The sequence below is a fragment of the Cryobacterium serini genome, assembly GCF_004404025.1.
GTDB lineage: Bacteria > Actinomycetota > Actinomycetes > Actinomycetales > Microbacteriaceae > Cryobacterium > Cryobacterium serini.
The window spans coordinates 113,632-170,716 of record NZ_SOHN01000010.1 but is presented as its reverse complement, the minus strand read 5'-3'; the positions used below and the strand labels follow the sequence as shown (position 1 = coordinate 170,716).

Annotated in this window: 55 protein-coding genes and 1 pseudogene (2 of these 56 running past the window's edge); 34 read left to right on the top strand and 22 right to left on the bottom strand. The window is 64.9% G+C overall.

Features of this window, described 5'->3' with window-relative positions; genetic code table 11:
• On the bottom strand, nt 1-530 hold the 5' portion of the coding sequence (gene gabT / locus E3T51_RS08990; protein WP_104192251.1) for a 4-aminobutyrate--2-oxoglutarate transaminase. It extends 871 nt beyond the left edge of the window; the window shows 530 of its 1,401 coding nt (coding positions 1-530); it begins with the start codon at nt 528-530; its stop codon lies beyond the left edge, outside the window.
• 77 nt (nt 531-607) lie between these two features.
• Here gabT and E3T51_RS08985 point away from each other — a divergent pair, with 77 nt between their 5' ends.
• The 3 genes from E3T51_RS08985 (at nt 608) to E3T51_RS08975 (ending at nt 2,698) form a co-directional block, all read left to right on the top strand.
• Nucleotides 608-1,090: an OsmC family protein gene (locus E3T51_RS08985; protein WP_104192252.1), complete on the top strand. Its 483-nt coding sequence runs from the start codon at nt 608-610 to the stop codon at nt 1,088-1,090.
• Nucleotides 1,091-1,223: 133 nt separating this feature from the next.
• A complete protein-coding gene (locus E3T51_RS08980) occupies nt 1,224-1,583 on the top strand; it encodes a PadR family transcriptional regulator (RefSeq protein WP_104192253.1) in 360 nt (119 codons plus the stop codon).
• The gene (locus E3T51_RS08975; protein ID WP_104192254.1) at nt 1,580-2,698 is read left to right on the top strand and encodes a hypothetical protein; all 1,119 of its coding nucleotides are present in this window, start codon (nt 1,580-1,582) and stop codon (nt 2,696-2,698) included. Before E3T51_RS08980 ends, E3T51_RS08975 begins: the two co-directional genes overlap by 4 nt.
• Nucleotides 2,699-2,821: 123 nt before the next feature.
• Here the strand turns inward: E3T51_RS08975 and E3T51_RS08970 are convergent, their stop codons facing one another.
• Nucleotides 2,822-4,168 carry an aminotransferase class III-fold pyridoxal phosphate-dependent enzyme gene (locus E3T51_RS08970; protein WP_134529547.1) on the bottom strand — a complete coding sequence of 449 codons (1,347 nt, stop codon included), beginning with the start codon at nt 4,166-4,168 and terminating at the stop codon, nt 2,822-2,824.
• 52 nt (nt 4,169-4,220) lie between these two features.
• Nucleotides 4,221-5,060, bottom strand: a complete 840-nt coding sequence (locus tag E3T51_RS08965; protein WP_420898422.1) for a lysophospholipid acyltransferase family protein — start codon at nt 5,058-5,060, stop codon at nt 4,221-4,223.
• Nucleotides 5,061-5,104: 44 nt separating this feature from the next.
• On the opposite strand from E3T51_RS08965, the gene dxr reads away from it, so the two are divergent.
• Complete coding sequence (gene dxr, locus E3T51_RS08960; RefSeq protein WP_134529546.1) at nt 5,105-6,187, top strand: 1-deoxy-D-xylulose-5-phosphate reductoisomerase; 1,083 nt, start codon at nt 5,105-5,107, stop codon at nt 6,185-6,187.
• Between the two features lie 8 nt (nt 6,188-6,195).
• Here the strand turns inward: dxr and E3T51_RS08955 are convergent, their stop codons facing one another.
• Entirely contained in the window at nt 6,196-6,672 is a 477-nt protein-coding gene (locus E3T51_RS08955; RefSeq protein ID WP_134529545.1) for a mucin-associated surface protein, read from the bottom strand.
• Nucleotides 6,669-7,952 carry a serine/threonine-protein kinase gene (locus E3T51_RS08950; RefSeq protein ID WP_241989240.1) on the bottom strand — a complete coding sequence of 428 codons (1,284 nt, stop codon included), beginning with the start codon at nt 7,950-7,952 and terminating at the stop codon, nt 6,669-6,671. Before E3T51_RS08950 ends, E3T51_RS08955 begins: the two co-directional genes overlap by 4 nt.
• A 109-nt stretch (nt 7,953-8,061) precedes the next feature.
• Between E3T51_RS08950 and E3T51_RS08945 the strand changes: the two genes are divergently transcribed.
• The gene (locus tag E3T51_RS08945) at nt 8,062-9,441 is read left to right on the top strand and encodes a M50 family metallopeptidase (RefSeq protein WP_134529544.1); all 1,380 of its coding nucleotides are present in this window, start codon (nt 8,062-8,064) and stop codon (nt 9,439-9,441) included.
• A gap of 7 nt (nt 9,442-9,448) precedes the next feature.
• On the opposite strand, the gene E3T51_RS08940 is transcribed toward E3T51_RS08945, so the two are convergent.
• On the bottom strand, nt 9,449-10,633 hold the full coding sequence (locus tag E3T51_RS08940) for an acetyl-CoA C-acetyltransferase (protein ID WP_134529543.1): 1,185 nt from the start codon (nt 10,631-10,633) through the stop codon (nt 9,449-9,451).
• 163 nt (nt 10,634-10,796) lie between these two features.
• Here E3T51_RS08940 and ispG point away from each other — a divergent pair, with 163 nt between their 5' ends.
• Entirely contained in the window at nt 10,797-11,951 is a 1,155-nt protein-coding gene (gene ispG / locus E3T51_RS08935; RefSeq protein ID WP_174844578.1) for a flavodoxin-dependent (E)-4-hydroxy-3-methylbut-2-enyl-diphosphate synthase, read from the top strand.
• A gap of 35 nt (nt 11,952-11,986) precedes the next feature.
• Here the strand turns inward: ispG and E3T51_RS08930 are convergent, their stop codons facing one another.
• Together E3T51_RS08930 and E3T51_RS08925 are read right to left on the bottom strand one after the other, a co-directional pair.
• Complete coding sequence (locus E3T51_RS08930; RefSeq protein ID WP_134529542.1) at nt 11,987-12,214, bottom strand: hypothetical protein; 228 nt, start codon at nt 12,212-12,214, stop codon at nt 11,987-11,989.
• A gap of 177 nt (nt 12,215-12,391) precedes the next feature.
• Nucleotides 12,392-12,601, bottom strand: a complete 210-nt coding sequence (locus E3T51_RS08925; protein ID WP_134529541.1) for a hypothetical protein — start codon at nt 12,599-12,601, stop codon at nt 12,392-12,394.
• 427 nt (nt 12,602-13,028) lie between these two features.
• On the opposite strand from E3T51_RS08925, the gene E3T51_RS08920 reads away from it, so the two are divergent.
• From E3T51_RS08920 to rbfA, 5 genes are all read left to right on the top strand, one after another.
• The gene (locus E3T51_RS08920; RefSeq protein WP_104192263.1) at nt 13,029-14,792 is read left to right on the top strand and encodes a proline--tRNA ligase; all 1,764 of its coding nucleotides are present in this window, start codon (nt 13,029-13,031) and stop codon (nt 14,790-14,792) included.
• Nucleotides 14,793-14,989: 197 nt separating this feature from the next.
• Nucleotides 14,990-16,027, top strand: coding sequence for a transcription termination factor NusA (gene nusA, locus E3T51_RS08915; RefSeq protein WP_134529540.1), 1,038 nt, complete (start codon nt 14,990-14,992; stop codon nt 16,025-16,027).
• 8 nt (nt 16,028-16,035) lie between these two features.
• Complete coding sequence (locus E3T51_RS08910; RefSeq protein WP_134529539.1) at nt 16,036-16,293, top strand: YlxR family protein; 258 nt, start codon at nt 16,036-16,038, stop codon at nt 16,291-16,293.
• Nucleotides 16,294-16,369: 76 nt separating this feature from the next.
• Nucleotides 16,370-19,228 (top strand): translation initiation factor IF-2, encoded by a 2,859-nt coding sequence (infB, locus tag E3T51_RS08905; protein ID WP_134529538.1) that lies wholly within the window; start codon nt 16,370-16,372, stop codon nt 19,226-19,228.
• Between the two features lie 233 nt (nt 19,229-19,461).
• Nucleotides 19,462-19,941: a 30S ribosome-binding factor RbfA gene (gene rbfA, locus E3T51_RS08900; protein WP_134529537.1), complete on the top strand. Its 480-nt coding sequence runs from the start codon at nt 19,462-19,464 to the stop codon at nt 19,939-19,941.
• A gap of 95 nt (nt 19,942-20,036) precedes the next feature.
• Here rbfA and E3T51_RS08895 read toward each other — a convergent pair whose 3' ends face one another.
• The 3 genes from E3T51_RS08895 to E3T51_RS08885 are packed head-to-tail and all read right to left on the bottom strand — an operon-like array spanning nt 20,037 to nt 22,292.
• Nucleotides 20,037-20,543 carry a dihydrofolate reductase gene (locus tag E3T51_RS08895; protein WP_134529536.1) on the bottom strand — a complete coding sequence of 169 codons (507 nt, stop codon included), beginning with the start codon at nt 20,541-20,543 and terminating at the stop codon, nt 20,037-20,039.
• Nucleotides 20,540-21,361, bottom strand: coding sequence for a thymidylate synthase (locus E3T51_RS08890; protein WP_134529535.1), 822 nt, complete (start codon nt 21,359-21,361; stop codon nt 20,540-20,542). The genes E3T51_RS08895 and E3T51_RS08890 overlap by 4 nt, the downstream gene beginning before the upstream one ends.
• 31 nt (nt 21,362-21,392) lie before the next feature.
• Complete coding sequence (locus E3T51_RS08885; protein WP_134529534.1) at nt 21,393-22,292, bottom strand: HhH-GPD family protein; 900 nt, start codon at nt 22,290-22,292, stop codon at nt 21,393-21,395.
• Between the two features lie 23 nt (nt 22,293-22,315).
• Here E3T51_RS08885 and E3T51_RS08880 point away from each other — a divergent pair, with 23 nt between their 5' ends.
• Entirely contained in the window at nt 22,316-22,918 is a 603-nt protein-coding gene (locus tag E3T51_RS08880; RefSeq protein WP_134529533.1) for a nucleoside/nucleotide kinase family protein, read from the top strand.
• A 15-nt stretch (nt 22,919-22,933) separates the two neighbouring features.
• On the opposite strand, the gene E3T51_RS08875 is transcribed toward E3T51_RS08880, so the two are convergent.
• Nucleotides 22,934-23,926 (bottom strand): ketopantoate reductase family protein, encoded by a 993-nt coding sequence (locus E3T51_RS08875; protein WP_134529532.1) that lies wholly within the window; start codon nt 23,924-23,926, stop codon nt 22,934-22,936.
• A 76-nt stretch (nt 23,927-24,002) separates the two neighbouring features.
• Here E3T51_RS08875 and truB point away from each other — a divergent pair, with 76 nt between their 5' ends.
• The 6 genes from truB (at nt 24,003) to E3T51_RS08845 (ending at nt 28,753) form a co-directional block, all read left to right on the top strand.
• Complete coding sequence (gene truB / locus E3T51_RS08870; RefSeq protein WP_134529531.1) at nt 24,003-24,950, top strand: tRNA pseudouridine(55) synthase TruB; 948 nt, start codon at nt 24,003-24,005, stop codon at nt 24,948-24,950.
• A complete protein-coding gene (locus tag E3T51_RS08865; protein WP_134529530.1) occupies nt 24,947-25,315 on the top strand; it encodes a hypothetical protein in 369 nt (122 codons plus the stop codon). Before truB ends, E3T51_RS08865 begins: the two co-directional genes overlap by 4 nt.
• A gap of 60 nt (nt 25,316-25,375) precedes the next feature.
• Entirely contained in the window at nt 25,376-25,831 is a 456-nt protein-coding gene (locus tag E3T51_RS08860) for a hypothetical protein (RefSeq protein WP_104192275.1), read from the top strand.
• A complete protein-coding gene (locus E3T51_RS08855) occupies nt 25,828-26,775 on the top strand; it encodes a bifunctional riboflavin kinase/FAD synthetase (protein ID WP_134529529.1) in 948 nt (315 codons plus the stop codon). Before E3T51_RS08860 ends, E3T51_RS08855 begins: the two co-directional genes overlap by 4 nt.
• Before the next feature lie 91 nt (nt 26,776-26,866).
• A complete protein-coding gene (locus tag E3T51_RS08850) occupies nt 26,867-27,520 on the top strand; it encodes a ScbR family autoregulator-binding transcription factor (RefSeq protein WP_104192277.1) in 654 nt (217 codons plus the stop codon).
• Nucleotides 27,521-27,529: 9 nt separating this feature from the next.
• Nucleotides 27,530-28,753, top strand: coding sequence for an MFS transporter (locus E3T51_RS08845; RefSeq protein WP_241989239.1), 1,224 nt, complete (start codon nt 27,530-27,532; stop codon nt 28,751-28,753).
• A 2-nt stretch (nt 28,754-28,755) separates the two neighbouring features.
• Here E3T51_RS08845 and E3T51_RS08840 read toward each other — a convergent pair whose 3' ends face one another.
• A complete protein-coding gene (locus tag E3T51_RS08840) occupies nt 28,756-29,700 on the bottom strand; it encodes an ROK family protein (protein ID WP_134529528.1) in 945 nt (314 codons plus the stop codon).
• 137 nt (nt 29,701-29,837) lie between these two features.
• On the opposite strand from E3T51_RS08840, the gene E3T51_RS08835 reads away from it, so the two are divergent.
• From E3T51_RS08835 to E3T51_RS08795, 9 genes are all read left to right on the top strand, one after another.
• Nucleotides 29,838-30,794 carry a sugar-binding transcriptional regulator gene (locus E3T51_RS08835; protein ID WP_134529527.1) on the top strand — a complete coding sequence of 319 codons (957 nt, stop codon included), beginning with the start codon at nt 29,838-29,840 and terminating at the stop codon, nt 30,792-30,794.
• Nucleotides 30,791-31,822, top strand: coding sequence for a deoxyribose-phosphate aldolase (gene deoC / locus E3T51_RS08830; protein WP_134529526.1), 1,032 nt, complete (start codon nt 30,791-30,793; stop codon nt 31,820-31,822). Before E3T51_RS08835 ends, deoC begins: the two co-directional genes overlap by 4 nt.
• A gap of 9 nt (nt 31,823-31,831) precedes the next feature.
• The gene (locus E3T51_RS08825; RefSeq protein ID WP_134529525.1) at nt 31,832-33,379 is read left to right on the top strand and encodes an aldehyde dehydrogenase family protein; all 1,548 of its coding nucleotides are present in this window, start codon (nt 31,832-31,834) and stop codon (nt 33,377-33,379) included.
• The gene (locus tag E3T51_RS08820) at nt 33,376-34,239 is read left to right on the top strand and encodes an aldehyde dehydrogenase family protein (protein ID WP_134529524.1); all 864 of its coding nucleotides are present in this window, start codon (nt 33,376-33,378) and stop codon (nt 34,237-34,239) included. Before E3T51_RS08825 ends, E3T51_RS08820 begins: the two co-directional genes overlap by 4 nt.
• A gap of 72 nt (nt 34,240-34,311) precedes the next feature.
• On the top strand, nt 34,312-35,832 hold the full coding sequence (locus E3T51_RS08815) for an SDR family oxidoreductase (RefSeq protein ID WP_134529523.1): 1,521 nt from the start codon (nt 34,312-34,314) through the stop codon (nt 35,830-35,832).
• Between the two features lie 86 nt (nt 35,833-35,918).
• Nucleotides 35,919-36,479, top strand: coding sequence for a GDSL-type esterase/lipase family protein (locus E3T51_RS08810; protein ID WP_134529522.1), 561 nt, complete (start codon nt 35,919-35,921; stop codon nt 36,477-36,479).
• Between the two features lie 216 nt (nt 36,480-36,695).
• Nucleotides 36,696-37,031 (top strand): DUF6804 family protein, encoded by a 336-nt coding sequence (locus E3T51_RS08805; RefSeq protein WP_241989238.1) that lies wholly within the window; start codon nt 36,696-36,698, stop codon nt 37,029-37,031.
• A 320-nt stretch (nt 37,032-37,351) separates the two neighbouring features.
• Complete coding sequence (locus E3T51_RS08800) at nt 37,352-39,538, top strand: DEAD/DEAH box helicase (protein ID WP_134529520.1); 2,187 nt, start codon at nt 37,352-37,354, stop codon at nt 39,536-39,538.
• Between the two features lie 5 nt (nt 39,539-39,543).
• Nucleotides 39,544-40,572, top strand: a complete 1,029-nt coding sequence (locus E3T51_RS08795) for a 6-phosphofructokinase (protein ID WP_134529519.1) — start codon at nt 39,544-39,546, stop codon at nt 40,570-40,572.
• A gap of 24 nt (nt 40,573-40,596) precedes the next feature.
• Here the strand turns inward: E3T51_RS08795 and E3T51_RS08790 are convergent, their stop codons facing one another.
• The gene (locus tag E3T51_RS08790; protein WP_104192288.1) at nt 40,597-40,851 is read right to left on the bottom strand and encodes a mycoredoxin; all 255 of its coding nucleotides are present in this window, start codon (nt 40,849-40,851) and stop codon (nt 40,597-40,599) included.
• 73 nt (nt 40,852-40,924) lie between these two features.
• Between E3T51_RS08790 and E3T51_RS08785 the strand changes: the two genes are divergently transcribed.
• The 3 genes from E3T51_RS08785 to E3T51_RS08775 are packed head-to-tail and all read left to right on the top strand — an operon-like array spanning nt 40,925 to nt 42,925.
• Nucleotides 40,925-41,398, top strand: a complete 474-nt coding sequence (locus tag E3T51_RS08785) for an 8-oxo-dGTP diphosphatase (protein ID WP_134529518.1) — start codon at nt 40,925-40,927, stop codon at nt 41,396-41,398.
• Entirely contained in the window at nt 41,391-42,596 is a 1,206-nt protein-coding gene (locus E3T51_RS08780) for an inorganic phosphate transporter (RefSeq protein ID WP_241989237.1), read from the top strand. Before E3T51_RS08785 ends, E3T51_RS08780 begins: the two co-directional genes overlap by 8 nt.
• Nucleotides 42,593-42,925: a peptidase gene (locus E3T51_RS08775; RefSeq protein ID WP_134529516.1), complete on the top strand. Its 333-nt coding sequence runs from the start codon at nt 42,593-42,595 to the stop codon at nt 42,923-42,925. Before E3T51_RS08780 ends, E3T51_RS08775 begins: the two co-directional genes overlap by 4 nt.
• Before the next feature lie 38 nt (nt 42,926-42,963).
• Here E3T51_RS08775 and E3T51_RS08770 read toward each other — a convergent pair whose 3' ends face one another.
• Nucleotides 42,964-44,241, bottom strand: coding sequence for a uracil-xanthine permease family protein (locus tag E3T51_RS08770; protein ID WP_134529515.1), 1,278 nt, complete (start codon nt 44,239-44,241; stop codon nt 42,964-42,966).
• Between the two features lie 81 nt (nt 44,242-44,322).
• Here E3T51_RS08770 and E3T51_RS08765 point away from each other — a divergent pair, with 81 nt between their 5' ends.
• Both E3T51_RS08765 and E3T51_RS08760 read left to right on the top strand, forming a co-directional pair.
• Complete coding sequence (locus E3T51_RS08765) at nt 44,323-45,873, top strand: carboxylesterase/lipase family protein (RefSeq protein ID WP_134529514.1); 1,551 nt, start codon at nt 44,323-44,325, stop codon at nt 45,871-45,873.
• A gap of 66 nt (nt 45,874-45,939) precedes the next feature.
• Nucleotides 45,940-47,424 (top strand): NCS2 family permease, encoded by a 1,485-nt coding sequence (locus tag E3T51_RS08760; RefSeq protein WP_104192294.1) that lies wholly within the window; start codon nt 45,940-45,942, stop codon nt 47,422-47,424.
• A 60-nt stretch (nt 47,425-47,484) separates the two neighbouring features.
• Here E3T51_RS08760 and E3T51_RS08755 read toward each other — a convergent pair whose 3' ends face one another.
• Genes E3T51_RS08755 through E3T51_RS08735 form a run of 5 tightly spaced genes read right to left on the bottom strand, consistent with a single transcriptional unit; the run spans nt 47,485 to nt 52,564 of the window.
• The gene (locus E3T51_RS08755; protein ID WP_134529513.1) at nt 47,485-48,249 is read right to left on the bottom strand and encodes a FadR/GntR family transcriptional regulator; all 765 of its coding nucleotides are present in this window, start codon (nt 48,247-48,249) and stop codon (nt 47,485-47,487) included.
• Nucleotides 48,233-49,021 (bottom strand): 3-oxoacyl-ACP reductase, encoded by a 789-nt coding sequence (locus E3T51_RS08750; RefSeq protein WP_233205882.1) that lies wholly within the window; start codon nt 49,019-49,021, stop codon nt 48,233-48,235. Before E3T51_RS08750 ends, E3T51_RS08755 begins: the two co-directional genes overlap by 17 nt.
• Nucleotides 49,022-49,042: 21 nt before the next feature.
• Nucleotides 49,043-50,404, bottom strand: coding sequence for an aldehyde dehydrogenase family protein (locus E3T51_RS08745; RefSeq protein ID WP_134529512.1), 1,362 nt, complete (start codon nt 50,402-50,404; stop codon nt 49,043-49,045).
• Entirely contained in the window at nt 50,401-51,210 is an 810-nt protein-coding gene (locus tag E3T51_RS08740; protein WP_134529511.1) for a gamma-glutamyl-gamma-aminobutyrate hydrolase family protein, read from the bottom strand. Before E3T51_RS08740 ends, E3T51_RS08745 begins: the two co-directional genes overlap by 4 nt.
• Nucleotides 51,197-52,564 (bottom strand): glutamine synthetase family protein, encoded by a 1,368-nt coding sequence (locus E3T51_RS08735; protein ID WP_104192298.1) that lies wholly within the window; start codon nt 52,562-52,564, stop codon nt 51,197-51,199. Before E3T51_RS08735 ends, E3T51_RS08740 begins: the two co-directional genes overlap by 14 nt.
• Nucleotides 52,565-52,837: 273 nt before the next feature.
• On the opposite strand from E3T51_RS08735, the gene E3T51_RS08730 reads away from it, so the two are divergent.
• Nucleotides 52,838-54,382 (top strand): amino acid permease, encoded by a 1,545-nt coding sequence (locus tag E3T51_RS08730; protein ID WP_134529510.1) that lies wholly within the window; start codon nt 52,838-52,840, stop codon nt 54,380-54,382.
• An 8-nt stretch (nt 54,383-54,390) separates the two neighbouring features.
• On the opposite strand, the gene E3T51_RS08725 is transcribed toward E3T51_RS08730, so the two are convergent.
• Together E3T51_RS08725 and E3T51_RS08720 are read right to left on the bottom strand one after the other, a co-directional pair.
• Complete coding sequence (locus tag E3T51_RS08725) at nt 54,391-55,266, bottom strand: fumarylacetoacetate hydrolase family protein (RefSeq protein ID WP_166806422.1); 876 nt, start codon at nt 55,264-55,266, stop codon at nt 54,391-54,393.
• Nucleotides 55,267-55,319: 53 nt separating this feature from the next.
• Nucleotides 55,320-56,845, bottom strand: a pseudogene (locus E3T51_RS08720) (AlkA N-terminal domain-containing protein).
• A 75-nt stretch (nt 56,846-56,920) separates the two neighbouring features.
• Here E3T51_RS08720 and E3T51_RS08715 point away from each other — a divergent pair.
• On the top strand, nt 56,921-57,085 hold the start of the coding sequence (locus tag E3T51_RS08715; RefSeq protein WP_134529509.1) for an FAD-binding oxidoreductase. Its footprint extends 1,227 nt past the window's final position; only the first 165 of its 1,392 coding nucleotides appear in the window; the start codon lies at nt 56,921-56,923; its stop codon lies off the right edge, out of view.

Below are 57,085 nucleotides of genomic sequence, written 5' to 3'. Positions count from 1 at the left end.
ATGGCCATGGTCAGCACGGTGCGACCGTGGTAGGCGTGGTCGAGCACGGCGACGGCGCGACGGCCGGTGTACTTGCGGGCGATCTTTACGCCGTTCTCAACGGCTTCGGCGCCGGAGTTGATGAGCACACTCTTCTTCGGGAAACTGCCCGGAGTGTGCTCGGCCAGCAGCTCGGCGACGCGCACGTACTCTTCGTAGGGCGTGATGGTGAAGAGTGTGTGAATGAAATCCTGCGTCTGTTCGACGGCCGCCGCGACAACGCTGGCTTCGGTGTGGCCGATCGTGGTCACGCCGATTCCGGCACCGAGGTCGATGAATTGGTTGCCGTCAACGTCGACGACGATTGCCCCGTTGGCCTTCTTGATGTAGACGGGGAGCATGGAACTGACGCCATCGGAGACGACCGCTCGGCGCCGCTCATGCAATGCCGCCGAGATCGGACCGGGAATGGCGGTCACGATCTTTCGTTCTTGCGTAACCGAGTACGTCGGTACGGAAGTGGTGGCAGAGTCAATAAGGGTGTCAGTCATGATGACTCCACTTTACCGACCGTGAGCGCGGTGAACCTGAACCGGCTGCAAGAATCTTGTAGAGCCAAGGGAGAAGCATGAACGGAGTGCACGAATATGCGGTGCGGGTCGAATGGACCGGCAATCGCGGAACCGGAACGAGTCATTACAAGGCATACGGGCGCGACCATCTGATCTTGCCGGCCGGTCGGGCATCCACTGATAAGGCCATGATCAGCGGTTCGTCCGATCCGACCTTTCACGGCGACAATGATCGCTGGAACCCCGAGGAGCTTCTGCTCGCGGCGCTCAGCCAGTGCCATCTGCTCTCGTATTTGCACGTGGCCGCCCGGAACGGGGTGACCGTGACGGCATATACGGATGCCCCGGTCGGCACCATGGAACAGCTTTACGGCGGTGGTGGCCACTTCACGACGGTCACGCTACGGCCACGGGTGACGATCACCGACCCCGAGCAGGTCGAGTTCGCGCAGTCGTTGCACGCCGAGGCTGCCCGTGAATGCTTCATCGCGGCCTCGGTGAACTTTCCGGTCGATCACGAGCCGGTAACCACCGCGTAAGGGCCCTCGGCGCTCGAAACTCACGGCTCGGCGAGGTTGGCCGGGGTTGGCCTGGAGTGCGTTTGGCGCAGTAGTACGGTTTGCGTAGTAGTGTGGGATGCGTTGAAGATGCGTACTGATCGAAGGGATACCGATGGATACCACCCAGTTACTCAAGGGGGTGCTCGATATGGCCGTTTTGGCCGTGATCGTCGACGACGACGGCTACGGCTATGACATCGTGCGCCGGTTGCGTGCCGCCGGGCTCGACGAGGTCGGCGACGCGTCGGTCTACGGCACCCTCCGTCGGCTGTACAGCGCGGGGGCGCTATCCAGCTATGTCGTGCCCTCTGACGGCGGACCGCACCGAAAGTACTACGGAATGAACGCGAACGGCCGGGTCATGCTCGCCGAACAACGTGCGAACTGGTCTCACTTCGCCGATACCCTCACCCGGCTGCTCGAACAGCCGCAACCCACAGTTCCCCTACTCACGATCGGCGACAACTCATGAGCGACACCGCCACCACTACCCAGCCCATTCGGGACTTCGCCCTGGCCGTGCGGGCCGCCCTGAGCGATCTGCCGGCCGATGACGTCGACGACCTCACCGACGGCCTCGAGGCCGACCTGACGGAGCAGGCTGCTGACTTCGACGATGCCGATGCTGATGCCCCTGCGCCAGGCTTCGAGCTCGGCGATCCGGTCGCCTACGCCGACGAGTTGCGCGGCGCGGCCGGGCTTCCCGTGCGGGGAGATATGCCGACGGTTCGGGTGTCGACGCTGCGTCGGCTGCGCGCCCGGGCCGGGGGCCTTCAAGCAAACGCGACTCGGCGCGTCCGCTCGAGTGCAGCCGGTGCAGCGGTACTCGACTTTCTGCTCGTGCTCCGCCCACTGTGGTGGGTGCTGCGCGGCTGGATCGTTTATGCGGTCGCGTCGGTCTTTGCGGGTGGCGCCATCAGCACGGTGCCGTCCGACCCCGTGCGTTGGCTCGTGCTCTCCGCCTTCGTGATTTTGAGTGTGCAGTGGGGACGCGGGCACTGGCTACCCTGGCGCTGGCTTCCCGGCTTTCGTTTCGTTGTCAGCGTCTGCGCGATTCTGGTAATGCCTGTGTTGCTTAATTACACGGCCCATCAGGCCAATGTGCAGAACACTGCGTACGTGGAGTACACCCCGTCCCCGACGCCGGGGCTCATGCAGAGCGGCGTGCAGGTAACCAACGTATTCGCCTACGACGCCGATGGCCAGCCGCTCACCGACGTGCAGCTATTCGACCAGAGTGGCCGCGCACTCAACGTGGTCAACGACCCGGTCAATACGAACTACCTGCCGCAGCTTGATGCGGCCGGTGAGCAGGACATGGTCGTGCCGAGCATATTGGTACCGGGCGGCGGCTGGAACGTGTTTCCACTCCGACTGGTGATGTCTGGCGATATCGATTACACCTACGACTCCCTCGGCCAGGCATACCAAGCGGATGCTGCACCCTCGCTGTTCCCGTTCGCCCAGGTACGGCCGCTCGTGCCGGTGTCCGAAACGGGGGAGCCGGCACCAGCGCCATCGCCGACGCCATCGCCGACTCTGGTGCCGGAGCCGACAGCATCCGCTTCGCTGACGGCCGGACCGTGATGCGGCCGGCCACCGATCTGGTGGCGGCCATCAGCCCGTCGGCCATCGACCTGCCGCCCACCCAATCCGTTGACATCACGGACTGGGTTGCCGTACGCGAATACGCGGGGTCGGCGCGAGCGCCTAGGCAGGGTAGGCGGCCACCAGAGCGGTAAGTGCTTCTTCGAGCACGGTCGCAGCGTCGTCGATCAGCTCGTCGGAGATCACGACACTGGGCATGATGCGCAGCACGGAATCCCAGCTACCGGCATCGAGCGCGATGACCCCGTTCGTGGTTGCATGCTTGATTACGGCGGTCAACGCCTCTGGGTAGGGCTTCTTGGTGCCGGGATGCACCAGCTCCACGCCGAACATAGCGCCCTTGCCGCGTACCTCGCCGACGATGGAGAACTTCTCGGCCCAGTCGCCGATGCGCGCCCAGAGTGCGGCTTCGACCCGTTGAGCCTCGCCGAGCAGGTTGTCCCGCTCGATCAGGTTGAACACGGCGAGGGCAGCTGCGGTCGAGACCGGGTTGCCACCGAAGGTGCCGCCGATACCGCCGGGCTGCACGGAGTCCATGATGTCGGCGCGGCCGGTGACGGCGGCGAGCGGAAAGCCGCCGGCGATTCCCTTGGCCGTGGTGACCAGGTCGGGCACGACGTCGTGGTGCTCGATCGAGTACCAGACGCCGGTCCGGGCGATGCCAGCCTGAATCTCATCGGCGACGAATACTATGCCGTTCTCGGTGCAGAATTCGCGAATGCGCTTGAAATAGCCGGGCGCTGGAATGACGATGCCGCCGTCGCCCTGGATCGGCTCGACGAAGAACGCTGCGATCTCGGTCGCTCCGATGTGGGTCGTGATGTAGTCGATGGTCTTCTCGGCCGCTTCGAGCCCGCTGAGCCCGTCTCGGAACGGGTAGCTGGTGGGCACGCTGTAGATCTCACCGGGGAACGGCCCCATGCCGGCGCGCTCCGGCCAGGGGCGGTAGGTCATTGTCATGGTCAGGTTGGTGCGGCCGTGGAAGGCGTGGTCGAGGGCCACGATCGCGCGGCGCCCGGTGAATTTGCGGGCGATCTTCACCGCGTTCTCCACGGCCTCAGCGCCGGTGTTGACCAGAATCGAGTGTTTCTCAAAGTCACCGGGGGTGATCTGGCTAAGCTTCTCGGCCACCGCCACATAGTTCTCGTAGGGCGTTACCGTGAACAGGGTGTGGGTCAGCTTCGCTGCCTGGGCGGATGCTGCCGCCGCGACGTCCGGATGCGCATGACCGATCGTGGTCACCCCAATACCACTGCCGAGGTCGATGATCTGGTTGCCGTCGACGTCGACCAGAATCGCTCCCGCGCCGTGGTCCATGTAGATGTTGGCGAGGGTCCCGGCGCCGCGGGCGACCGATTGCTCTCGCCTGGCCTGAAGTTCAACCGACTTGGGGCCGGGAAGAGCCGTGACGAGTTTGCGTTGCTGGGGCACCGAATACGTTGCAGTCATTACTCCAGCCTATGACTGTCGTCGCTCGCAACCGAATGCCGAAGGTCTACGGCTACAGGCGTTCGCGCGGAAACACCCGGCGGGCGAGACGATTCAGCGTACCGACCGGCGGCGATTCGTTGTAGGCATGAGCCAATTCCTGGCCGGACAGGTCGTGAATGGCCGTCATGATCTCATCCGTCGCCTGGCGTCGGGCCTTGCCCGAGGTCGCCTGGCCGTGATGACTGAGGTCGAGCGGCTTGCCGAAAGCGACCGTGACCTTGCGGATGCGGGGCAGGGTGGTTCCCACCGGCTGAATCTCCTGCGTGCCGATCAATCCGACCGGAACCACAACAGCGCCAGTGGTCAGGGCCAGCCAGGCGACACCGGTACGACCCTTGTAGAGGCGGCCGTCGAGTGAGCGAGTGCCCTCCGGATAGATCGCGAACGCACCCTCGGCGTCGAGCACCGCTCGACCCTCATCGAGGGCGGCCTGGGCGGCCTGCCCGGCGCCGCGTTCCACGCCGATAGCGCCGATCGCTGTGAAGAACGTGCGGGAGACCCAGCCCTTGAAGCCGGTTCCGGTGAAGTAGGTCGACTTGGCGAGGAATTGCACCCGCCGGGTAGCGACGAGCGGAATGACGATGCTGTCGATGAAGGAAAGGTGGTTGCTCGCCAGGATGACGCGGCCGCTGGCCGGAATGTTCTCCCGGCCCAAAATGCGCGGGCGAAACACGACGCGGGCGACGGGCGCCATGATGCCGTAGCCGAGAAAGTAGACGAATCCCGGACGTTTCACGCGTTCGGGTTCGCCCGGCAGGTCCGCAGAAACATCGTGAGGGACGGCTGTGGATTCGCTGTCGCTGGTGTCGGTCGCGTCGTCGTCTTTGGGTTCTGCTCTGGCACCGGTCACCCGTTGACACTACGCCACGGACGGCGTGCACCTAGCATGGAGGGGTGCAGCGAGTAATTATCCTCGGGTCTACGGGCTCGATCGGAACCCAGGCCCTCGACGTTATCCGCGCCAACCCTGAACGATTCGAGGTGGTTGGACTCGCGGCCGGCAGTAACCGCGACCTGCTCGCGCTGCAAGCCCTCGATTTTCAGGTCGAGCACACGGCCCTGGGAGCGGATGCTGCCGAGCAGCTGGTGCGGGACGTCGACGCCGACGTCGTGCTGAACGGCATCACCGGTTCGGTCGGGCTCGGACCGACGCTCGCCGCGTTGAGGGCTGGTCGCACTCTGGCCCTGGCCAATAAGGAGTCGCTCATCGTCGGCGGTGACCTCGTGAAATCGCTCGCGGCGCCCGGGCAGATTGTGCCCGTTGATTCCGAACACTCCGCCATTGCGCAGGCCTTGCTCGCCGGAACCCCGCAGGAGGTGCGTCGACTCGTGCTGACGGCATCCGGCGGGCCGTTTCGTGGTTTCACCCGGGAGCAGCTTTCCCGGGTAACCCCTGCGCAGGCCCTCGCGCACCCGACCTGGAACATGGGGCTCGTGGTGACTACCAACTCGGCCACCCTCGTGAATAAGGGCCTGGAGATCATCGAGGCGCACCTATTGTTCGACGTGGAGTACGACCGCATTGACGCCGTCGTTCACCCGCAATCCGTGGTGCACTCGATGGTCGAATTCGTCGATGGGTCGACGATCGCGCAGGCAAGCCCCCCGGACATGCGGCTGCCGATCTCGCTTGGACTGGACTGGCCGAACCGGGTCGCCGCGGTTGGCGCTCCGATCGACTGGACCGTGCCGCACAGCTGGACCTTTGAACCGCTCGACAACGCGGCTTTTCCGGCCGTCGAACTAGCCAAGAAGGTCGGCCGCAAGGGCGGCACCTATCCCGCGGTGTTCAACGCGGCCAACGAGCAGGCCGTTGCTGCTTTTCACGCCGGACGCATCGGCTTTCTGGACATCGTCGACACGGTGCTGCGCGTGGTCGAATCCCACGAACAGGGCCCGGAACTTACCCGGGAGTCGCTCGCCGAGGCCGAACGCTGGGCGCGCGCCGCCGCTGACCAGCTCATCGCGGCCCACTAACGCACCGCTCAGTCGTCGCGGTCTTCGCGGTTTTCCTTGGCGTTTTCAGCGTCCTTCCTAGCGTTTTCCGCATCGTCCTTGGCCTGTTCGGCGCGGTCCTTGGCGTCCTCGTCGTTCTGCTCCGCGGCCGCGGCTGCTGCCTTCGCCGCTGCCTCCGCTGCGGCCTCCGCGGCCACGGCGGCGGCATCGATCTCAACGGTCAAGTCGTCCCGCACCAGATTGATCGCGGACTGTATCGACGCCGATCGTTCGGCGCTCACCTGGCCGGAAGCGGCCGCCGTGCGCAGGTTCGCTTGCATGGCGGTGAGCAACGACTGGGCGTTGGCGAAGTCTCCGGCGGCGGACGCTTCACTGATCGCCAGAATCTCACTTTGTAGCTGCTCGGCCGTGGTAGGTGGCAGGTCGACGGCGGTGGCCGTGCAGCCGGTCAGTGGCAGGAGGAACAGTGTAGCGGCGGCCAGGGTCAGCCGATGGCGTCGATTCACGGGTTCACGCTTTCCTGTAGCTCTTGAAGGTGGGTGCCGAGCGTGCCGTCCACGGCCGGATAGCTCGGTGGCACCGCTGTTGGCGCTTCGGCCGGGTTGAGCAGGAGCAGGGCGGCGACGGCTACGGCGATCAGGGTGAGCCCGCTCGCGACCATGAGGAGCACCCGGCGGCGTACGGGGCGGCTCGGATTGGCGGGGCGGCTCGGCTTGCGGGGGCTGATGGAGGCGCGGATGCTGGCGGCGGGGGTGCTGGCGGGAGCATCCGTTTTCAGAAGCTCGGTCGGAGCGTCAGCGCCAGCGGCGGCTGGAAGCAACAGCGTGGGGTCGGGCGCGGCGGCCGGCAACAACACGGTGGCAGTTGGCGCCTCTGCGGGCAGCAGCATGGTGGGTGCATCGAGGTTGCTGCTGCCGGTGGCCAGCGCTCGCAGCAACCCGGCGGCGTCGGCGGCGGTGGGCCGGTCGGCGAAATCGCGGGCGGTCATGGCCCGGAGAACGGTGGTCCAGTCGCGGCCGAGTTTGCTGGGAATTTCGGGCTGACGCTGCAGCCGCGCCATCGCCGATTCCACGGCGGTTCCGGGGTAGGCGCGCACTCCGGTGAGGCACTCGAGCAGCACCAGGCCGAGGGAATAAACGTCCGTCGGCGCGCCGATAACTCCACCGAGGGCCTGCTCAGGACTGAGATAGCTCGCGGTGCCGAGCAGTGACCCGGTCGCGGTGAGCCGGGTTTCGTCGAGGAGTCGGGCAATGCCGAAATCGGCGAGCTTGGCGTGCATGTTGCGGCCGGGAAAGCCGGAGGGCGCCAGCAAAACATTCGCCGGCTTGACATCCCGGTGAATGATGCCCTGCTCGTGCACGTAGTGCAGCGCTTCGGCGAGGTCTGCGCCCATCACGGCCACGTCGAGGCTCGGCAGCGGGCCGCCCTCGATGCGGGTGCGCAGGTCGGGGCCATCGACGAGTTCCATCACGATGAAGGTGCGCGGCACGCCGTCGACGAGTGCGGTGCCGGCGTCGAACAGGGTGACCAGCGCGAAGTGGTTCAAGCTCGCGAGCAGGGCGATCTCGCCGCTCTGCCGCTCGGGCTCGGACGCGGATCCGTCGGCGCGAAACAGCTTGACGGCCACGGTGCGGCCCAGAGCGGTATCCAGCGCTCGATAGACGGATGCCATCCCACCGGTGCCGATGAGGCTCTCGATCAAAAATCGGTTGGCTAACCGGCTGCCGACCGGGCCGAGTGTGGCCGGAACGGGCAGCTTCTGCGTGGGAACAGGTTCGTAAGACACGGGACCTCCTGGTACGTCCACCCTCTAGCAAAGCACATGCACCCCCGTATTGGGTGGTTCGACGTTCACCGCCAGCCGCTTTGCAGCTTGATGCGGTTACTCTACGACAGTGGAAAACGTACTTCTGTTCATACTTGGCGTCGCGATCGTCGTCGTCGGGCTCGCTGTGTCCATCGGCCTGCACGAAATCGGCCACCTCGTGCCCGCGAAGCTGTTCGGCGTCAAGGTTACCCAGTACATGATCGGCTTCGGGCCCACGCTCTGGTCGCGTACCAAGGGTGAGACGGAATACGGCGTCAAAGCGCTGCCGCTCGGTGGCTATATCGCCATGATCGGTATGTTCCCGCCCTCCAAGAAGGGCGGAGCCCCCCGCAGTACCACCACCGGCTTCTTCGACCAGATGGTGCAGGAGGGTGCACCGGAGAAGAAAACCAGCGCCCTGTCTACCCTGGTTGACGACGCTCGTCAGGCCAGCGCGGAGACCATCGGTGAGGGCGAAGACCACCGCGCGTTCTATCAGCTCCCGGTCTACAAACGCGTGATCATCATGCTGGGCGGGCCGACCATGAACCTGCTCATCGCGATTGTGATGTTTGCAATTTTGCTCATGGGATTCGGAAGCGCGCAGATCAGCACCACCATCGGCAGCTTGAGCGAGTGTGTGCTGCCCGCATCGAGCGACCGACAGACCTGCGCGGCCACCGATGAAGCGTCGCCCGGTGCCGCTTCCGGTCTGCTGCCCGGCGACCGATTGGTCAGTATCGGCGGCACCGCCATCGCGAGCTGGGAGCAGTCAACCGAGATCATCCGCTCGGCACCCGGTCGCACCCTCGCCGTCGTCGTCGAACGAGACGGTGCCGACGTCGATCTCGCGCTCACCCCCAAACTCACCGAACGCTACGTCTACACGGCTGATAACGAAATTAAAACGGATGCTTCCGGCGCCGCGATCACCGAGAAGGTCGGCTTCGTCGGAATCGGAGCCGCGAGCGAACTGGTACCCCAGCCCGCGACGGCCGTGCTGCCCATGGTCGGCGACAACATTGCCGGAGTCGCGCACGTGATCCTCAACCTGCCCGACCGGCTCGTGGCCGTGGCCAATGCTGCCTTCGGCCCGGGGGAGCGCGAGGTGAACGGACCGATCAGCGTGGTCGGTGTCGGCCGGGTGGCCGGCGAACTGGCGAGCATGGACACCGTTCCGGTGGCGACCAAGGTCGCGAGCATGCTCGGCCTGCTCGGATCGCTCAATATCGCCCTGTTCGTCTTCAACCTGGTGCCCCTGCTGCCGCTCGACGGCGGCCATGTCGCCGGGGCGCTCTGGGAAGGCATCCGTCGATTCTTCGCGAAGCTGTTCAAGCGGCCCGACCCGGGGCCGGTGGACATGGCCAAGCTCATGCCGCTCACCCTGGCCGTGGTGATTCTGCTCGGCGGGATGAGCCTGTTGCTCATCTACGCCGACATTGTCAAGCCAATCAACTTCTTCGGGTAGCCAAGCGCTACCGCGACAGCAGCAGCGCTTCGCCCTGGCCGCCGCCGCCGCACAGGGCCACGGCGGCCTTGCCGGTGCCGCGACGCGCCAGTTCGAGCGCGGCATGCAGGGCGATGCGCCCGCCGCTCGATCCGATGGGGTGACCGATCGCGATGCCACCGCCGTGAATGTTCACCTCGTCGGCGCTCACCCCGAGCACCTTCGACGACTGCGCCACGACCGAGGCGAAGGCCTCGTTGATCTCGATCACGTCGAGGTCTGCCACGGTCCAACCCTGGCGGGAGAGTGCGTGCGCGATCGCATTGGCCGGCTGGGAGTGCAGGGAGTTGTCGGGGCCGGCAACCTGGCCGCTGGCCTCAATCACGGCCAACCAGGGCAGGCCGTGCTTCTCGGCCCAGGCGCGGCTGGTCACGACGACCGCGCTCGCGCCGTCGCTCAGTGGCGCCGCGTTGCCGGCGGTGATGCTTCCCGCCGGGTCGAAGGCGGGGCGCAACCGGCCGAGCGTCTCGGTCGTGCTCTCCGCACGTACACCCTCGTCGGTGCTGATGACGAGCGGCTCGCCCTTACGCTGCGGAACGCTGATGGGCGTGATCTCGTCGTGAAAGACGTCATGTGCGGCGGCAGCTGCGGCGCGCTGGTGTGATGCGGCAGCGATTTCATCCTGCTCGATCCGGGTCTGACCGAGTTCAACATTGGCGCGCTCGGTTGAGAGTCCCATCGAGAGACCGTCGAACGCGTCGGTGAGGCCGTCGTAGGCGGCGTGGTCGAGAGCTGACACCGTTCCGTAGGCCCAGCCCTGGCGTGCCCCCGGCAGCAGGTGGGGAGCGCGCGACATGGACTCCTGGCCACCGGCCACGACGACATCCGCTTCACCGAGCCGTACCAGACGGGCGGCATCGATCACAGCGGCCAGGCCCGAAAGGCACACCTTGTTGAGCGTCATCGCCGGCACGTTCCAGGGGATGCCTGCAGCCACGCTGGACTGCCGAGCCGGGTTTTGCCCGCAGCCGGCCTGCAGCACCTGCCCCATGAGCACGAAATCGACCTGCGCCGGAGCCACTCCAGCGCGGGCGAGGGCGCCGACGATGGCGGCGGCGCCGAGATCAACGGCAGTGAGCGACGAGAGCTGCCCGTTCACGCGCCCCTGCGGGGTGCGGGATCCGGCTAGGATTACGACGTCTGTTTCGTTCATCGGGACTCCTTTGTCAATGAAATGCTACGTACCACCTCCCAGCATATTGGGGCGCTGCGGATATATTCGCCCGCATCGCCACAGCGACGCCGCTCGCGCAGCTGCCGCGCTGATCCGGGGCGACATTCAGCTTTGTACAAGCGACGACAACTAAGCTAGGCAAGTGGCTGCAATCAACTTGGGGATGCCCAAAGTACCTGAGGTACTCGCTCCCAGACGTAAATCCCGTCAGATCAAGGTCGGAAAGGTCCTGGTCGGTGGCAATGCTCAAGTGAGCGTGCAATCGATGACGACGACTCCGACGACGAACATCAACGCGACGCTCCAACAGATCGCCGAGCTCACGGCGACCGGATGCGACATCGTGCGCGTCGCGGTACCCACGCGCGATGACGCCGAAGCCCTGCCGATCATCGCAAAGAAGAGTCAGATCCCCGTCATCGCGGACATTCACTTTCAGCCGAACTATGTCTTCGCTGCGATCGACGCGGGCTGCGCCGCCGTGCGAGTGAACCCCGGCAACATCCGCAAGTTCGACGACCAGGTCGGCAAGATTGCCGCTGCAGCGAAGGCCGCTGGCGTGAGCCTGCGCATCGGCGTCAACGCCGGCTCGCTCGAGCCGAGCCTCATGCAGAAATACGGCAAGGCCACCCCTGAGGCGCTGGTGGAGAGCGCCGTTTGGGAGGCGAGCCTGTTCGAGGAACACGACTTTCACGACTTCAAGATCTCGGTCAAGCACAACGACCCGGTAATCATGGTCAAGGCATACCGACTGCTCGCCGAACGCGGCGACTGGCCGTTGCACCTCGGGGTCACCGAGGCGGGCCCAAGCTTTCAAGGCACGATCAAGAGCGCAACAGCCTTCGGTCTTCTGCTCGGCGAGGGGATTGGCGACACCATCCGTGTGTCGTTGAGCGCCCCGCCGGTCGAGGAGATCAAGGTGGGCCTGCAGATTCTGCAGTCGCTCAACCTGCGCGAACGCAAACTTGAGATCGTTTCCTGCCCGAGCTGCGGCCGGGCCCAAGTAGACGTCTACAAGCTCGCCAACGATGTCACCGACGGACTCGAGGGCATGACCGTGCCGCTGCGTGTCGCCGTCATGGGTTGCGTCGTCAACGGACCCGGCGAGGCTCGCGAGGCTGACCTTGGCGTCGCGAGTGGCAACGGCAAGGGCCAGATCTTCGTGCGCGGCGAGGTCATCAAGACCGTGCCCGAGTCCGAGATCGTAGCGACACTCATTGAAGAGGCCAACCGTCTCGCCGCCGAGATGCCCGCCGCAGAGCTCGGCAGCCCGACGGTGTCCGTCGGCGCGAAGTAGCAGATAGCAACTTTTCACAATCCGGCACACTCCGGCTAGGTGCGCCAGAATGGATCAGTGCTGGGGGTGTTGGCGCGGGTCGCGGTGGCGACGAGGGCACGTTCCACGTGGTCGAGGTCGTCCTGCAAGGCTTTCCCGTGCAGCGCGGTGAGGGTGGCCGCGATGATCTCCGCCGACTCCATGCCGAGGTCGCCGCTCTCCAGTCCGTCGGCAATAACCGGGTAGCGGGCCGGCACCGGCAGACCGAGCGGGGTGCGTTCCACCGTCGTAGCATTCGGTGGTCTCGCCGAGCTTCAGCCGGCGCTTGGCTTCGCGGGCGGAGATGCCGGCGAGTTGGGTGATGAAATCGACCCGGTTGCGGCATCCGTTCTTGTAGGCGAGCGAGCCGGTGCCGAGGTCGGTTTCGGCACGGACCCGATGTCGGTGGTGGCTCGTACGCTTTACATTCGTACAGAGGCACCATCAACCTTGCGACCCAGCGTTTCCAAGGCGGCCAGCACCGCGACGGCTTCGGTGTCGTCAAGCTGACCAAACCGCACCCCGTCCACAGCCGCAGCCAGAATCGCACCGGCCGGGGCAATCGCCGCCACCCGGAAATTGTCGGGTTCCGGCAGAGAGTCGGATGCGGCGGGCGGGGCGGTGAGGGTCATGGCTGCGGTGCCTCCTTCACCCGCCCCAATTATACTGCGACTTGGTCTCTAAGACGAGAGAATCTCAGCATTATGCTGACGGAATTGCAGAAGTTTCTGCGATCCGGAAGAGCTCGGGATCGGTTTGCTTGCGCACGCCCGAAGCCACCATGTGCGGAGGGAACCGCGCTCAAGCACGTCGCTTGGGCCCCATTTTCACTCAGCGTCACCATCGACACCATCGCCGAAGCCGTGGCAAGTGCTGCGGTAACAGACGACTAAGGAATCTCCATGCGAGTAACCAAGTCAATGCCGCTCTGCTCGAAAAAATCACTGCAATGGATACGCGTCTGGCCGCAATCGAGCGCACCCTGAGCGAGGTCGGCTGACCTCGAAGGCTGTACGGTACGTGGGGGAGCGCATCGCGGCGCCCGCGTAAGGTAGACGGGTGCCTACACGTCTCTCCAACTACTTTCTCCGTACTCTCCGCGAAGACCCCTCCGACGCTGAGGTGACCAGTCACCGCCTGCTCGTGCGGGCCGGCTACATTCGTCGCCAGGCCCCGGGTATTTTCGCCTGGCTGCCGCTCGGCCTGCGGGTGAAAGCCAAAGTGGAGCGCATCATCCGTGAAGAGATGACCGCCGCTGGCGCGCACGAGGTTCACTTTCCGGCCCTGCTGCCGCGCGAACCCTATGAAGTGACCGGCCGCTGGGACGAATACGGCGAAGGGCTTTTTCGCCTGAAAGACCGCAAGGGTTCCGACATGCTGCTCGCGCCGACCCACGAAGAGGTCTTCGCGCTGCTGGTGAAAGACCTGTACAGCAGCTACAAAGACCTGCCGCTGTCGATCTATCAGATCCAGGACAAATACCGCGATGAGGCCCGCTCGCGGGGCGGACTGCTGCGCGGCCGCGAGTTCACGATGAAAGATGCCTACTCCTTCGACCACACCGACGCCGGCCTCGACGTCAGCTACCAGCTGCAGCGCGACGCCTACGAACGCATCTTCACCCGATTCGGCCTCGACTACGAGATCGTGCAAGCGGATGCCGGCGCGATGGGTGGGTCCAAGAGCGAAGAGTTTCTGCACCCCACCCCCGTCGGCGAGGACACCTTCGTGCGGAGCGCCGGCGGTTACGCGGCCAACATCGAGGCGTTTCGCACGCTCGTTCCGGCCGACAGAGATTTCAGCGCACTGCCAGCCGCGCAGGTCTTCGACACCCCGAACACCCCGACCATCCAGACGCTGGTCGACAAGGCCAACTCCGAACACCCCCGCCCCGACGGCCGGGTGTGGACAGCAGCGGACACGCTCAAGAACGTCGTGCTCGCGCTCACCAGCCTCGACGGCACGCGTGAACTGATTGCGATCGGCGTTCCCGGCGACCGCGACGTCGACCTCAAGCGTGTCGAGGTGGCCTTCGCGCCCGCCGAGGTTGAGGCCGCCAACGAGGGCGATTTCGCCAAGAACCCCGGGCTGGTCAAGGGCTACATCGGCCCGTGGAGCGTTGGCGGCGCCGTGCTCGGCACGAAATCGACCACCGGCATCCGTTTTCTGGTCGACCCTCGCGTCGTTGCCGGCACCGAGTGGATCACCGGCGCCAACGAAGACAATCGCCACGTGTTCGGCCTCGTCGCCGGCCGTGACTTCGCGATCGACGATGTGGTCGAGTCCTCCGACGTGCGCGCCGGCGACCCGGCCCCCGATGGCTCCGGCCCGGTCGAACTTATTCGCGGCATGGAAATTGGGCACGTGTTTCAGCTCGGCCGCAAGTACGCCGAGGTTCTCGGACTCAAGGTTCTCGACGAGAACGGCAAGCTGGTCACGGTCACGATGGGCTCATACGGCATCGGCGTCACCCGCATCCTCGCGGTCATCGCCGAACTCAACAACGACGCAAAGGGCCTGATCTGGCCCGAAGCGGTAACCCCCTTCGACGTGCACGTGATCGCCACCGGCCGGGACGAGATCGTCTTCGACACCTCTGAGGCGGTCGTCGCCGCGATCGAAGCCACGGGTCGCGAGGTGCTTTACGACGACCGCCGCAAGGTCTCGCCCGGCGTCAAGTTCGGTGACGCCGAGCTCATCGGCGTTCCGTGGATCGTCATCGTCGGCCGGGGAGCCGCCGACGGTATCGTCGAACTGTGGAACCGCCGTACCGGCGATCGCGAGCAGGTCGACGTCGCCGACGTCGCCAAGCACTTCGCCTAAGCGATCTCATCGAGAGCGGATGCTGCCGGCTGGCTGAGCCGGCAGCATCCGCTCTGCAGCGAACCCGCCAAGACGGGCCGAGCCCGCGGGAGTGGGTGACGGGCCGCCGCAGATTCGGGTACCGTAGTATTCAGCCCGCTGCGCGGTTTCGCGGCGGCAAGATCATGCGACTAGATCGTACGTAGAGGAGGCCGGCCATGGACATCGACCTCAGTGTTTTGCGGCTACTGGAGCGCGAAAAAGAGATTCCCTTTGAGGAACTCGTACAAATCATTGAACAGGCGATTCTGACCGCCTATGTCAAGCACATCCAGCAGGATGTGACCAAGCTTGAAGCTTCGAAGATTGCCGACGCCAATCACCCCGGTCAGGAAGTGCCCGACGCGCGCGTCGTTCTCGACCGCAAGACCGGGCACGTCGACATCTACATCCCCGAGCACGATGATGAGGGCAACGTCATCGGCGAAGCCATCGACAACCCGACCGACTTTGGTCGTATCGCAGCCTTCGCCGCCAAGCAGGTCATCAACCAGCGTCTGCGCGACCTGGCCGACGACGCTGTGCTTGGCGAATTCAAGGGCCGCGAGGGTGACATCGTTGCCGGAATCATCCAGCAGGGCCCGAACCCGCGCATGATCCACGTCGACCTCGGTACGATCGAAGCGATCATGCCCCCCGAGGAGCAGGTTCCCACCGAGAGCTACGTGCACGGCGCGCGCATTCGCGTGTTCGTCACGGCCGTCGGTCGCGGACTCAAAGGCCCGCAGATCACCGTGTCGCGTACGCACCCGTCGCTCGTGCGTAAGTTGTTCGCACTCGAGGTGCCCGAGATCGCCAGTGGAGTCGTCGAGATCGTCTCGCTCGCCCGCGAAGCTGGCCACCGCACCAAGATCGCCGTGCGCGCCACGGAGCCCGGCGTCAACGCGAAGGGTGCTTGTATCGGAGAGCTCGGCCAGCGCGTACGCGCCGTGACCGTTGAGCTCAACAACGAAAAAATTGATATTGTCGACTTTTCGCCCGACCTCGCCACCTTCGTCGCGAGCGCCCTGTCGCCGGCCAAGGTGACGAGCGCCTACGTGATCGACGAGTCGATCAAGGCCGTGCGTGCCCTCGTTCCGGACTACCAGCTGTCGCTCGCGATCGGCAAGGAGGGCCAGAATGCCCGCCTCGCAGCTAAGCTGACCGGTGCGAAAATCGATATCCAGCCGGACAGCATTCTGGAGGATGCTGAATAGGGGGTACGATGGAACCCGTTAGAACGTGTATTGGCTGCCGTTCGCGCACCCCTCGATCCTCACTTTTGCGGATCGTTGCTGGGAAATCAGAAATTGTAGTGGATGAAACCGCCACAATCCCCGGTAGAGGTGCGTGGCTGCATGCCCGTGAAGCGTGCTTTCAGGATGCCGTAAGGCGACACGCTTTCGGGCGTGCTTTTCGTGTGACCGGGTCACTGGACGCGAAACAACTAGAGAACAGGCTGAATTGGCTTATGGATAACTAATGAGCGGCTCGAAATGAGACCCGTCCGTTACTAACGGTCTGCCCCTTTCCGGGTGCAGACCCGGAACAGGAGAATTGTGGCTGCGAAACCACGCGTACACGAGATTGCCACCGAGCTCGGAGTCGACAGCAAGGTAGCCCTTGCTAAATTGAAAGAAATGGGCGAGTTCGTCAAGGGACCGTCCTCCAGCGTTGAACCACCCGTAGCGCGTCGCCTTCGCGCGGCTCTCGAAACGGAAAGCGCCGCCGCCAAGGCTGCCGCTCCCGCTGCTGGTGCTGCCGTCAGTGCTGCCACTACGGCAACGCCCGCACGCCCGAGCCACGGCGCCAAGCCCGGTGCTCGTCCCGGCCCCAAGCCCGTTGCTGAACCGGTAGCCCCGGTTGTGGCCGAGGCTGTTCCGGCAGTGGATGCCGCGCCTCTTCCGGTCGCGCCGCTCACCGTGGCCGAGCGCCAGGCGCAGGCCACCGAGAAGGCTGCTGCTGCCCAGAAGGCTGCCGCTGTCGACCAGGCCGCCGCAGCTGATGCCGCCGACAAGCCCGGCACCCACACCCCCGAAGCGAAAGCCACGGAAGGATCGGCTACGCCGGTCAAGCCCGGCATGCCTCGCCCCGGAGCAGCACGACCGGGTAACAACCCGTTCGCCAGCAACCAGGGAATGGGCCAGCGTCCAACCCAGCCGCCGCGTCCGGGTAACAACCCGTTCGCGAGTGCGCAGGGAATGGGCCAGCGCCCCGCGACGCCTACCCCGAGCAACATTCCGCGCCCTCCCGCACCTCGTCCGGGTGCACCTCGTCCCGGCGGACCCGGCCAGGCTGCACGCCCGACCGGTTTCGGTCAGCGTCCAGGCGCATTCCAGCGCCCGGGCGGCGCCCCGGGTGGAGCCGGTGCCGCACGCCCCGGATTCACTCGTCCAGGCGCTCCCGCCGGAGCTCCCGGCTTCGGTCCGCCCCGCCCTGCCGGCGGTGGCGGTGGAGCCGGTCGCGGTCGCGGCCCGGGCGGTGGCACTGCTGGTGCCTTCGGTCGCGGTGGCGGCAAGAACAAGGCGCGCAAGTCCAAGCGCACGAAGAGAGCAGAGTTCGAACTGCGCGAGGCCCCGTCGCTGGGTGGAGTATCCGTACCCCGCGGCGACGGTGGAACCGTTGTTCGTCTTCGTCGCGGAGCGTCCATCACGGACTTCGCCGACAAGATCGACGCGAGTCCTGGAAACCTCGTTACCGTATTGTTCCACCTCGGTGAAATGGCCACGGCAACGGAGTCCCTCGACGAGGCAACGTTCGATGTGCTTGGCAGCGAGCTCGGCTACAAAATTCAGATGGTCTCTCCCGATGACGAAGACCGTGAGCTGCTGCTCGCGTTCGACATCGACATCGACCAGGAACTCGAAGACGAAACCGATGAAGACCTCGAGATTCGTCCTCCCGTTGTCACCGTCATGGGTCACGTCGACCACGGTAAGACCGCGCTTCTTGACGCGATCCGTAACGCCAAGGTCGCCGAGGGTGAAGCTGGTGGCATCACGCAGCACATTGGTGCCTACCAGATCATCACCGAGCACGAGGGTATTGATCGCGCGATGACCTTCATTGACACACCGGGCCACGAGGCGTTCACCGCCATGCGTGCTCGTGGTGCGCAGGTCACCGACATCGCCATTCTCGTGGTTGCCGCCGATGACGGCATCATGCCGCAGACGATTGAGGCGCTCAACCACGCCCAGGCCGCTAACGTGCCGATCGTGGTTGCTGTGAACAAGATCGACAAGCCCGGCGCCAACCCGCAGAAGGTGCGTCAGCAGCTCACTGAATTTGGCCTCGTCGCCGAAGAGTACGGCGGAGACGTCATGTTCGTCGACGTATCGGCCAAGAACAAGACCGGCATCCAGGAAATCCTTGACGCCGTGCTCCTGGTCGCCGACGCCGGACTCGACATGCGCTCCAACCCGAACAAGGACGCCCGTGGTGTCGCCATCGAGGCCCGCCTCGACAAGGGCCGCGGCGCGGTGGCAACCGTTCTCATCCAGTCCGGAACGCTGCGCGTGGGAGACTCCATCGTCGCCGGAACGGCCTACGGCCGCGTTCGTGCGATGGCCGACGAAAACGGTGTTGCCGTTCTTGCCGCCACACCGTCTCGCGCCGTTCAGGTGCAGGGTCTCTCGAGCGTTCCCCGCGCCGGCGACACCTTCCTCGTCATCGAGGAAGACCGCACAGCCCGTCAGATCGCTGAGAAGCGTGAAGCCGCCGAGCGCAACGCCCTGCTGGCCAAGGCTCGCAAGCGCATCAGCCTCGAAGACTTCACCCGTGCCCTCGAAGAGGGCAAGGTCGAGTCGCTCAACCTCATCATCAAGGGTGACGTTTCCGGTGCCGTTGAGGCGCTGGAAGAGTCGCTGCTCAAGATCGAGGTCGACGATTCGGTTCAGCTGCGCATCATCCACCGTGGTGTCGGTGCGGTCACGGAGAGCGACGTCAACCTCGCCACCGTTGACAACGCCATCATCATCGGGTTCAACGTTCGCCCCGACACGAAGGCTCGCGAGCGTGCCGCTCGCGAAGGCGTCGACGTGCGGTTCTACTCCGTCATCTACTCCGCCCTCGAGGACATCGAGAATTCCCTCAAGGGAATGCTCAAGCCCGAGTACGAAGAGATCCAGAGTGGTATCGCCGAAATTCGCGAGGTCTTCAGCTCGTCGAAGTTCGGAAACGTCGCCGGTGTCATCGTGCGCTCGGGTACCATCACCCGAAATGCCAAGGCTCGCGTTATTCGCGAGGGCATCGTGGTGGGGGACAACCTGGGCATCGAGTCGCTGCGTCGCTTCAAGGACGATGTCACCGAGGTCCGTACGGACTTCGAGTGTGGTATCGGACTGGGCAAGTTCAACGACATCCGAATTGGCGATGAGATTGAGACCATCGAAATGAAGGAGAAGCCGCGCGTCTAGCGTTGGTTTTGGGGGTCGGACTTCTCACGAAGTCCGACTTCCGCATTGGGTCGGGTCTTCGCAATTTTTTCCGAAAGGGAAAGAGCGGGGCCCCGTACCCCGATTCCCTGCCGTGCATATTAACAGCGGGGAAAATTCGCTCCGACCCTCAGCTGGTTGGCAGCATCCGTTTGACACGGTGAAAAAGTACAGAACGGCCGGGCGCTTCGGCGCCCGCTAACAAGGAGTGACTCATGGCAGATCCGGAACGCGCCAGAAAAATGGCGGACCGCATTAAAGTCATCATCGCCAAGCGACTGGAACGCGGCCTGCGCGATCCTCGGCTCGGGTTCGTGACCATCACGGACGTTAAGGTCACCGGGGATCTACAGCACGCCTCGGTGTTCTACACGGTCTATGGCTCGATCGAGGAACGCACCGACAGTGCAGCCGCGCTGAAGGCTGCAACGGGCCTGATGCGCAGCGAGGTCGGCAAGAACATCACCGCCCGGCTCACACCGTCGATCGAGTTCATCGCCGATGGCATCCCCGAGAACGCGGCGTTGATCGACGACCTGCTGCGTGAAGCACACGACCGCGATACCGCGACCGAGGACGGCAAGGGCACCGCCACCTACGCCGGCGAAGCAGACCCGTACAAGAAGCCGCGCGAATACGACGTTGAAGACGACGACGACGACGAGTCTGACGTCGATAGGACCGCGAAGCACTAGCACAACCGCCAGATATACCGACCGGGCCCGGGCCCGGAAAGTGGGCCCATGATAGAGCGTGGGCCCGGTTTCCGGGCCTGGGCCCGGTCGCAGTCTTAGGGGGCGGCCGTGGGGGACCGCTCGTAGCGGGTGAAACGGTAGGGGAGCGCGGTGCTGGAGGTGAACCATCCGTTTGGCGGATCTGTGCTGACCTGGGTCCAGGTGGCGTCGAGGGTCGGCGCGAGGGTGTCACCGTCGATCGAGGCGTCGATCTCGGTCACCTCGAGCACGTCGGCGTAGGGCAGCGCAAGCCGGTAGATCTCGGCGCCGCCGATCACCCAGACCGGCCCCTCGGCCAGCGCGAGCGCATCATGGAAATTGTGGGCAGCGGATGCCCCCTCCGCGGCCCAGCCTTGCTGCCGGGTGATTACGATGTTCTGCCGGCCAGGCAAGGGTCGAAAACGCGCCGGCAGCGAATCCCAGGTGCGACGCCCCATGATGACGGCCCCGCCCGCGGTGACGGAACGAAAATGGGCGAGGTCCTCCGGAAGGTGCCAGGGCATGAGCCCGTCGGCTCCGATCACACCGTTCACCGTTTGGGCCCAGATCAAGCCAAGTTTCATACCGCGACCGCGCCTTTGATAGCTGGGTGGTGCTGGTAGTTCTCGAGCACGAGGTCGTCGTACTCGTAGTCGAACAGGCTCGAGCGCCCCGGCTTGACGCGCAGGGTGGGGGAGGGGAACGGGGTGCGGGAGAGCTGCTCGGTGACCTGCTCGACGTGGTTGTCGTAGATGTGGCAGTCGCCGCCGGTCCAAACGAACTCGCCGAGCTCAAGGCCGGCCTGTTCGGCGACGAGCTGGGTGAGCAGGGCGTAGCTGGCGATGTTAAACGGCACGCCGAGAAAGAGATCGGCGCTGCGCTGGTAGAGCTGGCAGGACAGCTTGCCGTCGGCAACGTAGAACTGGAACAGGGCGTGGCAGGGCGCGAGGGCCATATGGGGCAGGTCTGCTACGTTCCAGGCCGAGACGATCATGCGCCTCGAGTCGGGGTCGGTGCGGAGGGTGTCGAGCACCTGGCTGATCTGGTCGATGGTCTCGCCGCCGGGGGTGGGCCAGGAGCGCCACTGCACGCCGTAGACCGGACCGAGTTCGCCGTTCTCGTCGGCCCACTCGTTCCAGATGCGCACGCCCTTTTCCTGCAGCCAGGTCACGTTGGAGTCGCCGCGCAGAAACCAGAGCAGTTCGTAGGCGATCGACGCGAAGTGCACTCGTTTGGTGGTCACGAGCGGAAATCCGGCGGCCAGGTCGAAGCGAAGCTGACGGCCGAACACGCTGCGGGTGCCGGTTCCGGTGCGGTCGGCCTTTCGAGCGCCGTTCTCGAGGGTGTCGCGAAGGAGCGCTGAATACTGGGCATCGGCAGCAAAAGAAGTGGTTTCGGTCACCGGTCAATCGTACGCGGGGAAGACGGGGCGGCTACTCCGGCAGGGTGTAGCCGTCCTGCACGAGTATCGCCAGACCGTCGGCCCTGAGACTGGCCAGCGCGCGCTGTAACTGGGCCGGATCCGGCCAGAGCGTGCCGATTTCGGCATCCGTTACTGCACGGTGGGTTGACCGCAATTCGGCCATGATGAGGCCGCGCACCTGCCGGTCACTTCCCTCGAATTTCTTCTGCACCGTTTTGCGGGTGCCGGTGTACTCGGGGTAGTCAGCGGCACGCCAGGCACATTCGTTCCGGATCGGGCACAGCTCACAGTGCGGGCTGCGGCTGGTGCAGACCACCGCGCCGAGTTCCATGATCGCGGCGTTGAACAGCGCCGCTTCCTGCACGCTCTGCGGCAGCAGCTGGCTCATGGCATCAAGGTCGCGGCCTCGACTGGGCGGCGAAGGCTCTCCGGCTCCAACGATTGCACGGGCGATTACCCGGCGCGTGTTCGTGTCGACGACCGGATGCCGATGGCCATACGCAAACGCGGCCACCGCCCGCGCGGTGTAATCCCCGATGCCGGTTAAGGCCAGCAGTTTGTCCAGGTCGGAGGGCACGACACCGCCGTGCAGCTCGGTGATCTGCACGGCTGCGGCGTGCAACCAGAGCGCGCGCCTCGGGTAGCCGAGGCTGGACCAGGCCCGCACCGCCTCGCTCGGCGGTACAGCGGCCAGAGCAGCCGGCGTGGGCCAGCGCGCCAGCCACTCCTCGAGCCGGGGAATGACTCGGTTCACCGGAGTCTGCTGCAGCATGAACTCGCTCACCAGGATGCCCCAGGCCCCGAATCCGTCGCGCCGCCACGGCAGGTCGCGCGCGTTCGCCACGAACCAGGCGTTGAGCGCGGCGCTGACGCTGGCCGCTTTCACGGGCGGAGAGGGTGTGACGTTCATTCGTTCTAACCTAGGCTCGATTCATGAAGCTGGTTTCCACACCGCGCACCGAATTTCTGCGCACCCTCGCCGCCGAGATCCTGCACAACTACGGCCGTGGCCGCACCATCATTGCCATCGACGGACCGGATGCCGCTGCGCGCGCCGCCTTCGGCGACGACCTTGCCGCGGTGTTCCGAGAAGATGAACTGCACGTATTCCGGGCCAGCCTCCGCTATTTTCAGCACTCCCGTGCCGAACAGCAGCGAATGGCTCCCGATACACCGGACCATCGCTACCGGGTCGGCTACGACTACTCGGCGCTTCGCCGGGTACTCGTCGAGCCCTTTCGCATGGGCGGCAGCACCGGCTTCGTCACCGAAGAGTTCGATCCCGATCGGGATACCTGGATTCAGCCGACCTGGCAGACCGCTCCCGCCGACGCCATCCTGATCATCGACGGCGACTACATCAACCGGCCCGAACTGCACGGACTCTGGTTGTACAGCGTGCTGCTGGAAGGCGCAGCGCTGAACGATTCTGACCTGCGGTACCTCGCCGAGGTTCATCCGCGGGATATCGTGTCGGCCGTGGTCGACACGACCGACGAGGAGGCCCCGCGCCGCGTGTTGACGGATCGCTGCTGACCGCTCGCTCGGCGCTTACCGGAACCGGGCCCAAACTTCGGCCGGGGTCAGGAACCGACCGCTCTGCTCGACCTCGTGCACGAGTTCGGTCAGCAGCGCGTTCACCGGTGCGGCCATGCCAGCTTCGCCTGCGGCGCGCACCACCGCTCCGTTGAGAAAATCAATCTCGGTGCGTTGGCCGCGCGCGAGGCTCTGCAGGGTCGACCCCTGGTTGGGCACCTTGCCCATCCGTGCACGCATCGACAGCGGCAACATTTGGCCGGCCCAGAGTGGCGCGACCGCAAACGCACGCAGCCGCCGGTGCGACAGGCCCTGCAGCGTTCCAAACCGAACCCCGTTAGCGAGGCCGACCCGCACGGTTTCGCGCATGCTCCGGGTCATCAAGCGGCGAAGGTTCGCCCGCCCGATCACCTCCTGCACGCTGAGCCCGGTGATGGCGGGCAGGGCGTTGAGCATATTCACGACGAGTTTGGTCCACTGGGCTCCGACGAAGTTGTCACGGGTGAGGGTGGGGAGTGCAGCGTCAAGAACTGCCTGCCATCGCCGGGTCGCCGCATCGACCGGGCCGGCGCCTCGCCCGAGATAGCTGGGCGCCGCCGTCGTCACGCGCACCCGGCCCGGCCCTTCATAGTGGGCGGCAATGATCGTGATGAGTCCGAAACATTCTGACTGCGGCAGCAGCCGCTCGGCCGTGGTGACCCCGTCGAGCCCGTTCTGCACGACGATCACCGGGGTGCCGTCGAGCACAGCGGAATTCTCGGCAATCGCCGCCGCAGCATCCTGTGCCTTGGTGCAGATCAGCGCGAGGTCGCACGGTTCGACCAGTCGTTCCACAGCCTGCGGCCGCGCAAACCGATCACCGTAGCCACCCGTCAAACGGATGCCTTCGGCCAGCACCGCCGGCAGCGCGGCCCCGCGCATGGTCACCACCAGATCGTGCCCCTGCAAAGCGAGCAGGCAGGCGAAGGTACTGCCCAGGGCGCCAGCGCCGATCACCGCGATTCTCACGGCTCACATACTACGGGCCGGGGCTGGCCGTGCGATTCGCACCATGCCCCCAGTCACACGCTGATATCCTCAGCAGGTGACCAGCGGCCTTCTACTCATTGACAAGGCGCAGGGCTGGACCAGCCATGACGCTGTCGCCCGAACCCGGCGTCTGGCCGGCACCCGTAAGGTCGGCCACGCCGGCACTCTCGACCCCATGGCCACCGGACTGCTCGTCCTCGGCATCGACAGTTCGACCCGGCTGCTCACCTATGTCGTCGGCCTCGACAAGGAATACCTCGCGACCATCCGCCTCGGCCAGTCCACCACAACGGATGACGCGGAGGGCGACGAACTCACCCGCGCGACCGCCGAGCAGGTCGCCGCCATCAGTGCCGCGGCCGTTGCGGCCGGCATCACGGACCTCACCGGTGAGATCAGCCAGCAGCCGAGTGCGGTCAGCGCCATCAAGGTTGACGGCAAACGCGCCTACGCCCGGGTGCGCGCGGGCGAAGACGTACAGTTACCGTCCCGCCCGGTGACCGTGAGCGAGTTCGAACTGCGCACCAGCACGCACGGAGACGGCTTTCTCGACCTCGAGGTGCGCGTCGAGTGCGCCTCCGGCACCTACATTCGCGCCCTGGCCCGCGACCTGGGCAGAGCGCTCGGCGTCGGCGGACACCTCACGGCGCTTCGCCGCACCCGCATCGGCCCGTTCCGCATCGAAAACGCCGCCACCCTCGAGCACATCGACGTTGTCGCCCAGCTCATTTCGCCAGCGGATGCTGCCACCCGCCTGCTTCCACGCCTCGATCTGTCGAGGGAAGAGGCCATTGACCTCGGCCACGGCAAACGCATCACCGTCGAGCGCGACCCCACCCGCACCGGACCGGTCGCCGCGATCGCTCCCGATGGTCGACTGGTCGGACTGGTCGAATATCGCGGTGACCAGGCCAAGTCGCTGCTGAACTTCGCGCAAGATAAACCAGACACGGCAGATAAACCAGACACGGCCGACGCCAGCGAATCGACACCCACCCCATGATCGAATGGTTCACCTGGCTGCAACTGGCCATCGCCGTGCCCGGCGGACTACTCTGCGTAATCCTGGGCCTCGCCGGGCGGAAGCCCACCGACCTCTCCATGGGCGCGACCGCACTGGTGGAGTTGTTGTTGATCGTGCAGCTCGCGGCCGCAATCGCGGCGCCGCTGGCCGGCAATGATGCCACCGGCAACCTGCTCGAGTTTTACACCTACCTGGTCAGCGCCATTGCGCTACCCGTCGTGGCCGGATTCTGGGCGCTGGTGGAACGCAGCCGCTGGAGCACGGTCATCCTCGGGGTGAGCAGCCTCTCGGTCGCCATCATGGTCTACCGCATGAACCAGATCTGGAACGTGCAGGGCAGCTGACGCGGTTCCGGGTTCGCTGCGGATGCTGCAATAATTACTGAACCAGATGAATGCCGAGCAATGACAAAATCCGAGACCACAGAGTCCGCCCCCTCCCGCCGGGTGAGTGGCATTGGCCGACTCCTCATTGCCGTCTATGGGGTGCTGGCCCTCGCGGCCACCGGGCGTTCCTTCGTTCAGATTGCCTCCGAGTTCGTGGATGCCCCGCTCGCATACTCACTGTCGGCCCTCGCCGCTGTCGTCTACATCGTTGCGACGGTTGCACTGATCAAGCGCAGTCCGCGCTGGTATCGCATTGCCTGGATCACGATCAGCTTCGAACTGCTCGGCGTGCTCGTTGTCGGAACGTTGAGCCTGGTCGACCCTGCATTGTTCCAACATAAAACGGTCTGGTCGGTCTTTGGTCGGGGCTACGGCTTCGTTCCCCTCGTGCTGCCACTTCTGGGCATGTGGTGGCTCAGACGCCACCCGGTGTCGGTGGTCGCGGGCCGGGCGCTGCCCGAGGGGCGCGCATGAAAACCCTGTACGGTGTCGACTCGGTACCGAGCGCCTGGCCCGCCTCGGCCGTGAGCATCGGCAAGTTCGACGGTGTGCACGCCGGGCACCGGGCGGTGATCGCCGAGCTCAAGGCCATCGCCGACCGTGAACAACTCTCGACCGTCGTTGTCACGTTTGACCGGAATCCGCTCGCCCTGCTCTCTCCAGCCACCTGCCCGAGCACGTTGGTCAGCGCAGAGCAGAAACTCAACCTGATCGCCGAGACCGGGGTCGATGCAACGTTGCTGCTCGAGTTCAACCACGCTCTGTCCAGCCTTCCGCCTCGTGAATTCATCGAACGCATTCTGGTGACGGCGCTGCACGCCCGGTTTGTGCTGGTCGGTCGTGACTTTCGCTTTGGGGCGTCGGGCGCTGGCGATGTCGCCCTGCTCCGTGACCTCGGCACCGAGTTCGGCTACGAGGTGCGCCTGATTGACGATGTGAAGCCCGACGGGCATCGCCGAGTGTCATCTACCTGGATCCGCGAGTTGCTCGGCAGCGGCGCGGTGACCGAGGCCGGCCGGTTGCTCGGCCACCTGCCAACCGTGCGCGGCATCGTCGTGCACGGTGCCGCGCGCGGCCGCGAGCTGGGATTTCCCACCGCCAACCTGTCGGCCGACTCCGACGGACTGATCCCCGCCGACGGCGTCTATGCCGGCTGGCTGAGCGATGCCGGATCACGCTACCCGGCAGCCATTTCGGTGGGCAATAATCCCACCTTCGACGGCGTGGCCCAGAAGCAGGTCGAAGCGTACGTGCTCGACGAGGTCGATCTAGACCTCTACGACCACGTCGTGGATGTATCGTTCGTAGAACGTATTCGCGGCATGGTCGCTTACTCGGGCATCGATCCGCTGATCGAGCAGATCCGCGATGACGTTGCGCGGGTTCGAGTGATTCTGGGCCGCGAAAGCTCGCGCTAATCGCCGGGTGAGCGTGCTGACGGCTTCGGGGTCATTCCCGGGGCAGTTTGCCCGGGTACGCTGGGCAGACCAATATTTTCCTGGGGGCTCCATGTCACAACAAGCACGAGCAATAGAAACGCGGGCGGCGATAATCCGCGGCGCCGCGGAAGCTTTTGAGCAGCGCGGGTACGGAAGTACGTCACTCGCGCAGGTGAGTGCTGCCGCGGGGGTGACCAAAGGAGCACTGTACTTTCACTTCGACTCCAAGGAGGCCCTCGCGGTCGCCATAATCGAAGCTCAGCACGAGAAATCGGTCAATGCCGGTCGTCAGCTGCTCGACGACAACATGCCGGGCCTCCGTGCCCTCGTTTCCATGTCCTATGAGCTGGCTCGCCAACTACGCGATGATCAGGTCGTCAGCGCCGGTGTGCGCCTGACCATCGAGGCCGTGAATTTCTCGACGCCGGTGTCCGCGCCCTACCGGGACTGGATGGTCACCTGCGAGCAATTTTTGCGGCAGGGGATTGCCGACGGAGACGTAGCGCCAACGGTCGACGTGCCGGCCGCGGCACGGTTTTTCACTGCTGGTTTCACGGGGGTGCAGGTGGTCTCGGACGTGCTGACCGGGCGCAGCGACATCGACCAGCGTTTGAGCGAAATGTGGGCGTTGATACTGCCCGGCCTTGTTGCTCCCGAACGCTGGGACGACCTGAAGGATCTGGCCGCGGACGTGCAGCGGCAGCGCGCCGCGGCTCTCCCGTAGACTATGTAAGTGAATATCGCCGTGTCCCGCCGACTGTGGCCGGGACGCGGCCTTGCCCTCCTGGGCATAATCCTGGTCGCCGCGAACCTGCGCACCGCCGTCGCCGCCCTCTCGCCGATCGTGGCCGAAATCAACGTCGACATCCCACTCGGTTCGGTGTCGCTCGGAGTGCTCGGCATGCTTCCTCCGGTGTGCTTCGCCCTGTTCGGCATCTTCACCCCCATGATCACCCGGCGCCACGGCCTCGAAACACCCCTCGTGCTCGCCCTCGTCGCGATCCTGCTCGGTCACGTCACCCGCGGCCTGTCCGGCTCGATCACCATGCTCATCATCGGCAGCGTCATCGCGTTCGCCGGGCTCGGCATCGGCAATGTACTGCTGCCTCCTCTGGTCAAGAAGTACTTCCCCGACCGTGTCGGGCTCGTGACAAGCCTCTACGTAACAGTGGTGTCCCTGAGTACCCTGGTACCGCCACTGATCGCGGTTCCGGTAGCGGATGCCGCCGGCTGGCGCATCTCGCTGGGTATGTGGATGCTCCTCGCCCTCCTCGCCCTGGTGCCCTGGATCACCATGCTGGTGCGGCACCGCGCACGAACGCCCGGCCCGATCGTTGACGAGGCCGACGCCACCATTCTCGGGCGCCTCTGGAAGTCGTCAATCGCCTGGGCCCTCGCGGGGGTGTTCGCGGTCTCGTCGCTCAACGCCTACGCCATGTTCGCTTGGCTGCCGCAACTGCTCGTCGACACCGCCGGGGTGAGTCCCGCCCAGGCAGGAACGCTGCTGGCGGTGTATGCCAGCATGGGCATCCCGTGCGCACTGATCATTCCGGCTCTCACCGCGCGCATGACCAATGTCGGGCCGCTCGTCTACGTCGGCGTGTTCGCGTTTGTCGCCGGTGACCTCGGGCTGCTGTTGGCACCGGAGACCCTGACCTGGCTCTGGGTCAGTCTCGCCGGCCTCGGGCCACTGTTCTTTCCCCTCGCGCTCGTGCTCATCAACCTGCGCACCCGCACTCACGCCGGTGCAGTGGCCCTAAGCAGCTTCGTGCAGAGCATCGGGTACACCCTGGGAGCGCTCGGGCCGCTGGTCTTCGGTCTGTTGCATGAACTCAGCGGCGGGTGGACCTGGCCGCTTACTTTTCTGCTGGCTACCGCGTTGGCCATCATCATCGCCGGCGCGGTGATCGGTCGTCCGCACATGCTGGAGGACGATTTGACCCGTCCCACTGATTGAGTTCAGGGCACAAGCTCGGCGCGGTGGATCAGTGCCGCGGCGCCGATCAGCGGGCCGTCGCCTGACAAAGCAGACGGTAGCACTCGCACCCGGGTCGCATAGGCGAACTGCACCCGCCGGGCGATCGTTTCCCGTGCGAAATCGAGCAGGTCGGGCGTGACATTGGCGAAGCCACCACCGATAGTGACCACGTCGAGATCGAGCAGTGTCGCTGCGGAGGCAATGGCCTGACCGAGCGCGCGGCCGCTGCGCGTTACGGCAGCGATAGCAGTCGGGTCGGCGGTTGAGTAGGCCTCCGCGAGGTCTTCTCCCGACTCGCCAGTGAATCCCCGCGTCCGTGCCCAGGCGACAGTTTTCGGTCCTGACGCGATTGCTTCGATGCAGCCGACGCCGCCGCAGGCGCACGGATCGTCAAAGCCGCCGACCTCGATGTGGCCGATATGGCCGGCATTTCCGGTTGGCCCCGACACGGTGACCCCACCGAGAATCAGGCCGCCGCCGATGCCGGTCGAAACGATCATGCCCATCAGGTTGTCGACGCCTTTTCCTGCTCCCACCCAGTGTTCGGCAAGTGTGATGCAGAGCCCGTCCATACGCAAACGCACCGGCAGATCGGGAACGAGGGCGACGATGAGGTCTTTGAGGGGATATTCGCGCCAGACCGGAAGGTTTAACGGTGACACCGCCCCCTGCTGCAGGTGAATCGGCCCGGCACAGCCGATACCAACTCCAACCAGGTCCGCACCGGTGGGCAGGCTCAAGCGGGTTTGGCGTACCGCAGTTGTGAGCGCGACGGCGAGTTCTTCACTCGAAGCGCGCGCCCCGGTTGCAGCGCGGTGCCGACTGGAAGCGAGCACCACGCCGCGGTCGTCGACGAGGGCGGATTCGACCTTGGTACCCCCCACATCGACGGCGAGAACGAACCGGGGCGCTGCAGGGCTGCTCATGTATTTATCGTACTGGGCGCGATCGTGGCCGTTTTCAGGGCCGAAATGTGCTCAGATGAGCAATAATATCCACAGGTGTTGATTCGCTCGGCGGACCGCCCTAAGCTGGCGTCAAACGATTGGACCGCGACCCCTACATGAGCGATACCGACGAACTCCTCTCTATCCGCGCTGCCGAGCTCTATTACGAAGAGAATCAGACGCAGGACGAGATCGGCGTGATTTTGCGCCTGACCCGCTGGAAGGTCGGCCGGTTGCTGGCAAGCGCGAAGGCAAACGGGTTCATCCGCATCGAGATCGTGCACCCGCGCGCGCGCCGCCTGCCGATCGAGCGGCGACTCCGCGAATCGACCGGCCTCACCGATGCGATCGTCGTTTCCTCCGCGGGGGTGTCGAGCGAAGCCGAACTGCAGTCGCGCACCGCTCAGGCCGCCGCGGACTATCTCACGAGCCTGCGCCCGATTCCGCGCACCCTCGGCATCAGCTGGGGTCGTACCCTGCACGACGTGTCTCTGCACCTGAAGGAGGGCTGGGCGCCGGGGGTGAATGTGGTTCAGATCAACGGTGGCGTCAGCCTGAACCAACGCACCGGCACCGCGGCATCCACTGCCGTGACCATCGCCCACAAAGCCGATGGCTCGGCCACCCTGCTGCCAAGCCCCGCCATCTTCGAACGCCTCGAAACCAAGCAGGCGATGGAAGCCGACCGCACCGTCGCCGGGGTACTCGCCCTGGGCCGCAACGCGCAGGCCTACCTCTTCAGCGCCGGCCAGGCAGATGCGAATTCCGCCCTCGTTGATAGTGGTTACCTGAGCGTGGAACAGATCGACGACCTCGTCGCGCGCGGCGCCGTCGGCGACGTAGTTGGCCGCTATATCGATGCAAACGGCCGCATCGTCGACCCCGAACTCAATGAACGAACGGTCGGTATTCAGATCGACCAGTTGCGCCGCGCCCCGCTCACCATCGCAGTCATCTCCGGAAACAAAAAGCATGCCATCGCCCGCGCCGTCGTGCGCAACGGGCTGTGCACCGTGCTGGTGACCGACGAAGACACCGCGAACGCTCTGCTCCAGGAAAAGGACACCCCATGACCCAAAGCCCTCTGGCCACCTACCAGCCTGACCAGCGTGCCCTCGCGTTGATCGGCGGGGAGGCCACGGACACCAACCTGCGCCGGTACCTGCAGGGCATCCCCGGAATCGACGCCGTCGGCCTTGAAGCCCGCGCCGCCGACCTCGGCACCCGTTCGATCAAGACCAGTTCCAAACGCTGGGCGATCGACACCATCATCGGCCTAATCGACCTCACCACACTTGAGGGCGCCGACACGCCAGGCAAGGTGCGCTCGCTCGTGGCCAAGGCCCTTGTGCCCGACCCTGGCGACCCTGGCACACCCCGTGTCGCAGCGGTCTGCGTCTACGGCGACATGGTCGGTGCTGCGGTCACGGCGCTCGGCTCAGCCCACGCGGCGGCCGGTGAAACCGAGGGCAGCGGTGTTCAGGGGGTACGCGTCGCAGCGGTCGCGACCGCCTTCCCGAGCGGCCGCGCTTCCCTCGCGGTCAAACTCGCCGATGTGCGCGACGCGGTAGCGGCCGGCGCCGACGAAATCGACATGGTCATCGACCGTGGAGCGTTCCTGGCCGGCCGGTTCGGCCAGGTCTACGACGAGATCGTCGCCGTGAAAGAGGCCTGCCGCCGCGCCGACGGGTCGATGGCCCACCTCAAGGTGATTCTCGAGACCGGCGAACTGAACACCTACGACAACGTGCGCCGGGCCAGCTGGCTGGCCATCCTGGCCGGAGGAGACTTCATCAAGACCTCCACCGGCAAGGTCGCCCCGGCCGCGACGCTGCCCGTGACGCTGTCGATGCTCGAGGTCGTTCGGGACTGGCACCGTCTCACCGGCGTGCGCATCGGTGTGAAGCCGGCCGGCGGCATCCGCACCTCCAAAGACGCCATCAAATACCTTGTGACGGTCGCCGAAACGGTGGGGGAGGAGTGGCTGACGCCGCACCTGTTCCGGTTCGGCGCCTCCAGCCTGCTGAACGACGTGCTGCTGCAGCGCCAGAAGATGACGACCGGTCACTACTCCGGCCCCGACTACGTGACGATTGATTAGGGAACGACCATGAAATTTCTTGACTACGCCCCGGCCCCCGAGTCGCAGGCCCTGCTGAGCCTCAAAAGCGATTACGGTCTGTTCATCAACGGCGACTTCACGGCCGGCCGCGGAACCCCGTTTCAGACCATCAACCCGGCCACCGAGCAGCAGATCGCGGTGATCGCCACCGCCAATGAAGCGGATGTCGACGACGCCGTCGCCGCCGCCCGCCACGCCTACGACGGGGTCTGGTCCCGGCTCTCCGGCAGCGACCGCGGCAAGTACCTGTTTCGTATCGCCCGCCTGGTGCAGGAACGCGCCCGCGAACTGGCCGTCGCGGAAACCCTCGACAACGGCAAGCCGATCAAGGAAACCCGCGACGTCGACATTCCCCTCGTCGCGGCCTGGTTCTTCTACTACGCCGGCTGGGCAGACAAGCTTGACCACGCGGGAGTTGGACCGAACCCAGCCTCCCTCGGCGTCGCCGCCCAGGTCATTCCGTGGAATTTTCCGCTCATGATGCTGGCCTGGAAGATTGCCCCTGCGCTTGCCGCTGGCAACACCGTCGTGCTCAAGCCTGCCGAAACCACCTCGCTCACCGCGCTGCTGTTCGCCGAGATCCTGCAGCAGGCCGACCTGCCGGCCGGCGTCGTGAACATCATCACCGGCGACGGAAGCACGGGAGCGACCCTCGTCAACCACCCGGGCGTGAACAAGGTCGCGTTCACCGGTTCGACCGCGGTCGGCCGGGCCATTGCCCGTTCCGTCGCCGGAACCGACAAAAAGCTCAGCCTCGAACTCGGCGGCAAGGGTGCCAACATTGTTTTCGATGACGCCCCGATCGACCAGGCCGTCGAGGGAATCGTGCGCGGCATCTTCTTCAACCAGGGCCATGTCTGCTGCGCCGGCAGTCGCCTGCTGGTGCAGGAAAGCATCCACGACGACGTCATCGACCGGCTCAAGCGCCGGATGCAGACGCTTCGGCTGGGCGATCCCCTCGATAAGAACACCGACATCGGCGCCATCAACAGTGCCGAACAGCTCGCTCGCATTCGTGAGCTGTCCGACCTCGGAGAGCAGGAGGGCGCCGAACGTTGGAGCGCCGATTGTGTCATCCCCGAAAACGGGTTCTGGTTCGCGCCGACCATTTTCACGAACGTCTCGACCAGCCACCGCATTGCCCGTGACGAGATCTTCGGCCCGGTGCTTTCCGTGCTCACCTTCCGCACCCCGGCTGAGGCCATCGCAAAGGCGAACAACACCCCCTACGGCCTCTCGGCCGGAATCTGGAGCGATAAGGGCAGCCGCATTCTCGCCGTCGCCGACAAGCTGCGTGCCGGCGTGATTTGGGCGAACACCTTTAACCAGTTCGACCCGTCGAGTCCTTTCGGCGGCTATAAGGAGAGCGGCTATGGCCGCGAAGGAGGCCGCCACGGCCTTGCCGCGTACCTGAAGCCGGCCGTGCGCACCGGCTCGCGGTCGATCGCCGCCGCCGACCACCGGACGCTGTCCGTTTCCAAGAAGTCCGCATCCGCCGGCAAGAAGTCCGCATCCGCAGAGAAGGCCGCCAAGTGAACCGCCTCGCCATTCCTAAAACGTACAAGCTCTACATCGGCGGTAAGTTTCCACGCAGCGAATCGGGCCGCGTCTACGAGGTGCTCTCGCACACGGGCGACTTTCTCGCTAACGCCGCCAAAGGCAGCCGCAAGGATGCCCGTGACGCGGTCGTCGCCGCCCGGAGCGCGCTCGGCGGCTGGGCCGGCGCCACGGCCTACAACCGCGGCCAGGTGCTGTACCGCATCGCCGAACTGCTCGAGGGCCGCCGGGCGCAGTTCATCGCCGAAATTATGAGCTGCGAGGGCGTCAACGCCGCCGTCGCGAGCGCTCAGGTCGACGAGGCCATCGATCGCTGGGTCTGGTACGCCGGCTGGGCCGACAAATACGTGCAGGTCGCCGGCAACGCCAACCCGGTTTCCGGCCCGTTCTTCAACCTTTCCGTACCCGAACCGACGGGTGTCGTCGCGATCATCGCGCCGCAGGGCACCGAATCCCTGCTCGGTCTGGTCAGCGCGATCGCGCCAGCCCTCGTCGCCGGCAACACCGTCGTCGTCGTCGCCAACGAGATCGCTCCGCTCTCAGCGATCAGCCTGGCCGAGGTGCTCGCCACGAGCGACGTACCCGGCGGTGTCGTCAATATCGTCACCGGTTCACCGACCGAGATCGCGCCCTGGCTGGCCACCCATGCCGACGTCAACGCCCTCGACCTCGTCGGTGCCGGCGACCTCGACTGGGTGGAGCTGCAGATCAGCGCCGCCGACACGCTCAAGCGGGTGCTCCCGCCCGAGACCGGCGCGGATGCTGCCGCACCGGCATTGAATCGCATCCTTGCCTTCACCGAAGTGAAGACGGTGTGGCACACCAAAGCTATTCTCTGACCTGCCACGCTCTGACCCGGTTCGGGGCATCCACTCAGGGCCGGGCCAGCGGGACGCGATAAACTCCGCCCCATGACCTTACGCAGAGCACTTGTCACGGGCGCTACGGGCTACATCGGCGGACGCCTCGTTCCCAAACTCTTGGAGGCCGGCTTCACGGTGCGGGTGCTCGTGCGCACGCCGTCCAAACTGCGCGATGTGCCCTGGGTCGATCAGGTGGAGGTCGTGCAGGGTGACCTCGGCGACCTGACCTCGGTGCGGCGCGCCTGCGCCGACATCGACGTGCTCTACTACCTCGTGCACTCTATGGGCGCGGCCGGTGACTTCGAGGAAACCGAGCACCTGGCAGCCGAGAACGTCGCCCACGCTGCGGCCGAAGCCAACGTTCAGCGCATCGTCTACCTCGGCGGTCTGCACCCCGACACCGACACGCTCTCGGCCCACCTGCACTCCCGCAGGGAGGTTGGTCGCATCCTGCTCGACAGCGGGGTACCGACCATCGCGTTCCAGGCCGGCGTCGTCATCGGTTCCGGCTCGACCTCGTTCGAGATGATCCGCCACCTTACCGACGTGCTGCCATACATGCCAGCGCCCAAGTGGGTACGCAACAAGATCCAGCCGATCGCCGTGCGCGACGTGCTGTACTACCTGCAGGCCGCGGCCAACCTGGCGCCCGACGTGAACCGCACGTTCGACATCGGCGGCCCCGATGTGCTGCGCTACGGCCAGATGATGAACGGTTACGCCCTCGAGGCCGGCCTCAAACAGCGGGCGATCGCCGCGCTGCCCGTGCTGACACCGTGGCTGGCGTCGCAGTGGGTGAACCTGGTCACGCCGATTCCGCGCAATCTCGCCATCCCCATCATCGCCTCGCTGCAATACGACTGCGTCGTGCACGAGAGCGACATCGACGAGTACATCCCCAAGCCGGAGGGCGGGCTCACCGGCTATCGACGGGCGGTGCGCCTGGCGCTTGGCCGCATGCGTAACGGTGACGTCGAGACCAGCTGGCGTAACTCGTCGATCGAGGGTGCGTCGAGCAACCCGCTGCCCAGTGACCCGGACTGGTCCGGCCACGCCTTCTACACCGACCTGCGTGAAAAGACGACCCCCGCAGCGCCCGAGGCACTGTGGCGAGTGATTGAGAGCATTGGTGGCGAAAACGGGTGGTACTCCTTTCCGCTCGCCTGGGCGGTGCGCGGCCTGATGGACAAGGCGGTGGGCGGTGTAGGACTGCGCCGCGGCCGCCGCAACCCCGACCACCTGCACACGGGTGAAGTACTCGACTTCTGGCGCGTCGAGCAGATCGATCACGGCAGCTTCCTGAGGTTGCGCGCCGAGATGCGGGTACCCGGGCGGGCCTGGCTGGAAATGAGCGTCACCCCGACGGATGCCGGCGGCTCGCTCTACCGGCAGCGCGCAGTGTTCTTTCCCCGCGGCCTCGGCGGTCGGCTGTATTGGGCGGCGATCCTGCCGTTCCATGGCATCATCTTTGAGGGCATGGCCACCCGCATCACGGCGACGGCCGCGGCGGAACGCGAAACCAAGGCGGAGTATCCGCTCGGGACGGTGTCGCGCTCTCAGGACGCCTGATCCGGGGGTAGAACGTGCGTATACTCTGAGAATTCTGGTCGCTCGACCCGATTCGAGGCATGATGGTCTACGAGTAGGAGGTCACTGTGTCAGTTTCTCTCGCCTTTTTGGGTGACGGCCTCGTGTCGGGCGGTCAGTGGGATGAATGGTTTCCCGAGCATGTCGTGCACAATCTGGCGGCGAGCGGCAACTCCACCGACGAGGTGCTTTTGCAGCTTGATCAGGTTATAGAACTGCGGCCCAATGCCATCGTGATCGGGGTAGGAACCAATGATCTCGGCTGGCGCAGGTCCGACGAATACGTTGTGCGCAACCTGGAAACCATTCTGCACACGCTACGGCGCGCTCTGCCGGACACTCGCATCATGGTGCAGTCCGTTCTGCCTCGTGACCGGGCTTTTGCCGCGACAATCCGCTCCATCAATCGTCATATCTGGCAGTACGCTCCCACCCAGCACGTGCAATACCTCGATCTCTGGCCAGCCCTCGCCCTGCCTGACGGCGAACTCGACCCTGTTCTGGGCATCGACCGCCTGCACCTAAACCCAGCCGGTTACGCTGCCTGGCTGGCCGAGTTGAAGCCGGGGCTGGAGATGTTGTTTGAACGCCCGCCATCGACGACGTCGATTCCCATTCAGCACGCCTGAAGACCCAGCACGCAAGCCAGGCAGCGGCCAGCTGCGCGCTCGGTAGAATAGATCCATGTTTTGCTCTGCCCGCCCCGCACATATCCTCACTCTCTCTGTCAGCTCCCCTCCGGCGGCCGCGACAGCATCGTGCCTGGGAAGCTCCTTGCGTTCCGGCAGTGGCTTCTCTGGCAGCGATTGGTCCAGCAGGGGCAGTGGCGTCTGATGGGACGTGTAATGGGCACCCCAGCCGCACCGACATTCACCCGCGCGGCTCTCGCGCCGGGCCTTTTGGGAGCCATCGTTCTGCTCGCCGGACTGGCGCTTCTTGACGATGAGAGTTTCATCATCATCCGTTACGCGGTCAGCATTCTGGCCCTTATTATCTGTGTCTTCGTGATTCAGGCGCGTTCCTGGTACTGGCTGGTCGGTCTCGTTCCGATGGCCGTACTGTGGAACCCGGTCGTCATTATTGACCTCAGCGGTCAGGGCTGGGTTTCGGCACAATTCATCGCGGCGATCATTTTCATTGTGGTCGGTCTGCGCACTAAAGTGCCGGTTCGCAAGGACTGAACGTCGGGCGTAGACTACTACCGCGTTGAGAGAACTCGGGTCAGGTCTCTACTGTGCGCTCGTATGCGGTGGAAGTTTTTCGTAAAATCAATGTTTTGACATCGTTGATTTGATGGCACCGGCGCTGCGACAGCATCCGCTTGACTTTGGGTCTGGCGTCAGATCGTGACCCGTGCCGCGTTTGGTGAATCGAATGTTTCTGCACACCATAAAACGATTTGCGCAAACGCAGCGTTCCGGTAAGACCAAAATGACCGTGACCGGAACGCATGGACAGGTACAGCCGGTACCCGTACCGTGCTGCTTCGAAGTGGAGAACAATGGCTTATACCCGCACCGATGCCTCGGGCAGCCGGAACAACCTCGGTCGTAACGGAGTCACCCGCAATCGGGCTCATCCGCGCTCCCGCGACGACGACGCCCCGATCATTCCGATTCTCGCGCGTAAGGTGCGAGAGGTCGAAGCCAAGGCGCAGTCCGGCACCAAGCTCGGGCCAACCAATCGCACGAAATACCAGGTCATAGCCCTGTTGATGCGTGAAGAACGGGCCAGGGTCAAAAGCGATAAGGAACTCTCCGACGCCAACCGAGCAGAGTTGCTCAAACGCCTCGACGGGATTGCGCAAATTCTGGCCAAGACTGCCGCCAGAGACACCAGCCTGATTACGCTGCTTGAACCCGATGCCGGCGTCTCCACCGTGGCCCAGCGGTTTCGGCGCGATTGGCTGCTCGAATCCGGTGCCGAGCTCAGCCCCGACGAACTCATCATTACCCGCGAGCCCGAGGCGGCACCGGTCGTGCTGCAAAACCAGGTCATTCCCCAATCGGTGAAAGCCAGGCAGCTCGCCAACCCGTTCCTCGCCCCTGACTTCAGCGCCGCCGCTCAGCCGGTCGTGCACCCGCGTCGGCTCGCCAATTGGGAACTGCTCGGCCCGTTGTTCAAGTCATTCGAGTACGGGTCGGGCGGCCAGGCGGCCAGCATGGACATGCCGGAGGAACCTCGCCGCGATCGGCTCTCGCCGGGTGGCATGGAACTTATGCGACACCAGGCCCGATTCATCGAAAGCGCCCGACTCGGGCACCGCAGTTACCTGCTCGCCGACGAGCCGGGCCTCGGCAAAACTGCGCAGAGCCTGCTGGCGGCATCCGTTGCCAATGCGTACCCACTACTGGCCATCGTACCCAACGTGGTCAAGATGAACTGGGCTCGGGAAGTAGAACTGTGGACGCCGAACCGGCGGGCAACGGTCATTCACGGCGACGGCGATAGCCTCGACGCTTTCGCCGATGTGGTTGTCGTCAACTATGACGTTCTCGACCGGCACCTGGCCTGGCTTGGCACGCTCGGGTTCAAGGGCATGGTAGTTGACGAGGCGCACTTCATCAAAAATCTGTCGTCCCAGCGGTCCAAACATGTGCTCTCGCTCGCAGACCAGATTCGTCGCAAGACCCCGGGCGGTAACCCGTTGCTGATGGCGCTCACCGGAACCCCCCTCATCAACGACGTTGATGATTTTCGCGCCATCTGGCAGTTCCTCGGCTGGATCGACGGCGACAAACCGGCACCCGCGCTGCTGAAACGCCTGGAGGAGACCGGCCTGACCCCGGCCGACATGGGCTTCTATAAGGAAGCCCGAGCCGCCGTCATCGACATGGGCATCGTGCGTCGCCGCAAGGTGGACGTAGCCGCCGATCTGCCAGCCAAGCGCATCGCCGACCTGCCAGTGGAACTCGACGACGACCTCGGCCGATCGATCCGACAGGCCGAGCGCGAACTCGGTGCCCGCCTGGTCACCCGGTACCACGCGCTCGTGGCCGCCAGGCATGCCGGCTCGGGCGGCCCGGCTGTTCCCGACGAAGACCAGCGGGATGCTTACGTTCGCGCCGTCGCCCACGCCGAACTCGAAGATTCCAAAGGCCAGACCACCGGCGAAAACGTGTTCACGATGGTGCGCAAAATCGGCCAGGCCAAGGCGGGGCTTGCAGCGGATTACGCCGCGCAACTGGCGCGTTCGGTGGGCAAGGTGGTGTTCTTCGCCAAGCATATTGACGTCATGGACACAGCGGAGGAGACTTTCGCCAAGCGCGACCTGAAAACAGTCTCGCTGCGCGGGGATCAGAGTGCAGTGGCCCGCCAGGCTGCGATCGACTCCTTCAACAACGATCCTGATGTCGCCATCGCGGTGTGCTCGCTGACGGCGGCCGGGGTCGGAGTCAACCTGCAGGCCGCGTCGAACGTCGTGCTGGCCGAACTGAGCTGGACCGCGGCCGAGCAGACCCAGGCTATTGACCGGGTGCATCGCATCGGTCAGGATGAGCCGGTCACGGCCTGGCGCATCATTGCAGCGCACACCATCGACGCACGCATTGCCGATCTGATCGGCAGCAAGGAAGGTCTCGCCGCTCGCGCCCTTGACGGTTCCCAAGCGGAGTACTCGACCACCGATTCGGTGCAGGCGAGTGCTCTTATCTACCTGCTCACCCAGGCCCTCGACGGAAAGCTGTAGACCGCATGAAGATCGGTATTCTCACCAGCGGCGGCGACTGCCCCGGACTGAACGCGGTTATTCGCGGCGCCGTGCTCAAGGGTGTGCGCACGCACGACTTTGAGTTCGTCGGAATTCGCAATGGTTGGCGCGGACTCGTGCAGAACGAGTTCATGCCTCTCGACCGCCACAGTGTGCGAGGCCTGTCCCGTCAGGGGGGGACCATCCTCGGCAGTTCCCGCACCAACCCGTTTGAGGGTGAGAATGGCGGCCCGGGGAATATCCAGCGCACTCTCGACGCCAGCGGGATCGACGCCGTGATCGCCATCGGCGGTGAGGGCACGCTGACCGCCGCGCACCGCCTTACCGAGGCCGGCCTCAACATTGTCGGGGTGCCCAAAACCATCGACAACGACCTCGAGGCCACCGATTATTCCTTCGGTTTCAACACCGCTGTCGAAATTGCCACCGAGGCGATCGACCGTCTGCGCACCACCGCCGAGTCGCACGGCCGCTGCATGGTTGTCGAAGTCATGGGACGCCACGTCGGCTGGATCGCGCTGCACTCCGGGATGGCCGGCGGTGCCCACGCTATTCTCATTCCCGAGCAGCCTAAGTCGATCGATCAGATCTGCGCCTGGGTGGAGCATGTGCGTGACCGCGGCCGAGCCCCGGTCATCGTTGTTTCAGAAGGCTTTCTGCTCGCCGGCATGGAGGAGGCGCACTCCACCAAGGGGCTCGACGCTTTTCACCGGCCCCGCCTCGGCGGAATCAGCGAGGTCATCGCCCCGCTCATCGAGGAACGCACCGGCATCGAAAGCCGGGCGACGGTCCTGGGCCATACCCAGCGTGGCGGAGCCCCGTCGGCCTACGACCGAGTGCTCGCCACCCGGCTTGGAATGGCAGCGATCGACGCGATCCGCAACGAGCAGTGGGGTTCAATGGTGTCCCTGCGCGGCACCGAGATCGATGTCGTGAGCATCGCCTCAGCCACCATCGGCCTCAAGCGGGTCTCACCGGCCCGTTATGACGAGGCTTCTGTACTGTTCGGCTAGGCCTGGTCGAGTGGGCCGGTCAGGTCAGGCCAGTTTGGCTTGCACCTGGGCCAGCGAGGGGTTGGTCGCGGCCGATCCATCGGGGTACAGAATGGTCGGCACGGTCTGGTTGCCGTTGTTGAGGCTCATCACGAGTTCCGGCGTACCGTCAACTCGCTCAATGTTCACCTCGGTGTAGCCGATTCCGGCGGTGTCGAGCTGCTTCTTCAATCGTTTGCAGTAACCGCACCAGTCGGTTGTGAACATGGTGATGGTTCCGGTAGCGGGTACAAAGTCCATAAACGCAGCCTATCCGAGCTGCCCGTGAATTCACTCCGCACGGTCGCTTGTGAACGCGCATTAAGATATAGCAATGACTTTGCCCCAGGTATGCGTGTGCTATCTCACTCGGCTATCTCCCGAAGGCGACCGGCAGGTACTGCTGGGGCGCAAGAAGAAAGGCCTCGGAGTGGGCAACATAGTCGGCCTCGGCGGCAAGCTCGAAATCGGTGAGACCGCAGTGGATGCGGCCGTGCGCGAAATCGAGGAGGAATCCGGACTGGTTGTGTCAGCATCCGCTCTGACCGAACTTGGGTTTCTCACATACCTGTTTCCACACCGCGAAGAGTGGAGCCAGGAGTCGACCGTGTTCGTCTGCGACGAGTGGTCGGGAACCCCGCGGGAATCGAACGAGTTGAACCCGGTCTGGTTTGACATCGCCAGCCTGCCGGTGGACGACATGTGGGACGATGCCCGGCATTGGCTGCCGGGAGTGCTGGCCGGGGTGCCGGTGCGCGCCACGTTCACCTTCGGTGCTGACCTGGAAAGCGTCGTGGCTCGTGCCTGAATTCAGCCTCATCATTGTGCTGGTCATCGCGCTGGCGCTCATCTTTGACTTCACCAACGGTTTTCACGACACGGCCAACGCCATGGCCACCCCGATCGCAACCGGCGCAATGAAGCCCAAGGTCGCCGTCGGTGTCGCCGCCATTCTCAACCTGGTCGGGGCCTTTCTCTCCACAGAGGTCGCGCGCACCGTGTCGGGCGGCATTATCAAGGAGGGGAACGGGGGTGTGCTGATCACCCCTGAGCTCATCTTTGCCGGCCTGATCGGCGCGATCGTGTGGAACCTGGTCACCTGGTTGATGGGTCTGCCATCGAGCTCGAGCCACGCACTGTTTGGTGGACTGATTGGCGCTACGGTCATTGGCGTTGGCACCCAGGCCGTTGACTACAATGTCGTGGCCGCCAAGGTCATTCTGCCCGCGCTGATCGCACCGCTGATCGCCGGAGGAGTGGCGCTCCTGGCCACTCGTCTGGCCTACCGAATAACGCGGCGAGATGTGGGCAAGCCAGACGGCCGCGGCGGCTTTCGTTACGCCCAGATATTCTCCTCCTCGCTCGTCGCCCTCGCGCACGGCACCAACGATGCCCAGAAAACGATGGGAGTGATCACCCTCACCCTCATCGCCGGCGGGTTTCAAGCCGTCGGCAGCGGGCCCACTTTCTGGGTCATCGCCGCCTGCGCCCTCGCCATTGCCATTGGCACGTACACGGGGGGCTGGCGCATCATCCGCACCATGGGCACCGGACTGACCGAGATCAAGCCGGCCCAGGGTTTTGCCGCCGAAACCAGCACCGCCGCTACGATCCTCGCCTCCAGCCACCTCGGATTCGCTCTCTCCACCACCCAGGTTGCCTCGGGTTCCGTGATCGGCTCCGGCCTCGGCCGCCGGGGCTCCACCATTCGTTGGGGAATGGCCGGACGCATCGCACTCGGCTGGGTCATGACCCTGCCGGCCTCGGCCATCATGGGCGCGTTCGCGGCGGGACTCGCGCTGATCGGACCGATCGGCATCGTGCTCGACATGGTAATTGGAACGATCGTGATTATGGCCCTGTTTCGCTGGTCGCGTCGCAACCGCGTGACCCACCACACGCTGCTCAATGACATTGACGATGCCGGACGGGTAGTCAGCATCAAGAAGACGCCGCGCCGGCCCGCGCGTCTCGGCCGTGGCGAACGCAGGAAGGTGTCACTGTGATCGACTGGAGCGCATTTCTCGTCGTCACGGCCGCGTCGTTGTTCTCAGCGGCCGTGCTCGTGAGCCTGTACTCGCTGGGACTGCGCCTACTCACCACGGCCGGCCGCATTCCGCTGGTGGAGCCGCACGAATTCACCGGCGCGATCACCGTGCTGAGCCCGGAGAAGGCCGCGAAGCAGCTCAAGCGAGCCCGCAAGGCCGCCGCGGCCAACCCGCTCACCCCCGCGCTGAAGTCGCTGGCTCTGTTGGCAGGCTACGCCTGCTTCGTGCTCTGCGGCATTGCAGTGCTCTACGGTGTCTACCTGATCCTGCCCGCCCTGCACCGGTAGCCCCGCGCGGCGTCCCGGTCATCCGCTTTCCTGTCGGGTCAGGCGGTCTTGCGAATGCGGCCGAGCCAGGTCATCAGGTGATAGATCACAATCGCCGCGACCGTGCCGAGGGCGATGCCGTTAAAGCTCAGGGCGCCGGCATTGAGGGTGAAGTCGGCGATGCCGATGATCAGCGCGGTCGCGGCGGTAAACTGGTTGACCGGCTTGGAGAAGTCGACCTTGTTGTCCAACCAGATCTTGACGCCGATGACCCCGATCAGTCCGTAGAGCGCGGTGGTGACACCGCCGAGCACGCCATCGGGGATCGTGAAGATGATCGCACCGATTTTGGGGGAGAGGCCGAGCAGAATAGCCACGATTCCCGCGACCCAGTAGGCCGCCGTGGAGTAGATACGTGTCGCGGCCATAACGCCGATGTTCTCGCCGTAGGTCGTGGTCCCGCTGCCGCCGCCAAAACCGGCGAGCATGGTGGCCAGACCGTCGGCGAGCAGGGCTCGCCCGGTGAGTTGGTTCACCTTCGCATCCGTCATCTGGGCCACACCTTTAATGTGACCGACGTTCTCAGCAATAAGCACGAGCACGACGGGGAGAAAGGCTGGCAGCACCCCGAGCACGGCCGCCGGGTTCTCCAAGGGGTTGGCCGGCGCGGTGAACGGCGGCAGTCCGATCCAGGCAGCGTCTGCAACGCGGCTGAAGTCCACCTCACCGAAGAACACCGCGGCAACGTAGCCCACGAGCACTCCGAGAAAGATTGAGAGCCGGCCGAGGATGCCGCGAAACAGCACAGTGCACAGGATCACTGCGATGAGCGTGATGAGCGCGGTGAGCGGTGCCTTATCGAAATTAGCCTTGGCCACCGGGGCCAGGTTGAAGCCGATCAGGGCGACGATCGCGCCCGACACGATCGGTGGCATCAGCCGGTCGATCCAACCGGTCCCGGTGAGCTGCACGATGACGCCGACGAGGGCGAGCAGTACCCCGACGGCCATGATGCCGAACAGGGCGCTGCCCATGCCGGCCGAAGCCGTTGCCGCGGTAATCGGCGCGATGAACGCAAACGACGACCCGAGGTAACTGGGCAGCTTGTTGCCGGTGATCAGCAAAAACAGCAGCGTGCCCACGCCAGAGAACAGCAGGGTTGTGCTCGGCGGAAAGTCGGTGAGCAGGGGCACCAGAAAGGTCGCGCCGAACATGGCGACGACATGCTGCGAGCCGATGCCGATGGTCAACGGCCAGCTGAGCCGCTCGCTAGGGCCGACGACCGCCTGCGCCTCCACGGTTTTTCCGTCACCGTGCAGGGTCCAGGGCAGTGCCATGTGCGTTCTCGTTTCATTTGGTGCGGTATCTGTTTCGAGCGTAGTCGCAGCCGGTCAGCACCGCGGAATAGACTCGAGCGCATGAGCCAGCTCGCTGATCCGACCACCGTGCAGGGTCTGGAAGTGCGGGTGTCCGGTGGTTTGCTCCGCGGAGTTCGTGAACGCGGCGTCGTGGCCTGGCGCGGCATCCCCTATGCGGCCGCCCCGGTCGGCGATCTGCGCTTTCGAGCACCGCAGCCGGCGCCGCCCTGGCACGGCGTGCGTGACGCGAGCGCGTGGGGACTGATTGCCCCGCAGAGCCACAAGGGCCAGTTTCGCGGCGCCCACCCGCGCATCCCGCAGGGGGAGGACTGCCTCAACCTCAACGTGATCGCACCCGACGAACGGATTACCCTCGCACAACTCCGACCGGTGATGCTGTTCATCCACGGCGGCGCCTACAGCGTCGGCTCCAGCCGCGAAGTTCCGCGGCAAGGGGAGGGACTGGTGCGGCGGGGCGGCATCATCTACGTCAGCCTGAACTACCGGCTGGGGGCTCTCGGGTATCTGGACTTTTCTCGATTTGGTTCGCCGGAGCATCCGTTTGAGAGCAACCTGGGCCTGCGGGACCAGGTCGCCGCCCTGCAGTGGGTGCACGACAACATTCAGGCCTTCGGCGGTGATCCGGAAGCGGTCACCCTGTTCGGCGAGTCGGCCGGCGGCAACGCAGTCACCACGCTGATGACCGTGCCAAGCGCGACCGGTCTGTTCCACCGGGCGATCGCGCAGAGCGCCCCACCGAACGCGGTCTACCCGAGTGATATCACCGCACGCTGGGCCGGCGAATTCGTGGACAGCCTGATCGAAGCGCCCGGCCCCCACAGCAGCGCCGACGCGGCCCGCCTGTTGCTCGCCGCCGACCCTGCACTCCTCGCGGCCGCCACGACCGCACTGACCGTGCGCACGCCAGACCAGGACCCGGGCACGATTCCCCTCTGCCCGGTCATCGACGGTGATTTTCTGCCGGAGCGGCCGCTGGACGCCTTCCGGGACGGTCGGGCCGCGCGCATCCCGCTGATCATTGGCACCAACGCGCGTGAGGGCTCGTTGTTCAGCGGACGCATCGATATTCTCGCCACGACGCCCGCGCGCATCCGCGCAATCTTTAAAAAGACCAAGAAGAAGGCGAAGAAGGCACTTAAAGCGCAGTATCCGGGCATTCCCGCGCTGCGGGCGGCTCTGGATTTTGGCGGCGACTACTCGTTCTGGTATCCGAGCGTCAAGGTCGGCGAACGACACTCCAGGTACGCGCCGGTGTACTTCTACCGTTTCGAGGCCGCTCCACGGCTGCTGCGGCTGATGGGCCTCGATGCCACCCACGGCCTCGAACTCTTTCCGTTGTTTGACCGCCTCGACGGCTGGTTTGGCCGCGGTATGACGGCCCTCGGCGGGCGCCGCACCTTTCAGGGCATCGCGACACGGATGCAGGGCTGGTGGCTTGGCTTCGTGCACGGCGGCGTGCCATCGGCCGATTGGCCTCTCTACGACGAAACCACGCGCGCGACGCTCATCATCGATCGGATTGACCAGGTCGAGATGGATCCGCACCGGGAACGGCGACTGGCCTGGGGACGGTTCGTGCCACACGTTTGAGTCGCGCGCCTGGCCTGGTCGTAGAATGGAACCTTGCATTAAGAGCCACGGCACCGGGAGCACACCATTTCGAGCACTGAAACACCGACCACCGCTGCTTCGCCGCAGCCGGCGCCGCGTGGCCTGAAAGCCCGCGTCGACGCCTACTTCGAGATCACCAGGCGCGGCTCCACCTGGTCCCGCGAATTTCGAGGCGGAGTCGTCACCTTCGTGACGATGGCCTACATCGTTATCTTGAACCCGCTTATTCTCGGCGGGTTCAGTGCCGACCAGGCCGCCGTCGACGTGGCGGGTGGCTGGCTTCCCAACGAGCAGGTCGCCGCCGTGACCGCACTGACCGCCGGCGTCATGACGATTCTATTCGGCGTCATCGCCCGCCTGCCCTACGGCTTCGCCGCCGGGCTCGGCATCAACTCGTTCCTCGCCGTGAGCGTCGTCGGCCAGGTCACCTGGGCCGAAGCGATGGGCCTCGTCGTCATCAACGGTCTGATCATCGTGCTGCTCGCTTCGACCGGCCTGCGTGAACTTATCTTCAACGCCATCCCGCGCCCCCTGAAAATCGCCATCACGGTCGGCATCGGCCTGTTCATCGCGTTCATCGGCCTGGTCGATTCCGGTTTCGTCCGAACCAGTGGCGCGAATTCACCGCCGGTGCAGCTCGGGGATGCCGGATCCATCGCCACCCTGCCGACAGCGGTCTTCGTGATCGGGCTCATCATCATGGGCGTCCTGCTGGCCCGCAAAGTCAAGGCCGCGCTGCTGATCGGCATCGTCGCGACCACCGTCATTGCCGTGATCCTCGAAGCCATCTTCAAGGTTGGCCCGTCATTCGGCACCAACCCGGCCGGCTGGAACCTGAACGCACCCGTGCTGCCGACGAGCGTCGTTGCCCTGCCCGACCTCGGTTTGATCGGCCAGGTCTCTTTCGGTGCATTCGAGCGCATCGGCATGCTGGCCGCCGTGATGCTCGTCTTCACGCTCGTTTTCACGAACTTCTTCGACGCCATGGGCACCATGACCGGCCTGGCCAGCGAGGCCGGCCTGGCCGACAAGGACGGCAAGTTTCCGCGGTTGAAATCCGCGCTGATCGTCGAGGGCATCGGAGCCGTCGCCGGCGGTGTGACGAGCGCCTCATCGAACACCGTCTTCATCGAATCGGGGGCCGGGATCGGAGAGGGAGCGCGCACGGGCGCGGCCAACGTGATCACCGGCATCCTCTTTCTGGCCGCCATGTTCTTCACCCCGCTCACGCAGATAGTGCCGCTCGAGGTGGCGGCCGCAGCGCTCGTGATCGTTGGAGCGCTCATGGTGTCACAGATTCGCCACCTGGACTTCACCGAGTTCTCCAGCACACTGCCGATATTTCTGACCATCATCGTGATGCCGCTGACCTACTCGATCGCCAACGGTATCGGCGCCGGGTTCATCAGTTGGGTGCTCGTGCGCAGTCTCTCGGGCAAGGCACGGGAGATCAGTCCGCTGTTGTGGGTCGTCGCCCTCGGCTTTGTACTCTTCTTCGTGCGTGGTCCGGTCGAGGCACTGATCGGCTGAGCCACGCGGCGAATGGATGTCGCGGCTCGCGCCGCCGAGATTCGCCCGCTCAACCCCGGTCTACTCGAGGAAGCCGCGCAGGAGCAGGGCGGTACCGCTCAGGTGCTCCCGCATGGCCTCGGCCGCGGCATCCGGTCGACCGGTGAGAATAGCAATGACGATTTGTTCATGCTGCTGGTTTGAATGGGCGATGTTGGGTGCCAGCAGGGGAATGGCATCGAGCAATTCGTTGAGCCGCATGCGCACATCGGCGAGCATCGGCACGAGCGACGGCGAACCCGCCAACTCGCCGATATAGAGGTGCAGGCGGGAATCAACGCGGCGGTACTCGTCGGCGTCGGCATCTGCGGCTGCCCCGAGGCTCGACCAGAGTAACTCACGTTCCGGCGGGGACAACACCCGACCCGCGGCGACGCGCGCGGCTCCCACCTCGAGAATGTCCCGCAGGGTGAGCACATCATCGATCTCTGCGGCGGTGATCGACCGGTGCGCTGCACCGGTCGGGGTACCCGCCGCCATGTCTGGCGGCGAGGGCAGCGCATCGCTGACAAAGGTGCCGCCGTACCTCCCGCGCCGCGAAATCAGGTAGCCGGCCCCGGCGAGCGACCCGATCGCCTCTCGCAGTGTGTCGCGACTGACACCCAACTGCGTGGCAAGCTCTCGTTCGGCCGGCAGCCGGTCGCCCGGCGCGATCAGCCCTAGCCGTACCGTCTGCAGTAGTCGTTGCACCGTCTCTTCGAACGTGTTGGTACCCGAGACCGGGCCCAGGAGCAGATCGCTGCTCAGGCCTGCCGTCGGCGGCGTTGCACTACTCTGGCGTGACATAGGCCGAGCTGATGCCACCGTCCACCAGGAAGGTGGAGCCGGTAATGAACGACGAGTCGTCACTGGCCAGAAAAGCAACGGCCGCAGCGAGTTCCTCGGGGTCGGCGAAGCGACCGACTGGAATGTGCACCAGACGCCGAGCCGCACGTTCAGGGTCTTTCGCGAACAGTTCCTGCAGCAACGGAGTGTTGACCGGCCCCGGGCAGAGCGCGTTCACCCGAATGCCCTGGCGGGCAAACTGCACGCCCAGTTCCCGGCTCATCGCCAGCACTCCGCCCTTCGACGCTGTGTAAGAGATCTGGCTGGTCGCTGAGCCCAGCACAGCCACGAAACTAGCGGTGTTGATGATCGATCCGCTGCCCTGTCGAACCATGTGCCGCAATGCCGCGCGGCAGCACAAGTACACCGATTTGAGGTTGACGTCCTGCACCTTCTGCCAGGCGGGGAGTTCGGTCGTCTCGATGGAGTCGTCATCGGGCGGAGAAATCCCCGCGTTGTTGAACGCCACATCGACCGATCCGTAGGTCTCGAATGCGGTGTCGAAGAGATGATCCACCTGGTCCTGATCGGTGACGTCGACCTTGACGAAGAGACCGCCGACCAGCGCTGCGGCTGCCTGGCCGGCCGCGTCGTCGAGGTCACCGATGACGACCGTGGCACCCTCGGCTCTGAACCGCTTTGCGGTGGCGAGGCCGATGCCGCTGGCCCCGCCGGTGATAACGGCGACCTTGCCGGCCAGGCGCTGGGTCAGGTCGATGCGAGTTATGCTCACAGGTTCTCCTTTGGTGTGAAACTAGTCAACCGCGATGAAAACATTCTTGGTTTCGGTGAAATGCAGCGGGGCATCCGGCCCCAATTCCCGTCCGAGTCCGGACTGCTTGAATCCGCCGAAAGGAGTCGAATACCGCACCGACGAGTGCGAATTGACCGACAGATTGCCCGACTCGACCCCGCGGGCCACGCGAATGGCCCGGCCGACGTCCCGGGTCCAGATTGAGCCGGACAACCCATAGTCGGTGTCGTTGGCGAGCTTCACGGCATCGGCCTCATCATCGAAGGGCAGCACGGTCACGACCGGGCCGAAGATTTCCTCGGTCACGCACCGGTCGAGACGGCTGGAGGGAGCGAGCACGGTCGGGGCGATCCAGAACCCGGCACCGGTCGGAGCGCTGCCGCGAAAGGCGACCGGTGCATCTCTGGGCAGATACGCCGACACGGCAGCATGATGCTGCCGTGAAACCAGGGGTCCCATCTCGGTGGCCGGGTCGGCCGGATCGCCGACCCGCACCGCGGCGACGGCCGGTTCGAGCAACTCCATGAACCGATCGAACACGCTGGCCTGCACCAGAATGCGACTGCGAGCGCAGCAATCCTGGCCCGCGTTCTCGAACACACCCGACGGCGCTGCGGCGGCTGCGCGTTCCAGGTCGGCGTCGGCGAAGATGATATTGGCGCTTTTGCCGCCGAGTTCGAGCGTTACCCGCTTGACCTGGTCGGCACAGCCGGCCATGATCTGCTTGCCGACAGCGGTCGAGCCGGTGAACACGACCTTGCGAACGTCGGGGTGCGTCACGAACCGGGTTCCTACGACTGACCCACGCCCCGGCAATACCTGGAACAGTCCCTCCGGCAGTCCGGCGTCGAGGGCGAGTTCTCCCAAACGGATGCTCGACAGTGGCGTCCATTCCGCCGGCTTCAAAACCACGGCGTTGCCGGCAGCGAGAGCAGGCGCGAACCCCCAGCTGCCGATCGTCATCGGAAAATTCCACGGTGTGATCACGCCGACAACGCCGAGCGGCTCGTGAAAGGTGAGGTCGATGCCGCCCGCGACCGGAATCTGCTGCCCGAACATGCGCTCGGGGGCTGCCGAATAGTAGTCGAGTACATCACGAACGTGCCCGGCTTCCCAGCGCGCCTGTGTGATGGGATGCCCCGAGTTGCGCACCTCAATGGCAGCCAGGTTTTCTCGGTCGTTGTCAACGACCTCGGCGAATCGTCGCAAGACGCGGGCCTTGTCGGCGGGGGCTACGTCGGCCCACGTCTTCTGGGCCAGGACGGCGCGGGCGATCGCCTCATCGGTTTCGTCCTGGCCCAGGTGTTCGACTGTTTCCCCGATCGATTCATCGGCCGGGTTGATGACGGTATAGCTGCTCATTCTGGTGCCCTTTCTGCCCCTGCTGATGGTCTTGGCGGGTGCGGCGCGGGCGTGCCCCGGCGCGGGGCTGTTGCCCTATAGTCTCGAGCGGCGCTGACCAATGCGGTGAAGAGGCGAAGATCGTCGGGCGACTGCTCCGGATGCCACTGCACGGCCATCCCGAACGGCACCGTCGTCAGCTCCACACCTTGCACGATGCCGGCATCCGTTGTGGCCGTCACTCGCAGACCGGCGGCTACGCGGTTGATGGATTGGTGGTGGTACACCGGGACCGAAGGCAGGAGCGTTTGGCCGTCCAGCAGCGCACTGAGCGTCGAGTCTGGTTCAACGGCAACATCGACGATATTGAACACACCGTTACCGGCTTGATAAGTCGTGTCGCCGACCAGGTCCGGCAGATGCTGGTGAAGACTTCCGCCGAGGGCGACGTTAAGCATCTGCGCACCCCGACAAATGCCTAGAAACGGCAGTGCGCGGGCGATGGCCTGGTGCAGGAGTACCTCTTCCCAAGCGTCTCGATCCGGCCGGGGCTCGTCCGTCTGGGGGTGCGCGGCCTGCCCGTAGCGCGCCGGATCGACATCTTTGCCGCCGGTGATGACCAGGGCGTCGAGGCCGTCGAGCACCCGGTCGGCAATAGCCGCGGTCACCGGCTGCGGGGGCAATAGCACGGCGATGCCGCCCGCTTTGGTGATCGCGTCGAAATAAACTCGTGGCAGAATCGCTGCCGGCACATCCCACACCCCGGTCTGGGCCTGCTCGAGATAGGTGGTCAGGCCGATCACCGGTCCGGTCTCAGAGTCGTTCAAAGCCGCGCACCCGCTCCCAGTCGGTCACGGCGGCATCGTAGGCCTGCACCTCAATGCGTGCGTTGTTCAGGTAGTGCTCCACGACCTCGTCGCCGAACGCCTCGCGGGCCGTGGCGGAACCGGCGAATAGTTCGGCCGATTCGCGCAGCGACGACGGAACTCGCGGGACGTCGCTGGTGTACGCGTTTCCCTCGTACGCGGACTCCAGCTCGAGTTCGTGCTCGATGCCGTACAAGCCCGCCGCGATCAGGGCGGCGACAGCCAGATATTGATTGACATCACCCCCGGGGACCCGGTTCTCGACCCGCAGAGCCGGCCCGTGCCCGACGACGCGCAGCGCACACGTGCGATTGTCGAGCCCCCAGGCCAGCGCGGTCGGCGCGAAACTACCCGGAACGTAACGCTTATACGAGTTGATGTTGGGAGCGGAGAACAGGGTCAGCTCTCGCATGATCGCGATTTGTCCGGCCAGGAAGTGTCGGAATAGCTTCGACATCCCATGCTCGGCCTGGGCGTCGTGAAAGACTGGTTCACCGCCCGGACCCTGCAGGCTGATATGGATATGGCAGCTGTTGCCCTCCCGTTCGTTGAACTTCGCCATAAACGTGAGGCTCTTGCCGTGGGCGTCGGCGATCTCCTTGGCCCCACTCTTGTAGACGGAATGATTGTCACAGGTGGCCAGTGCCGTCGCATATCGAAACCCGATCTCCTGCTGCCCGAGATTGCATTCGCCCTTCACTCCTTCGCAGTACATGCCGGCGCCGTCCATGGCAAGACGAATATCGCGTAGCAGCGGTTCCATTCGTGTGGATGCCAGCAGAGAGTAATCGATGTTGTAGTCGCTGGCCGGGGTGAGGCCGTCGTATCCCTTTTTCCAGGCTTCGCGGTAGCCGTCGTCGAAAATGATGAACTCTAGCTCGGTCGCACAGAACGCAGTGAGCCCGTGTTCGGCCAATCGGTCCAATTGGCGACGCAAAATCTGCCGCGGCGAAGCGAGCACCGGTTTCTCATCGAGCCAGTGCAGATCGGCGGTGACCAAGGCTGTTCCGGGCAGCCACGGGGCCAATCGCAGTGTATCGAGGTCGGGGACCATTGCCATGTCCCCATACCCGTGCGACCAGCTCGAGGTGGCATAGCCTTCGACGGTGTTCATCTCCACGTCGACGGCGAGAAGGTAGTTGCAGCATTCCGCACCATGAGCGGCAGCATCCTCCAGGAACAGCCGAGCAGAGAGTCGTTTGCCAACGAGGCGCCCCTGCATATCAGTGAACGCGACAACGACGGTGTCGATCTCACGGCGGGAAACCAGAATGGTCAATTCCTCGAGGGTGAGGTTTCCGGTACGAGTTGTCATCGAGCTTCTCCTCGGTGCTGGTATGAGAGCGGGGTAGTCAAGGCCATTCGGCGGTTCGCGGAGCAAAGTGGAAGAATCAGGCAATTTTCAACCATTAGAGCACACTTCACCGACGGGAGGAGTGGTGTTTTTGTGTGATTGTGGCCCGCGATTTTCTTCAAAGGTATATACACCGCACCATTCAGCATTTAGCATCATGGCAACCTCACTGAACGATTGCGCTCTAGCCGCTGGCACTACCATCGGGTGCGCAACGAGCGCAAAGGAATTGAGATGTCCAAAGACACCTTGAAAGTTTCGGGCGTGAAGTACACCACGGCGCAGGCCGGCTACTTCGAGAAACGTCGGCTCACTCGCAGTGCCGGCATCTGGGGCCTGTGGGGTCTGGCCGTGGCAGCGGTGATCTCCGGAGACTTTTCGGGCTGGAATTTCGGCATCGACTTCGCCGGTTTTGGCGGAATGCTAATTGCCTTCCTGCTGCTCATCGTCATGTACTACGGAATGATCTTCAGCATCGGCGAGATGGCGGCGGCGATGCCGCACACGGGTGGGGCCTACTCGTTCGCCCGGGCGGCTATGGGACCCTGGGGCGGTTTCGTTACAGGGCTAGCCGAAACCATCGAATACGTCGCGACCACCGCGGTCATTGTGTACTTTTCTGCTTCCTACGCCGACGAGATAACGCAGGTACTGCTCGGCGTCTCCCTGCCACCGTGGATGTGGTGGCTCATCCTGTACGCCGCCTTCATTGCACTCAATGCTGCCGGCGCGGCCATCTCCTTCAAATTCGCTATCGTCGTGGCGATCATCTCCATTGCGATCCTGCTGGTGTTCTCCGTCATGGCAGCGTTCTCCGGGTTGTTCAGCTGGGACAACCTGTTCAACATCACGCCGGATGCCGGCCGGAGCACCTTCCTGCCTCACGGCATACTCCCGATCCTGTTCGCGCTGCCGTACGCCATGTGGTTTTTCCTCGGCATCGAAGAACTCCCACTAGCAGCCGAGGAATCGCACAACCCGGTGCGTGACATTCCGCGCGCCGGGTTCATCGCCCGAACCACACTGATCGTGACTGGCCTGCTCGTCTTGTTCCTCAACACCGGAGTCGTCGGCGCGGCCGAGATTGCCGGATCGACTGAGCCCTTGCTCGATGGGTTCCAGGCGATTGTGGGCGACGACGTCGCAGCGATGCTCGCCCTGTTCGCGCTGATCGGGCTTCTGGCCTCGTTGCAGGGGATCATGTTCGCCTACGGACGAAACATGTATTCGCTGTCGCGGGCCGGTTACTATCCGAAGTTCTTGTCACTGACCGGAAAACGCCAAACTCCGGCCATTGCCCTCCTTGTGGGTGCCATCATCGGATTTGTGGCGCTTGTGCTGGTCGATTCCCTCGGCGGGGCCGCCGGTGTCGCTGGCGCTATCGTGCTCAACATCGCAGTCTGGGGCGCTGTGATCGCCTACGTCCTGCAGATGGTGTCGTTCGTGCTGCTGCGTAAAAAGTTCCCGAACGCCAGCCGCCCGTACCGCAGCCCGTGGGGCGTTCCCGGTGCCGTTATCGCGGGCATCCTCTCGCTGGCTATTTTCTTCGGCTTTTTCATCAACGAACCGGCACGGCCGGCGATTGCGGCCATCGCCGTGGTCTACGTGGTGATGCTCCTGGCCTTTGCGCTCTGGGGGCGCAAGCGGCTAGTCCTCTCTCCCGAGGAGGAATACGCGGTATCGGGCGGGTTGCACCGAGACCCGCAAGCGGATGGTTACGGCGGCACGGTCGAGAATGAACTGCTCGCCCGCGACGGGAAAGACGACCCGCGGCTCTGACCCCGTGACTAGATCTCGCGACAGTGCGTCGTGAGCATGCCGATCTTGTCGATCGAAATTGTCACGGTCGAGCCGTCGCGCAGAAAAATCGGGGGTTTGCGGCTGTAGCCGGCGCCGCCAGGGCTGCCGGTGGAAATCAAGGTACCGGGCATGAGCGTAGAAGTCTTCGACAGGTAGGAGATGATCTCCGCGACGGTGCGCACCATGTCGCCGCTCGAAGCATCCTGCAGAATACGACCGTCGACGTGGGTGGTCAGCCACAGATTCTGGGGGTCACCAATCTCATCGGCGGTGACGACCAGGGGGCCGGTCGGGGTGAAGCCGTCGAAGGATTTGCAGCGAGACCATTGTGCCTCTGAGAACTGCAGGTCGCGAGCGGTGATGTCGTTGACGACCGTGTAGCCAAAGACATAGTCCAGGGCGTTGGCGACCGACACGTTGCGGGCCGGGCAGCCGATGATGACGCCGAGTTCGGCCTCGTAGTCGACCTGGGTGGTGAGGTCGCGCGGCCAGATGATGGTCGAGCCGTGACCGGTGAGCGAGTTCGGCCAGAGCGAGAATACGGTCGCCGCTGTTTCAAGACGCAGGCTGAGTTCGGAGGAGTGCGCGGCGTAGTTGGCGCCGATCGCGATGATCTGCGGTGGGCGCAGCACCGCCGAGGAATGCCTCAGCTCATCGACGGGGGTTAGGGCGGCGCCGGTGGAGACAGCGTCGAGGCTGATCGCGCGGATGCGTTCGTACTCGGCGTCGCCCTGTTCGAGCAGGTCTTGCAGGTCGCGGGGGGCGTCGTCCATGACGTCGTCCAGGAACAGCGCCGCGTCGTCGAAGACCACGGCCAATCGGGGAATGGATGAGCCGTCAACTCTGAGATGCGCAAATTTCACTCTTCTAGGCTAGCGGGCCTCACCCGGCGTCGCCCTGCGGGGTGCTCCAACCCTCACGCTGTCCGCTTGGAGGATACCGGGCAAGAAGCCCGCCACAGATGCATTCCGGCATAACTGCGCCACGGAGCCCAGTCAGCTCCACGGGAGGCGAGCACTCGGGGGTCGACCGAAAGCCCGAGGCGGCCGGCACCCTGCCGAAGAGCTAAATCGCTCGTGAGTAAAATGTCGGGGCTGCCGAGCACCCGCATGGCCACGTACCCGGCCGTCCACGGCCCGATTCCCGGCACTGCCAGCAGGCTCGCCTCCAGCTCGGCCCGCGTCTGCCCAAATGACGGCGCCAGATCGCCCGATGCCAGCGCCTGCGCCACCCGCAAAATAGTCTCGATGCGCGCCCCCGGCCCCCGCAAGACTGCGCGACCGCCCGCAGCAATTTGCGCCGGGGTGGGGAACAGCAGCCGCAGCTCGCGGCCTGGAAGGCGGTCACCGAGCGCGTCGGTCAGCCTGGTCAGCGCGGTGCGGGCCGCAGCCACCGAGATCTGCTGCCCGATCAGGGCCCGAAACAGCGTTTCTTCGGCGTCCATGCTGCCCGGTAAGCGGATGCCGGGGGTCCGCGCGACCGAGGCGGCCAGCGCCGGGTCCGCGGCCAGATGATGGTCGATGGCCTGGGCATCCGCATCGAGATCGAATAATCGACGGATTCGGCCGACCAGCGGTACCAGGTCTGTGAGCCGCGCGAGACGGATGCTGCAGGCCAGCGCCGGGGCAGCATCCGTCCCCGACAGGGTCACCAGAACCGTCGCAGTGCCGTGCGGCAGCCGCACGGTGCGCTCATGCTCGTAGCGGTGGCCGTTTCAACGCCGGGCAGCGCCCTGGTGCCGAGAAAGCGCAGCACTCCGATGCCGTCGAACGGCGCCCGCGCCGGCAGCTGCAGCGTGATCCTGGTCTCGGCGTGATCGAGGTCCGGGTGCGGGTGCGCTGGCGGTGTGCGCCGGGCGCTGCGCACCTCGGAGGGGGTGCGCTCGTAGACGGCCGCCACGGTGTCGTTGAACTGCCGCACGCTTCCGAAGCCCGCAGCGAAGGCCACGTCGGTGATCGGTAGTTCGGTGTTCAACAGCAGCAGGCGGGCCGTCTGGGCGCGGTGCGCCCGTGCCAGGGCGAGCGGCCCTGCGCCGAGCTCGGCGACGAGCACCCGGGACAGGTGACGCGGCGTGTAGCCGAGCCTGGCGGCCAGCCCGTGCACGCCGTTGCGTTCGACGACGCCGTCACCGATCAGGCGCATGGCCCGGGCGGCAAGGTCGTCACGCATGTTCCAGGCGGGAGAGCCTGGCACCGCATCGGGCAGGCAGCGTTTGCACGCACGCAGACCAGCCTCGTGCGCTGCTGCGGCGGTGAGATAGAACGAAACGTTGCCTGGCCTGGGGGTGGTGGCCGGACAGCTCGGACGGCAGTAGATGCCGGTGGTGTGCACGCCGGTGATGAACTGCCCGTCGAAGCGCGTGTCCCGCGAGCAAATGATGCGATAGCGCTCTGCGAAATCCGGGTCGGTGGCCCTTGCTGCGGGGATAGATGAAGTGGTCACCCCTTTAGCGTGTCACGGCTCGCAACGAGCGGGTAGTGAAAAATCAGACATGGAGCGGCTCGATAGGCTGGGTTGATGAACGCACTGTTGCGCCTCCAGTCCGAGCTCGGCCCAGTCGTCAGCGTCGACCCCCTCGACCTTGCGGCCCACCGCACCGACAAATCAGGCTGGGTGGCCGACGGCACGCCGCTGGCCATCGTGCGCGCTACAACGGTGGATCACGTTCAAGCGGCGCTGCGC

Bases quoted from the DNA above. Each gene is read 5' to 3' on its own strand.
- E3T51_RS08985 (WP_104192252.1), top strand. From the start codon at position 608: ATGAACGGAGTGCACGAATATGCGGTGCGGGTCGAATGGACCGGCAAT.
- E3T51_RS08980 (WP_104192253.1), top strand. From the start codon at position 1,224: ATGGATACCACCCAGTTACTCAAGGGGGTGCTCGATATGGCCGTTTTG.
- E3T51_RS08975 (WP_104192254.1), top strand. From the start codon at position 1,580: ATGAGCGACACCGCCACCACTACCCAGCCCATTCGGGACTTCGCCCTG.
- E3T51_RS08970 (WP_134529547.1), bottom strand. From the start codon at position 4,168: ATGACTGCAACGTATTCGGTGCCCCAGCAACGCAAACTCGTCACGGCT.
- E3T51_RS08940 (WP_134529543.1), bottom strand. From the start codon at position 10,633: ATGAACGAAACAGACGTCGTAATCCTAGCCGGATCCCGCACCCCGCAG.
- E3T51_RS08925 (WP_134529541.1), bottom strand. From the start codon at position 12,601: ATGACCCTCACCGCCCCGCCCGCCGCATCCGACTCTCTGCCGGAACCC.
- nusA (WP_134529540.1), top strand. From the start codon at position 14,990: ATGGACATCGACCTCAGTGTTTTGCGGCTACTGGAGCGCGAAAAAGAG.
- E3T51_RS08910 (WP_134529539.1), top strand. From the start codon at position 16,036: ATGGAACCCGTTAGAACGTGTATTGGCTGCCGTTCGCGCACCCCTCGA.
- rbfA (WP_134529537.1), top strand. From the start codon at position 19,462: ATGGCAGATCCGGAACGCGCCAGAAAAATGGCGGACCGCATTAAAGTC.
- E3T51_RS08895 (WP_134529536.1), bottom strand. From the start codon at position 20,543: ATGAAACTTGGCTTGATCTGGGCCCAAACGGTGAACGGTGTGATCGGA.
- E3T51_RS08885 (WP_134529534.1), bottom strand. From the start codon at position 22,292: ATGAACGTCACACCCTCTCCGCCCGTGAAAGCGGCCAGCGTCAGCGCC.
- E3T51_RS08880 (WP_134529533.1), top strand. From the start codon at position 22,316: ATGAAGCTGGTTTCCACACCGCGCACCGAATTTCTGCGCACCCTCGCC.
- E3T51_RS08865 (WP_134529530.1), top strand. From the start codon at position 24,947: ATGATCGAATGGTTCACCTGGCTGCAACTGGCCATCGCCGTGCCCGGC.
- E3T51_RS08860 (WP_104192275.1), top strand. From the start codon at position 25,376: ATGACAAAATCCGAGACCACAGAGTCCGCCCCCTCCCGCCGGGTGAGT.
- E3T51_RS08855 (WP_134529529.1), top strand. From the start codon at position 25,828: ATGAAAACCCTGTACGGTGTCGACTCGGTACCGAGCGCCTGGCCCGCC.
- E3T51_RS08850 (WP_104192277.1), top strand. From the start codon at position 26,867: ATGTCACAACAAGCACGAGCAATAGAAACGCGGGCGGCGATAATCCGC.
- E3T51_RS08840 (WP_134529528.1), bottom strand. From the start codon at position 29,700: ATGAGCAGCCCTGCAGCGCCCCGGTTCGTTCTCGCCGTCGATGTGGGG.
- E3T51_RS08835 (WP_134529527.1), top strand. From the start codon at position 29,838: ATGAGCGATACCGACGAACTCCTCTCTATCCGCGCTGCCGAGCTCTAT.
- deoC (WP_134529526.1), top strand. From the start codon at position 30,791: ATGACCCAAAGCCCTCTGGCCACCTACCAGCCTGACCAGCGTGCCCTC.
- E3T51_RS08825 (WP_134529525.1), top strand. From the start codon at position 31,832: ATGAAATTTCTTGACTACGCCCCGGCCCCCGAGTCGCAGGCCCTGCTG.
- E3T51_RS08815 (WP_134529523.1), top strand. From the start codon at position 34,312: ATGACCTTACGCAGAGCACTTGTCACGGGCGCTACGGGCTACATCGGC.
- E3T51_RS08805 (WP_241989238.1), top strand. From the start codon at position 36,696: ATGGGCACCCCAGCCGCACCGACATTCACCCGCGCGGCTCTCGCGCCG.
- E3T51_RS08800 (WP_134529520.1), top strand. From the start codon at position 37,352: ATGGCTTATACCCGCACCGATGCCTCGGGCAGCCGGAACAACCTCGGT.
- E3T51_RS08795 (WP_134529519.1), top strand. From the start codon at position 39,544: ATGAAGATCGGTATTCTCACCAGCGGCGGCGACTGCCCCGGACTGAAC.
- E3T51_RS08790 (WP_104192288.1), bottom strand. From the start codon at position 40,851: ATGGACTTTGTACCCGCTACCGGAACCATCACCATGTTCACAACCGAC.
- E3T51_RS08785 (WP_134529518.1), top strand. From the start codon at position 40,925: ATGACTTTGCCCCAGGTATGCGTGTGCTATCTCACTCGGCTATCTCCC.
- E3T51_RS08770 (WP_134529515.1), bottom strand. From the start codon at position 44,241: ATGGCACTGCCCTGGACCCTGCACGGTGACGGAAAAACCGTGGAGGCG.
- E3T51_RS08765 (WP_134529514.1), top strand. From the start codon at position 44,323: ATGAGCCAGCTCGCTGATCCGACCACCGTGCAGGGTCTGGAAGTGCGG.
- E3T51_RS08755 (WP_134529513.1), bottom strand. From the start codon at position 48,249: ATGTCACGCCAGAGTAGTGCAACGCCGCCGACGGCAGGCCTGAGCAGC.
- E3T51_RS08745 (WP_134529512.1), bottom strand. From the start codon at position 50,404: ATGAGCAGCTATACCGTCATCAACCCGGCCGATGAATCGATCGGGGAA.
- E3T51_RS08735 (WP_104192298.1), bottom strand. From the start codon at position 52,564: ATGACAACTCGTACCGGAAACCTCACCCTCGAGGAATTGACCATTCTG.
- E3T51_RS08730 (WP_134529510.1), top strand. From the start codon at position 52,838: ATGTCCAAAGACACCTTGAAAGTTTCGGGCGTGAAGTACACCACGGCG.